Below are 55,821 nucleotides of genomic sequence, written 5' to 3' on the forward strand. Positions count from 1 at the left end.
CGCTGGACCTACGCCCGGCGCGGCGCCCGTCTCCGCGCGCTCGTCCCCACCCCGGACAGGCTCCTGCTGTTGGCCGTCTACGGCGGTTCCGGCCGTGACCACCTCACGGTCCTCGACGCGTTCACGGGCGCACCGGTCCAGGACGCACTGATCGAAGAGGTGAGCGGCGCCGACCTCCTCGCCCCGACCGACACGGTGCTCCCCTCGATCACTTACCTGGGGGACGACAACTTCCGCGTCAACGCGCTCGACCTCCGCACCGGAAAAGAACTCTGGACGTGGACCGCGCCTCCGGGCTGCGTCTCCCCCTTCGCGCTGCCCGCGAGCGGCCGCGACGTCGTCCTCGCGCCGCTGTTGTGCCCGGACCGGCTCAGTGTGCTCGGTCTCGACGAACGCACCGGAAAGCAGCGCTGGGAACACAACCTGCCGGTGACGCGACCTTCCGACGAGAAGGCGGACTACTACCTGCACTCCGCCCTCGACGGCGGCACCGTGTCCCTGTCGCTGCGCTATGCCGGCCTGGCCAGTGGCGCCGGCACGGACGTCGTTCTCGACGCCGCCGACGGCGCCGTCGTGTCCACAATGGACCCCAAGGCGTCGAAGCGGATCACCCTCGGCCCCGTGGCCGTCGCGGAACGCACCACGGACGGAAAGGTCACCGAGGCCACCTTGGACGGTGGGGTGGCCGTCGACCTCGCCGCCTGTCCGGACCGGCGCGCACAGGCCACCACACCGACGGCGTATCTGCGCCTGTGCGTCCTTCCCGGCGGCGCGCTGGTGGTACACCGGCAAGAACTCGATGGCTCACCGGCCTCCACCCTGCCCGTCGACTGGCCGCAGCCCACGGACCCGGCGGGCGCGCTGAATTCCGGCTTCGCCCGCCACGCGCTCCTCCCCGCACCCGGCGCGCTGGTCGCCGTCCGCGGCGGCGCCACCCCGGTCGTCGGCTACCCCGCCGGCTGAGTTCGACGCGATTTCGTGGATTGACAAGGGCGCGAACGGGTAACCACCGGGAGTGGACCGATATGTGCGGGGTGAGGAAGGAGTACGGATGGGCGCCCTCATCTCACGCTGGAAGCGAACCGGCAACACGCTCGCTCTGACCTGGACGCTGATCTCCCTCGGCCTGGCCGCGATGCTCTGGGTATCGGGTTTTCGCGCGTGGCCGGTCTATCTGACCGTCGTGCCGAGTTCGATGGTGGCCGTTCTGTTGTGGATCGGCGCGGTTCGGACTCGCCGGCGGGAGGCTTCCGCGGGGAAACCCGAACCGGCGGACTGAACCGAGCGAAGCCCGGTGTACGCCGGGCTTCGCTCGCTCTCGGTCAGTGACAGGTGAGCAGGCTGATCGAGCTGTGGTGACATCCCAGGAGCAGGCTCGCGTGGGAACGGTGATCCCATTCCGGTCCGTACCCGGCTTCCTTGAGCTCGACGGGTTCGAGTACCTGCAATTCGAGAACCGCTTCCATGCATTCCTCCGTTGTCGAGTAGATCTTCGCCTCGGCCGACCATAGGTCTGCTTTTGTTCGCACACAACGGATTCCTGACCTTCAACCGCATCGATCACTCGATCAGGTTCTCGTGCCGTTCATACGTCGATTCCATCCGATCAAGGATCTTCGTTCACACCGGTTCGCGAATTCGAGCGGTGGGCCGACCGTTTCGGACACCGGAAAAGCGGGCCTGGACACCCGAATGGCGGTGCGCCCGCGCCGATCGGCGGACGGGGAGATCTCCACGGTGATGACCGGGTTCGCCCGTCGCGCGGGAGACCACCATCACTCGGCCCCACCGGCCACGAATCCGACCCGAATGTCCGTATACAGACGCCCGCGACGCTGGCTAGCCTCCGCGGGTGAGGATCAAGAGCCTGCTGCTCGCGGTACTTCTGACCGCCGGTGCCGTGATCGCCCTGCCCCCGCTCACACCGGACCGCGCCGAGGCGGATCCGCCGGCCTGGACGGCACCGCTGTCCACCCGCGGCCGCTACATCGTCGACGCGAACGGTGACCGGTTCAAACTGAAGTCCGCCAACTGGCATGGCGCGAGCGGTACGTGGAACGGTTCGGGCGACGTGAACGACCCCGGCAACCACCACGCGGGCGAGATCGCCCATCAGACTCCACTCGGGCTGGACAGGGCGTCGATCGACACCGTCATCGACGGGCTGGCGCGGCTGGGCCTCAACAGCGTGCGGCTGCCGTTCTCCAACGCGATGATCCATGACACGAAACCGGTTCCCGACCTGCCCGCCAACCCGGATCTGCGCGGCTCGACCCCGCTGCAGGTCTACGACCGCGTCGTCGCCAGGCTGACCGCACGCGGGTTCGCGGTGATCCTCAACAATCACACCACGACGTCGCGCTGGTGCTGCGGTCTCGACGGCAACGAACGCTGGAACACCGCCCAGAGCGAGCAGCGATGGCAGGACGACTGGCTGTTCATGGCCCGCCGCTACGCCGCGAACAAGCGGGTGGTCGGCGCCGACCTGTACAACGAGGTCCGCCGCAACGTGCTCGACGACCCCAACTGGGGCTGGGGCAACGACCACGACTGGCAGCGCGCGAGCCGGCAGGTGGCCGATCGCATCCAGACCGAGGCCAATCCCGACCTGTTGCTCATCGTCGAGGGCATCAACTGGACGGGCCTGCCCGTGGACGGTCTTCCGCACGGCAGGCCCACGCTCGAGCCCGCCCGCACGCTGTCGCATACGCTCGTGGACTCCGGAAAACTGGTCTACGCCGCCCATTTCTACGGTTACACCGGTCCGAACCACTCCGGCGCGACCGGCACGGGTGAGACCCACGACCCGCGCTACCGGGACCTGTCGCCTCAAGAACTGCGAGATGTCCTTTACCGGCAAGCGTTCTTCGTCTCCGCCGAGACCGGCAAGCATTACACCGCTCCCCTGTGGATCAGCGAGTTCGGCGAGGGCAGGCACACCACCGACACGGCCTCCCGCACCTGGTTCGAGAACTTCGTCGGCTACCTCGCCGAAACCGACACCGACTTCGCCTATTGGCCCGCGGTCGGCTTCCACGACGGCGGCGGTGGAAACGGGTGGGCGTTGCTGGAATGGGACGCCGGCGGCCGCCGCATCGACGTGCTGGACGGTTCGGACTGGCGTGGTCCCGCGTGGCGGCGGCTGGTGGACGCGCCGTCACGCACCGGCCGGATCCCGGCGGCGGAACGCTGGTCGATGCTCAACCTCGACCACGCCGACTTCCAGGCCTCCCGTTCGGTCCGGGCGAAAGCGGACTGGAACCCGGGCGCTCGCAAGGGTGCCTGCCCCGACGGGCAGCGGCTCACCGGACTCGCCCACACCGGCAACCGGGGCCTGTGCACCGGCACGCTCCCGGTCCCGTCCGAATACGTCGCGGTCCGCGACGAGTCCTATGTGGACAATGACTGGGCATCCGGCTACACCAAGGTGCAATGCCCACCCGAGCACGCCGCTGTCGGCTACAGCGTCACCGGCGCGGCGTTCTCCGCCCTTCTGTGCGGCCGATCCGCGACCCCTCTGGGCCGCGCGGGGCGGACGGTCTGGTTCGACCGCGGTGACAACCGGCCGTCCGGTTCCCCCGGCGGCGACTTCGCATCGGGCCACTACAAGGGCCAATGCGCGCCGGGCGAATACGTCGCCGGCGTCGCCTACACCGGCCGCATCGGCTCGAACCGCACCCCCGACGCGCTTCTCTGCCGCTCCTGAAGGACCCGTGTCCGAAAGGACGGCATCCACGGCGCCGCGGGCAGAATTCGGACAGAAGACCGGACAATTCGCGACGCTCTCCGGAGGCCGCCGCACACTCTGCGAGCAGTGTGTTTCTTTCCCCCGGCCTTGGAGGATCTCCCATGCGTCGAAGAATCGCCCTCGCTTTCGGCGGCGCCGCCGTCCTTACCGCCAGTCTCGTCTCCGCAGCTCTCGCTCCCGTCGCACAGGCATCTCCCGGCTTGATCTCCGCCATGCAGCGGGACCTGGGACTCACCGCCGCGCAAGCGGAAACCCGGCTCGCACGGGAAATGACCGCGACACGGGTGATGCCGGACGCCCAACGCGCGGCGGGCGCGGCGTTCGGCGGGGCCTGGTTCGACCCGGCGCTGGGCAAACTCGTCGTCGGCGTGACCGACCCGGCGGCCGCGGACGCCGTCCGGAAGGCCGGTGCCGAGCCGGCCGCCGTCGCGATCAGCGCGGCGAAACTCGACGCGGCCAAGGCCGAGATCGACTCTTCGACCAAGTCCCGGCCGGCACCCGCGGCCGTCAGCGGCTGGCGAACCGACGTGCGCAGCGGCAGCGTCGTGATCTCCGTCCAGCCCGGCGCGCATGGCGCCGACGTCGAAAACTTCCTCGCCAGGGCAAGGAAAGCCGGTCCGGTCACCGTGGTCACCGCGCCGAAGGCCGAGCCGTTCGCGGCGGGCACCGTCGGCGGCGATCCCTACTACATCAACGGGAACACCCGCTGCTCGATCGGATTCTCCGTCCACGGCGGATTCGTCAGCGCCGGTCACTGCGGCGGCAACGGCAGCTCCGTCGTCGGCTGGGACGGCTCGGCGATGGGCAACTTCGCCGGATCCTCCTTCCCCGGCAACGACTACGCGTTCATCCGCATCGGCAACGGCTGGTGGACCGCGCCGGTCGTCCTCGGCTGGGGCACGGTCAGCGACGCGCTCGTGCGGGGATCGTGGGTCGCGCCCGTCGGCACCTCGGTGTGCCGGTCGGGTTCGACGACGCACTGGCACTGCGGAACCGTGCTGGGGCACAACGAAACCGTCAACTACTCGCAGGGCGCGGTGCATCAGATGACCCGCACCAACGTCTGCGCGGAACCCGGCGACTCCGGTGGTTCCTTCATCACCGGCGACCAGGCGCAGGGCGTCACTTCCGGCGGCTGGGGCAACTGCGGTTCCGGCGGCGAAACGTGGTTCCAGCCGGTGAACGAGATCCTGCAGACCTACGGCCTGTCCCTCGTCACGGCGTAACCGCCGGGCGGCTGACCGCTTCCACCACAAGACGTGAAGGCCTCCTTCCCTACCTTGAGCGTAGGGAAGGAGGCCTTCACGTCACTGGGAAGAGGACCAGCCGATCGTGCGCTATCTCGCCGAGATGATGACCGACACCGGCGTCCCGGCGACGATGGCCAGGGTGCTGGCATTCCTGTTCACCAGCGAAACCGGCGGCGGCACCACCGCCGAACTCGTGGCACGGCTGGGGGTCAGCCCGGCGCCGTCCTGACCAAGGCGCTCAGCGCGCCGCGCCGCCGACGTCCGCGCCGGCTTCGCCGAACGCGAGCCACAGCGCACCGGCCACGCCCAGTATCAGGCCGGCCGCCGTCCACCACGACCACCAGCTGAAGAACGCGACGACGGGCCCGACGGCGAGCAGGACACCCCCGCCGACCGCCGCGGTCTCCCCCTTCCATGCGGACGCGGACCGTTCGACGACGTCCGGGGACGGCGGGGAATCGGATCGGACGGGCATCGCGGACCTCCGGCTCACTCGGCCAACTGGCGAAACGCGTCCTGATACCCCGTCCAGGCCCCCTTCACACCTGACCAGGATCCGCTGCGGCCCCAGGCCGTCCCGGCGACCAGCCGCAGACCCATCCCGGGTGCGGCGGCCTCGCTGAGATCACTGTGCTGCCGAAACCTTCGAGGGCAAGAAGAAGCTCCGCGTCCCGATCCGCTGGTCGGGGTTTCAGCGGCGCACCTTGAACTTCAAGTGCAGCACCCGGTCGCCCTGGATGACGACGTGCGGATCCTCCAGCAGATGCTGCCCGTCGATGTCACCGAAGAAACGTTTGCCCGAACCGAAGACCACCGGCACGACGTCCATCGCGACCTCGTCCACGAGACCGGCCGCGAGGATCTGGCCGCCCACCTCGCCGGCGTTCACGGCGATGGTCCGGTCCCCGGCGAGTTCCTGGGCTTTGGCGATCGCGGCCGTCACGTCGCCGACGAAATGGTAGGACGCCTCGGGGTGCCAGCCTTCGGGCTTCGGCCGGTGTGACACCACGACGACGTGGTCACCCGCGGGCGGCTTCCCCTCCCAGCCGTTCACCAGATCGAAGAGGGTGCGGCCCATGATGATCGTGCCGATCGAAGCCCACATCGGCCGGACGTAGGCGGCCGACGTCTTCGAGACCCTGATGCCGCCGCCGCTTCCGGAGTGGTCGAAGTCCTCCGACGTGTCTCCGGTAAGCGGGATGTCCCCGCTGAAGTACCACTCGTGGAGCGAGCCGACATCGTCGTTCTTGTCGGCGATGAAGCCGTCCACCGACACCACATCGTGCATGATCACTGTGCCCACGGGGTTCTCCTCGGGTCTCTTGCGCGTTCGCTCCGATCTTGGCGCCCGGCGGACGGCGAGGCTTGTAAAAAATCACTCGTCGGGGATCGGAGGGAACTCCGACTCGGCGGGATGCCGGCGCCGCAGATCCAGGAATTCCGTCGGGGTACAGCCGGTGAAGTCCTTGAACTCCTTGCCGAAGTGGGCCTGGTCGAAGTAGCCCGCCTCCGCCCAGTCGAACGGACGCCGGGTGTCGGCGGACAGGATCAGCCGCGCGAAGCGGTAGATCCGAGCCACCCGTTTCGGCGTGACCCCGACGTGGGACTTGAACTGCGCGGCCAGGTGGTTGCCGCTCACCCCGGCGGCGTCGGTCAGCGCTCCCACCGGGACCACGCCGTGGGAGGTCTCCAGCCGTCCGCCCGTGCGCAGGACCAGACCGAGGCCACGCGACGGCGCCTCGGCGAGTCGCGAGCGCAGCTCGGCCTCCACCACCCGCAGGGTCTCGGCGGGCGAGTTCAGGTCGCCGATCCGGTTGCGGATCCGGTCCAGGGACCGCCGCCAGACGGCGTCGACGGGCACCCAGCGATCCCGCAGCTCAGTCGCCGGCATGTCGACGAACGGCGACATCCCCCAAGGTTTGAAGTGCACCCCGACGAGCCGCACCCGCGCGGGATACTCGAAGAGGAAACGCCTGGTCCAGAGCCCCATGAACCATCCGTCGGCGAAGACCACCGGCGGCACCGACGGATCGGAATCCCACAGGCGGACGGGGTCGCCCAGGTTGAGGAACAGATGCGCCGACGGCATCGGCGGGACGTTCATCCGGCGATGCGTCGGCACCCCGGTCAGGCAGTAGACGTCGTCGATGAAGCGGTCGAGCGGCGGGGCGGGCACCTGACCGACGTACTCCATCTGCTCAGTGTCGCCGATATGCCCCGGCCGGCGCGGCGAGTTCGGCCAGGTGATGCAGCGAGTCGATGAGATGTCCGGGGCCGAAGGGCGGGAACTGGATGTACTCCCGGACGTGCGGCGGCACCGCCGACCAGTCGTAACCGAGCTTGACCTCGGTCTCGGACGGACCGAGCGGCGTCAGGTCGTACCGCCAGAACCAGCCGCCGAACTCCAGCTGTCCGTCTTCCTTCTCGTACCCGGTGAGCCACCCGATGACGGACGGCGACTCGATCACCATGACCTTGTTGACCACCTGATAATCACCGTCCGGGTGGGCGCCGTGGTGCATGTCCATCCGGAAGATCTGCCCCGCCTCGGTCAACGGCGCCCGATCGACGGCTTCCTGGACCCAGCCGGTGCCGTCGATCGCGGAATGGGTCGTCGGGTCCGCCAGCACCTCGAACACCCTGGTGACGGGCACGGCGATGGTCAGCGTGGCGCTTACGTAATCCTGCTCCATGATGGACGCTCCTCGGCATCGGCCCGGGCCTCCGCGAGACCCCTTACACCGACCCAACGAACGGCCGGACGCCATTCCGACACCTCGGTCCGCGGATTCGGTGAGGAATTTCCGGGACCAGGGCTCACCGCGGTTCCGCGGGATCGACCCCGTGCCATCCGCGCAGCACCTCGACAGCGGCCAGCACCTCGGCGGCCCTGTCGGCGAAGGACTGCGTCCGCCAGTCCCCCGGCGACTTCCCGCAACCGGGTTTGTCGTGCACCAGCACGGCGGCACCGCGGCAGTACGGGGTTTACGGCGCCGAGCTGAAGAATCGAGTACGGTGAAAATCGTGTTCAGCGCCCATACTCTCTCGCGTTCGTTCCGAGGCTGATGGTGAAAGAGCACCTCGACGCCGCTCACCTTCCCGAAGGCCTGGTGGCGCTCATCGACGCTCTCCGTCCCGGCGACGAACTGCATGTCACCCGCGATGGCGAATCGATCGCGACGATATCCAGCACGCGTGATCCTCGCGGTCGGGTCACGGAAAGCCCATCGTCGGCCGAGGGGGGCGTGACGGTCGTGGCCACCGCGATGAAGCTGTCCGCCTCGGCCCGGGCCTCGTTGTCCGAGCAGCTCGGCCCCGACTATCTGGTGCTGGACATGAATTCCGCACCCGAGAGCGTCGACATGGTGCTGACACCGCCGACCAGCCCGCAGCTGATCGGCCATCTGCGCTCGATGTTCCCCAAGGCGCGGGTGATGATCGCGGAGATCGAGGACAAGGAACTCGGCATCAGCTACGAGGGCCCGGTCCGCCGCCTGCTCGACGCGGGTGCCGAGGTCTACCTGCCGTCGAGCACGATCCCGCGCCTGGCCGAACAACTGGACCGCACGATGACCCAGTTGAACCAGATCGCCGGTGACACCTCGACACCGTTGACGATCGAATCGCCGCAAGACAGCAAATCACTCAACGGCTAGTCGGCCGATGCGAGGCGAGCAGGTCGGCAACGGCACGGCGGCCTGGTCACGCCCTGACCGCGTGGACTTCGAGACGTCAGATGACTTGAATCCACACGGTTCCGCAGCACTGGCCCGATCGAAGGGTGATTTCCTCCCGGGCAACGCCTTGTGGCGCCGGCCAGAGGTCACCCGTTCACTGCTTCGGGTTGTCGCCGCGGTTTCGGGGTGCGGCAGGACACCGGCATGTCGATCATGGTGACTCCCGCACCGAAAGGCCAAGTACATGAGTCTCGCCGTTCCCGGACAGGCCCGCCGCGACAGATCGTCCACTATGGACACCGTCGCGGCCGCCGTGATGGACATCAGGGCCGGCCGTCCGGTGATCGTCGTCGACGACGAAGACCGCGAGAACGAAGGCGACCTCATCATGGCCGCCGAACACGCGACCCCGCGGGCGCTCGCCTTCTACATGCGGCACACCAGCGGCCTCATCTGCGCGCCGATGCCGTCCGAACTCGCCGATCGGCTGCGCCTCGCCCCGATGGTGCAGGACAACGAAGATCCCGCGGAAACCGCGTACACCGTGTCGGTCGACGCCGTGGAAGGCATCGAATCCGGTATCTCCGCGGCCGACCGCGCGCACACCCTCCGGGTGCTCGCCGATCCCGCCACCACGGCGAGCGCGCTGTGCCGGCCGGGACACGTGTTCCCGCTGCGCGCCCGCTCAGGCGGTCTCGCCGAGCGGCGGGGACACACCGAAGCGGCCGTCGAACTGCTGCGCCTGGCCGGTCTCTCGCCGGTCGCGGTGATCAGCGAGGTCTGCAACGACGACGGCAGCGTCGCCCGGCTTCCCCAGCTCCGCACGCTCGCCGACCGTCAATGGCTCAAGATCGTGTCCATCGAGCAGCTCGCCGCCCTCGCGCACCAGCCCACGGTGGCGCTCTGATGCTCGTCGCCACCGTGTTCGACCTCGACGAGACCCTCGTCGACAGTGCCGAAACGTGGAACCGTGTGATCGGCGCCGTCGCGGAACGCCACGGCCAGGGCTGGACCGCCGACGACTGGACCGCGATCCAGGGCACCAGCGTTCGTCATTGGAGCGGCTATCTCGCCCACCGCTGCCGGGATCTCACCCCTGAGTCAGCGGCGGCCGAATGCGCCGACGGAATGATCGACGCCCTCGAAGGGGGCAGGATCGGCCTGCTCCCCGGTGCGGCCGACCTCGTCGCCGCCGCGGCCGGACTGGGCCCGATCGGCCTGGTGTCGGCCGCACCCGGCGGCTATGTCCGGGCGGCGGCGCGTACGTTCCGGCTGGACTTCGCGACGATGGTGACCGGTGAGGACGTCGAGCATGGCAAACCCGCGCCGGATCCGTATCACCTCGCCGCCCAGCGCCTCGGCGTCGACCCGGCCGGCTGCCTCGCCGTCGAGGATTCCGGTTCCGGGATCCGGTCCGCGCACGCCGCGGGGATGACCGTGCTCGCCATCCCCAACCCGGCGACGGCCCTCGACCTCGACGTCCTCGAACTCGCTGACCACTACGCCACCGACGCGCATATCGCCGCGAAGGCGCTCCCCTCGCTCGTCGGCCTCTAGGCGCTGTCCACCTGCTGGTTCATACTCGGCGGATGGATCTGGAGGTACGGCATCTGCGGTATCTCGAAGCCGTCGAAAACGCGGGCAGCGTGACCAAGGCCGCGGCGGCGCTCGGGCTTTCGCAGCCGTCGCTGGCCGCGCAGGTGCGGCGGGTCGAGGATCTGGTCGGCAGCCGGGTGTTCGACCGGAGCAGGCAGGGCTGCGCGCCCACGGCGCTCGGCGACCTCCTGCTGACCAGGGCCCGCGACGTGCTCGGCGCTGTCGAGGAGATGACGGCGGCGATCGCGCGTTTCCACGACGCCTCGGCGAACCGGATGCTGTACCTGGGCACTCGTTCCACCGTGCTCGCCTCCCGCCTCGGCGAGGTCGCTTCGGCCGTGTTCCCCGGCAGGCCGATCGACCTGGCCGTGCTCGACCGGCAGGAGGCGGCACTAACGGCGCTGGCGGACGGTTCCGCCGACGTCGTGCTGCATGTGGACTTCCCCGGCCGGGAGCTCGTGCCGCCCGCCGGGACGCGGCTGCTGCCGGTCGGGAGGGAGCCGGTCTTCCTCCTGGTCCCCGAAGGACAAGCGGCCGGCCCCGAACTGGATCTCGCGGAGCTGGCCGGCCGGACGTGGCTCCTGTGGGCCAGCGGAGACGACGAGATGAACCGCCATCTGGTGACCGAATGCGAACGAGCGGGTATCGGGACACCGGTGATCAGGGATCACGACCTGCTCACCGCCGGACAGGTCCTGCGGCGCGGCGATTTCGTGGTGATGCCCGTGCAGCCCCTGGACGGTGGCGGCGGGCTGCCGGGCCGGGCGTGCGCGCTGCGGGGATCGCCGCTGCGGTTCCGGCACGTACTGGTGTGGCGCGAAGGCGTGGTCGACGTCGAGCGGATCGAGGCGCTGCGGGACGGGCTGCGGTCGGCGTACCGCCTGCTGGTGGCCGAGCGAGGCCGGATCCCGGCGTGGTGGGCGGGCAATCCCGGATGGCTGGGATCGGCTTCGCCCTGATCTCCGTACTCAGCCCGGGGTCGTCGTCCAGTCCGGATGCGCGGCCAGCCACGTCCGGTACACCGGGGTCCGTTCGACGACGTCGTGCTGGGCCTCGGCCAGCGCCGCGTGCAGCCGTTCGACGTCCGGTTCCCGGAGCGCGCCTTCGGGATGCCACAGCAGGGTGGTCGTCATCCGTAGCGGGATTCCTGCCAGCGGCACCTGCGCCAAACCCTCCCGGGGCCGGGAGCCGGGCATGATCGGCAGGACCGCCCGGTTCAGTTCGGCCAGTTGCAGGGCCGTCGTGTAGTCCGCGGTCCTGACGTGGCGTGCGTCGACGATGTCGGAGAGGTGCTCGACGAGACCGTCGTCGCGGGATTCGCTGACACACCAGGTTTCCCCCGCCAGGTCGGCGATGTCGATCTCGGGCCGGGTGGCCAGCGGGTGGCTCACGGAAAGGGCCACGAACATCGGCTCGACCGCGACCGTCCGGGACGCCACTCCCGGTGGGCGTTCGACGGCGGGCGCCGGATGCTCGGCCAGCAGCGCGGCCTCGATATGACGGTCGGCGAGCAGTGCCAGCTGGGGTCCGGCGTCCGGTGTGGTCCGGACTTCCACCTCGGACCCGAAGATCGCGGGCGCGAGCACCCCCAGACTCGCCACCAGCATTCCCGGGGTGCAGCCGAACCTGGTGCGTCCGGTGGCGTCGCGGACCACGGCCGCGCCCAGCCGGTCCACCGCGGCCAGGACGATCCGGGCGTGTTCGGCCACCAGCTCCCCGAGCCGGGTGGGTGTCGAACCCGTGGCGCCACGCTGGAACAGCGCCCCGCCCGCGATCCGCTCCGCCCGGTGCAGTGCGTGGGTGACCGCCGGCTGGGAGACACCCAGCCGGTTCGCGGCCGCGGTCACGCCACCCGTTTCCAGGATCGCGAGGACCACGCGCAAGTGCCGGAATTCCAGCTCCATAACCGAACACTATGCACAATTGGGATTATTTAAAAGACGCGGGAACGCCGACGGTGGTGGAACACCATCCACCCAGTGTCGAAGGAATCACATGCGTATGCGCACAACGTTGCGCGCTGCGCTCATCCCGGCCGTGCTCACCGCCGCCGTGATGACGATGCCCAGCGCGTTCGCCGCTCCCCTGTCACCGGAACCACCGACGATGACCCCCTCGATCGTCGGCGGCGGCCAGGCCACCGAAACCTATTCGTTCATGGGGTCGTTGCAGTCCAACGGGAACCACGGCTGCGGCGCCTCATTGGTCCAGGCACAGTGGATGGTCACCGCGGCGCACTGCGTGACCGATCAGCAAGGCAGGCAGCTGCCCGCTTCCCAGTTCCGGGTCCGGGTCGGCTCGACCAGCACCTCGAGCGGCGGGACGCTCGCGGCGGTCTCGCAGGTCGTACGGCATCCGTCCTACACCGGCCAGGTCGGTCCGGGCGACATCGCGATGCTCCGGTTGTCCAGCGCCGTGCCGGGCGCGCCGATCACCATCGACGACAGCTCGCCCGCAGCCCAGACCGCGACCCGGTTGATCGGCTTCGGCCAGACCTGCCCGCAGCAGGGCTGCGGCGGCGCGTCGCCCACGCTCAAGCAACTCGACACCCGGATCAACCCGGACTCCCTGTGCGCGCAGGGCTTCAACGCGAGCAGTGAACTGTGCGTCTACAGCACGACCAGCCAGACCGCTTGCTACGGCGACTCCGGCGGTCCGGCCGTCGTCCAGGTCGACGGCGCCTGGCGGCTCGTCGGCGCGACCAGCCGCGCGGGCCAGAACAGCGGCACCTGCGGCACCGGCAACGCCACGATCTACACCGACGTGACCGCGTACCGCCAATGGGTCGAGAGCACGATCGGCGGCGGCGGTCCGGGTGAGCCTCCCGGCTGTTCGGTGGCCGCCTGGAATCCCGGCGTCCAGTACCCGCCCGGGTCCACTGTGTCCCATCAGGGCTACGTCTGGCGCGCCATGACGTGGACCTACGGTCAGCCGCCGGGCGCGACCTTCGCCTGGCAGGCCATCGCCCGGTGCTGATCCGGTGAGCCAGGCCGGGCGCGGCGGGAAGCAGGGCCCGCGGCGCCCGGTTGCCGGGCCGGGGTGGGTGACGCGGCCCTCGTCACCCACCCCGGCGACAAGCGAGATCTCCTTCTGGTCACGTGACTTCGCCGGGTGCTCACCGCGGTTGCGAGCCATCCACGATCCCGCTCCGCATTCGATCCGAAGGACGGTAGTGCCGGCCGCGGGGTTCGTCGCACACTGGCGGCGAGGTGAGCCATGATCGAATCCGCCCTGCACACCGGACCGTTCTGCCATGCGTTCGCGGTGGCCGCACACGAACGCGGACTGAGTCTCCGGCAGCTGCAATACCGTCTCCGCGCCCAAGGTGCTTCGGTGAGCGCGATGACCCTGAGCCACTGGCAAAGCGGACGAAGCAAGCCAGAACGGGAGGAATCCCTTCAGGCAGTGGGAATCCTCGAACAGGTGCTCGCGCTGCCCCCGGGATCCCTGCTCCGGCTACTCGGTTCCCGGCGGCCGCGCGGACGCGGAGTCCGTTCGGTGAAACCGGGCGACCGTCTCCAGCGGGCCTGGGGCCATCCCGCCTTTCTGCCGCCGCTCCTCGCCGAATTCCGGGACTCGGTGGGGAATCCGGTCCGCAAGATCGGCCTGCACGAAACGTTCCAGGTGGCGTCGGACCGCTGTGCCCGGCGGATCGCGGTGCGGGAACTGATCGAAGCCCGGCAGGACCGGACGCGCACGATGCTCATCGCGGCCAGAAGCGTGCCGGGCGTCCCGCCGCCCCAGGTGTCGGCCAGCACCCGCTGTCGGCCAGGTGCCGTGCTCACCCTCCCCGACGAGGGCTTCTCCATCACGGAACTGGTGCTGGACAAGACCTTGAGCCGCGGCGAACGGCTTCTCATCGGCTACGAACAGGAGTATCCGCGGCCGGTCGTCACCGTCCACCACCATCGCAGGATCGCCGAACGCGTCGATGCCTACCACGGCCGGTTCGTCTTCAGCCGCGACGCGGAACCGGTCGGGTGCCGGACCTGGCGGACCCGCACCCCCGAAGGCTGGACCACCGGCTGGACGGACGTCCGGCCCGACGCCGGGCGCACCGTCCGCGTGTCGCGCCGGAACGCGGCGCCCGGAATCCACGGTCTGCACTGGAGCTGGGAATAGCGTTTCTCTGTTTACAGAAGTTTCCGCCGAAGCTTTCCCCGGCGAATCCCGCTGGTTAGGTTCGTGGCGCAACGTTCTCGTATCGCCACAAGGGAAAGAAGGGTCGCTGTGAAGCACACTACCGCACGCGTTCTGGCCGTGACCGCACTCGCCGGCGCACTGACCGGCGTCGTCGTTCCGTCGGCTTCAGCGAGTCAGGTACCGGACTACCGGACCTGGGTGTCCGATGTGCACACCGCGATGCAGGGCGGGACGACCTACCTCGACGACCGGATCGCCAAGGGCGGCACGAAACTGGCCGTCGTCACCGACATCGACAACACCGCGCTCGAAACCTACTACCATCCCGGCGAACCGACCGCAGACGTCCTCGCCTTCATCAAGCACGCCAAGGAAAACGGCGTCAGCGTGCTGGTGGCGAGCTACCGCAGCAGCGCGAGCGGCGCGAAGGAGGCACTCGTCGACGCCGGATATCCCGTCGACAAGGTCTGTGTCCGGAAGAGCTCGGAGAAACACGCGACCGAGACCAAACAACGCTGCCGCAAGGAATACGCCGCGGCCGGCTACACCATCATCGCCAACGTCGGGAACCGGCCCGGCGACATGACCGGCGGCAACTACGAAAAGGGCTTCAAACTCCCCGACTACAACGAGCAGCTCTCGTAACCGGGGCTTCGCGGCGCGGGTCTGGATTGATCAGTGAGTCCCGACGCCCCCTTGCCGGAAGGGGGTCGTGAGTGTTGAAGAGGGTTATTGAGCAGAAAGGCAAAGGTGGCGTGTTCTTCCGGTCGCCCGCACGCCGACCTCGGGTGTTGCGAAAGCCACTTTCGCAACGTTGAAGGTTGCGAAAGTGGCTTTCGCAACACCCGGGAACTCCGCCGCCCACGAGAACCGCAAGACCCGCGCCGAAGGGGCCTTTCCCCTCACTATACGAGCGGAAAGTCCCCTTCACCCCGCTGATCACCGGTCCGTGAAGGCCTCCTTGAGGGACCCAGAGTCCCTCAAGGAGGCCTTCACGGAATCGGCACCCGACACGACACCTTTGCCTTACCCCTCAATAACTCTCCTTACCGCTCACGACCACCCCGGCCCAGCGCGATTCGCCGGTCCTCGTCGATCTGTTCGCGCAGGATGTCGCCGTGGCCCGCGTGCCGTGCGAATTCCTCGATCATGGCCAGCAGGGTGAACCGCAGGCTGATCGTCCCTTCACGGGGGATCTCCTTGGTGTCGTCGAGGGCGAAACGGGCGGCGATCTCCCGAGAGAGCTCGCTGGCGCGTTCGAACTCGGCGATCACGTCGGTCAGGGTCTCGTCGTCCGTGACGGTGAAGGTGCCCAGGTCCCGGGCCGCGTAGCCGTCGCATTCGGACTCGTCGAGGCCCGCCCAGAATCGCTGGAACCAGATCCGTTCGGCGGCAGCGGCGTGCTTGATCACGGAGATCGGTGTCGTCAGCGAAGCGACGAGCCGTCGTCTGGCGTCGGCTTCGGAGAGGCCGCGCGCGGTCTCGATCAGGGCTTCGCGGTTGCGATCGAGCATGTTCTCGAGGAGCGTCCGTTCGACGCCGTCGGTGATTCTGGTGGTGCTCATGGGCCTTCACTCCGTTCGTCGGCGACGAGCCCGCGTTTCGACGCGGGTTTCGAGGGCAGGGCGAGGAGTCCCGAAGCTGGAACGAGCCGGGGACGTCGATGCGGGCAGAGGTGAACACCGCTGTCGAGATCAGCCGCCGGGAAGATCCGGCAAGGCGTCGACGTCGTCATCCTAGGGCGTCCCCGAGGCGTGGGTCAACGCGACGGGTTTTGTCGGTGCCCCGTGCCATGATCACCGCGCCCGAGACTCACTCGGGCCTGGGTGGGTAACCCTGCTGGGTGGCGGCGTCCGAGAACGCCGCCACCCAGCGCTCACACCGCCGCCGCGAAGCGCCGTCCGAGCAGGATCGCGGTCGCCGCGAAGCCCAGGCACAGCCCGGCCCACACACCCCAGCCACCCCACCCGGACACGAAGGCGGACAAAGCCATGGCCGGCACCCCGACCAGCCAATATCCGACGAGTGTGCAGCGGAGCCCGGAAACGGTGTCGCCGAGCCCGCGCAGCAGGCCGACGAGGATGTTCTGGGTCCCCTTGCTGTACTGCTGCGCCACGGCGAACAGCAGCAGCGTCGACGCGGTCGCGAGCACCAGCGCGTCGACCTCGCCGTGCAGGAACGGCCACAGCAGGATCTGGGGCGCGAGCAGGTATCCCAAGCTCACCACCGCCATGAAACTCCACGACAGCGTGAGCGCCTGCCGCGCGATCACCGGCGCCCGCCGCCGCTCGTCTTGGGCGACGGCGCGGCTGACCAGGATGGACGATCCCTGCGACAGCCCGATGTTGACCTGGTAGACGATGTAGGCGAGCTGGTTCGCGACGTTCGACGCGGCGAGCATCGCGGGGCCGAAGGCGCCCATCAGCATCGTCGCGATCGAGGTGATCGCGGCTTCCGATCCGTAGGTGAAACAGATCGGCGTCCCGTGCCGGACGATCTGCCGGACCACCGCCGGATCCGCGCGCCAGAGCGCGAGCGACACCATCGGCCGCAGCTTCGGATCCCGGTGGACGGCCGAAGCGAACACCGCGAGCGTGAAGAACTGGACGAGCGTCGTCGCCAGGCCGATGCCGGTGACGCCCAGTTCGGGCAGCCCCGCCCAGCCGTAGATGAAGGCGGCGTTGAGCGCGGCGTTGACCCCGATCGACACCAGCGTCACCGCGAGGAGCGAACCCGGACGCCGTAAGCCGACGGCGAACTGGCGCAGGACGTTCAGCCACACCATCGGGAACAACCCGCCCGCCAGCGCGAACATCATCGCCCTGGCGAGCGAGACGATCTCCGGTTTCTGGCCCAGCATCGGGAGGGCCGACGCCAGTCCACAGAGGACAGCAGCGCCGATCGCCGCCGTCAGCGTCGCGACGAGCAGCGCCGAACGCAGCAGTGTCCGGATCTCGTCCCGTGCCCGTTCGTCGAGTTCGCCGGTACCGGTGCGGACTTCCCCCGCCCCGGCCGCCGTCGCCACGAGGTTCCCGATGCCGGTGACCATGCCGACGCACATGGTGCGGATCTGGTTGTAGAGCAGGATCGCCAATCCGCCCGCCGCCACGGCGGTGACCCCGAGCAGGCCGAGCATGGCCAGATCGACGCTGGTCAACGCCACCTGCGCCAGCTGGATCCCCGCGATCGGCGCCGCGAGCGCGACGAGCGCCCGGTATCCGCGTGCCGTCACCGGCGCCTTCACCGCCGTGCTCACGCGCTCACCGCCATCGGCACCGGCACGGGCCGCCGGTCTCGTGTGGCGACCCGGACGGAGACGGCGTAGGTGGTGAACCAGCGTTCCACGCGGCGATGGGCGAGTTCGTCCAGGACGCCGCGCACCCGCAACCACTCGTCGTCGTACACCGAGTCGAGGTACTTCTCCCCCGCGTCGTTGCACAGCACGACGACGGTGCTCCCGGCCGGGTACGAGTAGAGCCGCCGGAGCGCGACGTGGATCGCGCCGCCGGTGGTCCCGCCGACCAGCACCCCGGTGCGCCGGGCGACGACACGGGCACCGGCGAAGGCGTCGCTGTCGGATACTCGGTGGGCCTCGTCGATCACCGACCGGTCCACATTGGTCCCCAGCGGGAAGCCGGCCGGGCTGCCCGCGCCGGTCTGATGGTAGATCCCCGGCGCGCCACCGAAGATGATCGAGCCCACCGGTTCGACCGCGACCGCGTGGGTACCCGCCCCCGCTGCCCGCAGAGCGCGGGCCGTACCGCAGAGCGAACCACCGGTACCGATCGCCGCGACGAGTACGTCGACGGAGCCGACCTGCTCCACCAGTTCCCGCGCGAGCCCGGTGTATCCGTTGCCGTTTCCGGGATGGTTGTGCTGATCGGGGTGGTACGCACCGGTTTCGGCGGCGATCCGGGCCGCGACCTGCCGCCGCTGGACCGAGCTGACCCCGCCGTCCGGCGGACAGTCGACGAACACCAGATCCGCGCCCAGCGCGCGCAGCATCCGGAGTTTCTCGCGAGCCGCGTGGTGATCGACGACGGCGGTGAACCGGTAACCGCGTTCCAGCGCCACCAGCGCGAGCCCGTTCCCGGTGTTGCCGGAGGTGGGCTCGACGATATGCCCGCCGGGCCGGAGCCTTCCGTCGAGCTCCGCCTCGTCGATCATCTGCCTGGCCATGCGCACCTTGCAGGAACCGGTCGGGTTGAGGTGGTCGAGTTTGAGCAGCAGGCGGGTCCCGGTGCCGGTGCACGCGAGCTCCAGCAACGGCGTACCGCCGATCAGATCGGACGCGCGCTGGACGATGGTCATCGGATCTCCTGGATCGGGTGCTCGGTGTCGACGTGCCAGCGGTCTCCGTCGAGCACGACCTTGGGCGGCAAGGGAAGCTGATGGAAGCCGCTCTCGTTCTTGTCCATCTGGTAGCCCGCCGTATTGGGGTAGACGAGCAGGTCACCGGTCTTCGGCCGCGCGGGCAGTTCGACCGCGCGCCAGGTCAGCACGTCGTACTCCATGCAGCTGGAACCCCCGACGATGGTCCGCACCGGCCGGTCCCCCGGATCCGGCCCGTTCGGGCGTACCAGGACCGGGTCGGGCAGGAACTCGCTGCCCTTCCACTGTTCGGACAGGCTCATGGACAGGCCCGCGACCGTGGTGATCAGGTGGTCTTCGGCAGCTTTGCAGCCCAGCACCGGGAACACCGAGAACCCGGCGCCGTCGACGAGGGCCCGGCCCGGTTCGAGCAGCAACTCGATCCCGGACGCGCGCAGCCGGTCCGCGAGCGGCGAACCGTCGATCTCGTGCCGGAGAATGGCGGTGACCATGGCCGCACCGGTCGGCGACTGGTGATAGGGATAGGTCCGCGCCGGATTGCGGCCGGCGTGGAACCAGCCCTCGTTCCGGCCGGACTCGAACCGCACCCAGTCATCGGAGTCCACATAGGACACCGCGATCCCGCCACCGATACTGATCTTCGACGCGGGATGCCCGAGCGCGCGGGCGTCCCGGCAGAGATCGATCAGATACGCGGCGAGTTCCGCGCGAGGGACCGGGTCGTAGCCGTCGAGGTGGAACGAGAACCCCCGCAGCACGACCGGGCCGCCGCACTGCCGCACGGCCGTCGTCACCGAGTCGGGGGCGAAGCCGAACCGGCTGTCCGGCGCGGACGGCGGACGCACTCGCAGCAGTACCTCGGCCGTCTCCCCGATCTCCGTGGCCAGCCGCGTGACGCGTTCCAGTTCGTCGGCGGCGTCCACCGCGATGAGACAGCGATGCCGCAAGGCGAGCCAGAGCAGGCCGTCGGGTTTGGCGGCCCCGGTCACCCCGATCGACTCGCCGCGCAGACCGTTGCCGAGGGCGTGCACCAGCTCGGGCACGCTGGCGACGTCGACCCCCGCGCCGGGACGGGCGCACTCGCGCAGCCATGCCGCCGCCTTGTTCGCCTTCTTCCCGTAGTAGACGGTGCCGGGGACCCGCTCGGCGGCGAGGGCGGCGATCATCCCGTCCAGGTTCCCGGCGAACGATTCCGGGTGGATCACGTGGAAGGGGCCGCCGCCGACGCCGCGGGCGATCTCCCACAGGGTCTCCGAGGCGCGCAACCGGTGCGCCCAGGGGCGTTCGAGTGCGGGCAGGGGCGGGGACAGGGTGTCGATCAGGTCCACAGGGCCACCTCGCGTCCGCGGCCCGCCGCGATGGCGCGGGCGGCCAGGGCGTGCGCCACCGGGATGTCGGTGATGATCATTCCGCTGCTGAACGCGAACACCCGGTCTTCGTCCGCGCGACGCCCGGGCGCGCGGCCCGCGAGGATGTCGGGCAGTTCGGCGTCGATGCGGAAGACACCGTCCGGGCCCGCCATCCGCTGCCCGGTCACCTCGACCTGCGCGCCGTTGGTGGCCACGGTGTAGTCGGCTTCGGCGAGCGTGCCTTCCTGGACTCCCTTGCTGGCGACGGAGATCAGGAGGCCGCCCGCCGGGAGCCAGCCGAGGCGGATCTTCGGATGCGCGGCCCGGCCCGAAGCGGCGACCACGATGTCGGACTCGCGCGCCGCGGCCTCGACGTCGTCGACGAGTTCGACCTCACGGTCCGGGAACTGGTCCTTCAGCGCGGCGACGCTGTCGCGGAGACCGTCGGGATGCGTGCCGAACAGCCGCAGGCGTTCGAGGTCCGGCAAGGCGGTGAGCAGGTACGGCAGCGTCCGGATCCCCTGCGCGCCGGTGCCGACCATGAGCGCGGTGCGCGCCCCCGGCCGCGCACAGGACCGTGCGATCAGCGCGGTGCTGGCGGGCGTGCGGGTGGCGCCGACGCGGTGGCAGTCCATGAGCGCGAACGGCAGGCCGGTGGTGTCGTCGTAGAGGGTGATCGTCGTGTAGTACTTCTCGGCCGACGTGCTGCCCTGCCGGTAGCTGGTCTTGAACGCGGCCTGTTCGAGGGAGCCGTCGTAGCCGAGCATCGAGTACGCGACGGCGTCCCGCGCGGCATCCGGCATCGGCACCATCAGCTTCGCCGGGTTGCGTGACGCTCCGGACGCGTAGGCGAGGTAGCCGTCTTGGACCATGGTGATCGCCTCGGCCGGGGTGAGTTCGAGGTTGTGCAGATCCGTCCGCGTGAGGATGTGCAGCGAGGGGTTCATGAACGGGCGACCTTTCTTGTGGACAGGGTGGTGGACGGTGCGACACGCGTGCCCCGGATTTCGAGGACGCGATCGGAGCACGCACCGACCAAGGGCAGGTCATGACTGATGAAGAGCACGCCGGCGCCGTCGTCCGCGGCGCGGCGCACGGTCGTGACGACGGCCGCCGTCGTCGCCGGATCGAGGGCGGCGGTCATTTCGTCGCACAGCAGATAGCCCGGTTTCCCGACGAGCGCGCGGGCGATCGCGGCCCGCTGCAGTTGCCCGTCCGACACCTGGCGCGGATACCGGTCGAGCAGTCCGGGCGGGAGATCCGCTCTGGCGCACAAGCGTTCCCAGTCGATCTCGGGGTCCGCCGCGCAGATCTCGATGGACCGGCGCAGGGTCAGGCGAGGATCGACGGACCTGCGCGGCGACTGGAAGAGCATCGCCACCCGGCCGTCGATGCGCACTTCACCTTCGAGTGGCCGGTTCAGTCCGGAAAGGACCCGAGCCAAGGACGTCTTTCCGGAGCCCGACGGCCCGACGAGGCCGACGATCTCCCCGGGACCGATGTCCAGGTCGACGCCTTCGAGCAGCGGGGTGCGGCCGTGACCGACCGCGACGGAACGGGCGGAAAGCATGATCAGCCCCCGTAATGGCGGTCGGCGGGCAACGGATTGAGCCCGTTCTCGGGAAGCGCGGCCAGCAGGTCGCGGGTGTAGGGGTGCTCCGGCGTCGTGAGGACGTCGGCCGCGCGCCCGGTCTCGACGACCCGCGAGGCGAGCATCACCGTCAGGTCCGCGTCGTCCGGCACCACACCGAAGTCGTGGGTGGTCACCAGGACCACGCGGTCCGAGCCCAGCCCGGTGAGCAACGCGACGATGTCCCGCGAGTGGTCCCGGTCGAGCGCGGACGTCGGTTCGTCCGCGACCACCACCGGCGGGTCGCCCGCCAGCGCGGCCGCGATCGCCGCCCGCTGCACCATGCCGCCCGAAAGTTCATGCGGATACTTCCGCAGCGCTCCGGCTTCGAGACCCACGAGTTCGAGCAGTTCTTCCGGCCCGCGTTCGCCGCGAAGGTGACGAACCGTTTCCGCGAGCTGCCCGCCCAGGCGCCGGACAGGCGTGAAGCACGTCATCGCGGATTGCGGCACCACGCCGATGACGCTCCCCCTGCGCGGTTCCGGATGACCGTCGACCGACACCTGCCCGGTCAGCTTGGCCGAACCAGGGAGAAGCCCGGTCACGGCGGCGCACAAGGTGGACTTACCGGAACCCGAACCGCCGATCACGAAATGCGGCCTGCCCGCGGCAGCGACGAGATCGACGTCCGTGAGAGCTTGGCCAGTGGGGAACCACACCCCGACCCCTTCGAGCGACAGCGTCACGCGATCACCTCCGGACGACGGGTCAAGGACCTGCCCAGCGCGGAGAGCGCCAGGGTGACGGCGACGATCGCGCCCGCCGGGAACACCAGCCGCCACCAGTGTCCGAGCAGCAGCGCCTCCCCGGACTCGGCGAGCAACGTGCCCAGAGATGCCTGGTGCGGCGGCAATCCGACGCCGAGGAAAGACAGCGTCGACTCGTGCCAGACGGCGTGGGCGACCAGCAGTACCGCGGCCACCCCGGCCTGGCCCGCCGCGACGGGCAGGAAATGGATCCGCGCGATCCGCGCCGCGGGCAGTCCCCTGAGCCGCGCGACCTCGACGTACTCGGCGTTGCGCAAGGAAAGCAGTTCGGCGCGGACGACCCGGGCGGTCGCCGTCCAGTGCGTGAGCACGAGCGACACCACGATGGCGATGAGCGAACCCCGGAACAGCGTGACGATGAGCAGCGACAGCAGGAGACTCGGGATCGCCGTCATCGCGTCGGCCACGCGCATCCCGACGCGGTCCCACCAGCCACCGAACGCTCCGGCCGCGACGCCGACGAGCAGCCCGACGATCGTGGAAAGAACGGCGGTGGCGAGTGAGATCCCCAGCGATACCCGCATTCCCATCGCGACCAGGGTGAACAGATCGCGTCCCGAAGTATCGGTGCCGAACCAGTTCCCGGCGCCGGGTCCCCGATCAGCCGCCGCGAAATCCGTGATGGCTTCGTCGATCGGGTGCACGATCGGGGTGATGATCGCGTAGGCGGCCAGGGCCGCCACGGCAGCGCCGGCGATCCAGGTGGCGCGTTCGTGGTCAGCCATCGGCTTCGATCCTCGGGTCGACGGCGATCGCGGCGGCGTCCGCGGCGAGGTTGCCCAGCAGGACCAGTCCCACGGTGAGCACGGTGACGATCGCCAGCAGCGGGAAATCCAGGGCCCGTGCGGAATCCACGGTCGCGTCGCCGAGACCGGGCCACGCGAACACGGTCTCCACGACGGTGGCCCCGACGAGCAGTTCCGGCAGCCTGCCTCCGATGAGGGCGAAGAAGGGCGCCGAGGCCATCGGCAAGACGTGTCCACTGTGGACCACGTGCCGTGGGAGGCCGCGGGCGCGGGCTCCTCGTACGGCGTCGCTGCTCATGGCGCCGGTGATGGCTTCCCGCAGTCCCAACGCCAGCCATGGCACCTGCGAAACCCCGAGGACCAGAGCGGGCAGGACGAGATGGCGAGCGGCGGACGCGGCCGTGACCGGCTCCCCCGGATCCGTGAGCCCCGATGTGGGGAACATCCGGAGCGTGACGGCGAACAGCAGGACGGCGCCCAAGGCGACGATGAACGGCGGCACGGCCTGCAGCACCACGGCGATCGCGCTGATCACGCGGTCGGCGAAACCACCGGCTCGCAAACCCGCCGTGACACCGAGAGCGCATGCGAGCACGACCGCCACCACCGAGCCGGCGAGACCCAGCAACGCCGTCCATCCCAGCCGTTCGGCGAGTACCTGCGCGACCGGCTCGTGGTACGCCCGTGAGTAGCCGAAGTCGCCGGTCACCGCGCCGCTGATCCACTGCCACCAGGCCGCGATCCAGCTCTGGTCGAATCCCAGCGTGTGGCGGAGCACCTCGCGCTCGGCCTCGGTGTAGCCGTCGCCCGCCCCGCCGAGGTACGCCTCCAGCGGGTCGAACGGGCTCGCCGCCGCCAGCGCGAAAGCGGCCATCGACACGACGAGCACCAAGGGGACGCCGAACAGCAGACGGCGAACGGTGAGACGACCGATCCGGGCGCGGCGCGACCGCGTCACTTCCGCGTCCAGCGCGCCAGGGAGTACCACGGACCCCAGGCCACGCCGTGCGCGTGCGGCTCCAACGCGGTGGCCCCCGGGTGCCATCCGTTGTCCCGGATCACGTAGACGTGGTTCTCCGAGACGAGCGCGAGCATACCCGGCGCGGCGTGGTAGGCGGCCTGGAAGTCCCGGTACAGCTTCGCCCGCTTGGCCGGATCCCGTTCGACACGGGCCTCTTCCAGCGCCTTGTCGACGGCGGGATTCACGTAGTCCGAGGCGTTGTCCCACTTCGAGCCGACCCCCGCGGCCGCGTACCGCGAGTGGAACTTCGGGTACAGCTGGGTGTCCACTGTGTACGGTTGTCCGCCCCCGCCGAGCAGGAACGCCGTGGTGGAAAGGTAGTGCGGCGTCATGGTCGACTTCTCCACCGCCACCGGCTTCATCTCGATGCCGATCTTCTTGGCGTCGGAGACGCTGGCCATCGTGAGATCGCGGCGCAGTGTCTCGGTCGGGTAGTAGGCGACGTCGAACCGCGCCCGGCGGCCGTCCTTCACACGGACGCCATCGGCGCCGGTGCGCCATCCGGCGTCGTCGAGGACCTTCCGCGCGCGGTCCGCGTCGAAAGTGAAGTCCTGCGCGGGATCGTAGGCGTCGCCGAACAGCGGGGTGACCAGGGTCGAGACCGGAGTGCCTTCGCCTTGGAGGATGTCGCGCACCATCGCGCCGCGGTCGACACCGAGGTTCAGGGCGAGCCGGACGGCGGCGTCACCGGCCACCGGATCGCCGCTGGGAAGCGTGATGCCGAGCCAGTCGTTGGCCTTGCTCACCACCGTGCGGTAACCGTCCTTCGAGACGGCACGTGCCAGCGCCGGGGACAGCCGGGTGCCGTCCGCACCGCCCGCGAGCTGAGCCGCACGCGCCTTCTCGTCGTCGGTTCGCCGCACGACGAAGGTCTTCACCTGCGGTTTGGCACCCCAGTACCCGTCGCGCGCGGTGAGGACGACCTGATCGGGCCGCAGTTCCGTCAGCGCGTAAGGCCCCGTCCCGACGGGGTGGTCCCCCAGCGTCGACTTGTCCGCCGGTCCGGGGGTGGCCAGCGCCTCCGAGGGCGCGATCGCCAGGAACAGCCGGTGCGGCACGTCGCCGTAAGCGCCGTTCAGCAGGAAATCGACGGTGTCCGGGCCGGCCACCTTCGCGGTGCGCAGGAAGTCGAAGTTCGCCGCGATCGGTGACGCGAACTTCGGATCGACGACGGCGTTGTACGTCGCGGCGACGTCCTCGGGCCCGAAGGACGTCCCGTCCGAGAAGGTGACACCCTTCCTGGTCCGCACCCGCCAGTGGGTGAGATCGCCGTCGACAGGCTCGGGCGCCCCCTCCGCGAGCACCGGTACCGCGTCCGGAATCCGGTCGTCCTGCCCTTCCGCGACGCGGTACAGGCTCTCGTAGATCTTCGATTCGCCGTTGCCGCCGTGTCCGGTCAAGGGATTGAACCGGCCGAGTTCTTCGGCGTCGATCACGACGAACCTGTCCGGTGCACCCCCTGAAGTCGCTGGTGCGCCACAGCCCACGAGAACGGCGGCGGAGAGGGTGGTGAGCGAAACGGTGAGCAGGCGCGAAGGCCGACGATGGAAAAGCACGGCCGCAGCTTAATGAAAATGATAGTCTTTATCATTAAGTGTGAGCCTTGTCACGAACCGAGGTCGCCGGCCAGACGGGCAGTTCCACCTCCAGCCCCATGACCCGGGCGGTCAGCCGGCGGCGCGGCCATCTGCCCGCGGTGCCGACGTCGGCCAGATCGCCGATGAACACCTTGCGCTGCAACGACGTCATCGAGCGCCACCCCATCCTGAACATCGGCCGGACCGGCGCGACGAACTCCCTGACGGGTTCGTGCACCCCGGCGACCCGAGCCGGATAGTCGTGGACCGGCAGGTAGATCAGGTCCAGGTCGATCAGCGGTTCGGCGCCGCCCGTCCGGTGATGACAGCGCGCGAGGATCCGGGCGATCTCGTCCAAGGCGAGCCGCACCGTGCCGAGCATCTGATGCTGCCACCGGCCGAGGAACGGCGCGTTCAGCGACTGTGCCGCCACCTCCTCGGGCATCACGATCAGCGCCCGGACCGCGGTTCCGGGAAGTTCCACGCGCAGCCGCGCCCACTGACCACCGGCGTCGACGAGGAAACGCGGCAGGGGCCCGGCGTCGTCCAACCGGACTCGGATCCGTTCCTGCACTTGAGCGAACGGATGGTCAAGCGGCTCGGCGCCGTTGTTTCGTCCGCCGGGCAGCACGAGCACGAACTCCAGGTCGTCGCCGGTCAGCCTCAACCGCACGGGGAAGAGGGAGCCGACGTCGTTCGTGAGTGCCGAACCGGCGACGAGTGCCGTGGCGCTGGAACCGCCTCGGCTCATCGCAGCCTCCTCCGATACAGCCGATCGTCACCGGGAACCGCCGGTCAGACCTGCAGTTCGGCCTCGATGCGCTTGAGATAGTGCCGGGCCAGCGCGAGATTCGCCTGCTCCCTGTCGAGCACCAGGTACAGGAACAAACTGCTCCTGCTACCGACCGAATCCAGCAGCCGGATGAGGTGATACTGGCGGTGCAACGTGATGAGGATGTCTTCGATGCTGTCGTTCAGCCCGAGCGCGGAAATGACCCGGAGCTTCGATCTGACGACATCGGTATTACCCGCCGCCGCGACCTCCAGGTTGAGCCAATCACCTCCCCCGCTGGTACCGAGCGACATGCCGCTCTCGTAGTCGACCAACGCGACACCGACGGCGCCGGCGATCGACATGGACTCCTTCAGAGCCGCTTCGATGTTCATGGAACTCCACTTCACTTGTTGAGGGGACGACGACGCGAGTGAGGCGTCGGCGGGATTGGTCGTGAGTGGCGTTTCGGGTTAGAACCCGAAACGCCACTCACGACCAGCGGCACCGACCAGGCCCCGTTCGCCTTACCTTCGTTCGTGGCCCGAAACCGCGACGGGGGCGACCAACAAGCCGATCCGCTCGATGATGGGGCGACATTCGAAAAGAAGGCGTCCGACGTTCAGGTTCTTGTCTCCCATGATGACCAGCAACGCCATCCGGCCGACGGCGTAAACGGCCATATAGCCGTCGCTGCTGAAGACCACGGTCTGGTTGAGCGTCCCCTTACCGGTCATTTCGGCCGCCTGCCGGGCGATCCCGAGGTTCGCGGCCGCGAGCGCGGAAACCTTGCCGGGGTCGATGTCCGCGGCCGCGTCGGCGATGATGGGGATCCCGTCCACCGCCGCTATCACCGTGTCGGTCACCCCGGCGATATTGTCGCGGAGATTCCGCAGCTCAGCGGCCAATGCGTCGAAATCCACTACTCCTACTTCCTGGGTTCGCAATGGTCAGCGCTTCGGAGATCCGGCGTGAAAAGAACAGGGAACAATTCACCGGAATCGATCACCCGATCAGGTCTTCTCGACTGCGGGCGACGCTACCAGCATCACTACTTTTCGCCTATCGATGAAGAGCTACCCGCGGCAGAGTCACGCGATCGGCTCAAACACTCGCTGTCGTCATGAGAATTCGCCAGAATTCCCCGGACCGGAGCGGCTGTGGTGAAATTTCAACACTTCCCGGAAAGCCGTCACGATCGCGCAGGACGCGCGAGCAGTCGCTCCAGCCAGGATTCCCTCGCCGCGACACAGGCTTCGGCCACGGCCGAGGTCGGGGCGAGGTCGTAGAAGCCGTGGAAGGCGCCACCCCAGACATGTAGTTCGGCCTCTCCTCCGGCCGCCCAGATGGCGCTCGCGTACGCCACGACCTCGTCCCGGAAGACCTCGGCCGCGGCGACGTCGAGGAACGTCGGCGGCAACCCGCCGAGGTTCCTGGCGCGGGCCGGGGCCGCATACGGCGAGACGTCGGGCGTACCCCGGCGCTCTCCCAGGACCATCGTCCACGCCGTCAGGTTGCTGGTGCGGTCCCAGACACCGACACCGTCGTACTGGCGCGCGGACACGGTGTCGTTGCGGTCGTCGATCATCGGGCACTGCAACAGCTGCCCCGACAACGCGGGACCGCCGCGGTCCCGCGCCAGCAGGGTGGTGCCGGCGGCGAGGCCCCCGCCGCCGCTCCCGCCGAAGATGACCAGCCTGTTCGCGTCGAATCCCAGCTCGTCCGCGTGCGCGGCCATCCACGCCAGACCCGCGTAGCAATCCTCCACCGGCACCGGATCCGGGAACTCGGGCGCGCGCCGGAACTCGACGGTGACCGCGACGGCGTCGTACTTCATCGCCCAGTCGATGAGCGGCCCCACCGACGCGAACCTGTCGGCCATCACCATCCCGCCGCCGTGCACGTGATAGATCCCCGGGCCGCCGCCGCGGTGATCCTCGCGTGCGATGACCGACACGGTGATCGTCGCGCCGCCGTATCCGGGGATCGTGTGATCGGTCCACGTGACGGGGCGGTCCCCGATCTGCTCCTCGATGGACGGGATCTTCAGCGCCCGGTAGTGCTCCAGCTCCTCCGCCGTCATGCCGACGGGTACCTGCCCCGCCAGCGCGGGCAGGACCGCGGCGAGTTCGGGATCGTAGACGGGCTCACTCACCCGCCCGACCCTAAACGCCGCGCGCCGACAACGGATATACGACCTCATCGGCAGCCTCAGTAGGCGTCGCGGATGCTGAACGTGGTGACGCAGAATTCGTCGTCGTCCTTGCGGTCCGAGATCATCGTGCCCCTGACGGCCCGGTTCTCGACGGTCCCGGAGACGTCCGCGAGCACGAACCTGGACGTCCCGCTCGTCCTGGTGATCTCGACCCGGGAGCCCAGCGGGAGCAGGGAATCGATCTTGTCGTCCATGAACCGTTTCTGCTGTTCGCAGGCCAAGGCGATCGCCCCCGGCTTGTCACCCCCGGCGATCTTGCCGAGGAAGTCCTTGATCACCTGGACCCCCTTCTCCGGCGCTTGAGGCGCGGGACGTCGGGTCACGGTGACCCGCGAACGAGACGGCCTGCTGACCCTCGTGCTGCTCGTGGGGCTCGTGGTCTCGGAAGTCGGTGCGGGGCTGCTGGACGACGGGACCGGGAGCGGGATGCTCTCACCCTTGCTGAGCAGGAACCCGGGAGCGGCGAAGCCGGTGATACAGAAGGCGACCAGGGCGACCACGCCGATCAGGATCCCGACCGCCAGGCCGGTCCTGTTCTTGTCCGGCGGCGGTGGGGTGCCCCAGCCCTGCTGAGGGTACGGCTGCGGCTGAGGGTCGTGGTGGCCGGACGGACCTGGGTAAGTCATCGGAGTCACCTTCCGTTCGAATGGCCTGAAACTGGTGCTCCGACGGCCATCGGAAGAGACGGGTTCCCACCTTTCGGTGATATTACGGCTACCCGGATTCCGTTCCTGAACTGGGAAAAGTGTGGTTCAGGGCGAATTTCGGACGCCTCGCCACCCCTCTGTCCTCAAAGGATTCGGCGGATGTCCGTGAAGGCCTCCTTCCCTACTCTCAGGGTAGGGAAGGAGGCCTTCACGGACATCGCGATCGGGGTTGTGACACTGAGTGCCAGAGTCAGCGTTCGGTCTTCAGTGCCGCGCTGACCTGGGCGATGACCTCCTGCAGCGGCGTGGCGGTGGTCATCACCGCTACCACGGTCTTCTCACCGTCACCCGCGACGGCGGCACCGGACCGGAACGCGTCGACGACCAGCGCGAACGCCTCGGCCGCGCTGGCCTTGATGTCGTCCTCGCCGCCGCTGCGCAGCCAGCGCCGGAGTACGTGGTTGTTCGCCGCCGCGATCGCCGCGGCGGCGACGGCCGCCCGCAGACTCGCGACGTCGTCACCGCGATCCTCGAACCGCGCCTGCAGATACCGCGCGAGAACTCGCTGATAGCGGTCGACGGTCGCGACCTCCTTGTCCCGCAGCGCGGGAACCGTACGGGTCAGCGTGAAGCGTTTGAGCGACACATCGAGTTCGGCGGCGTAGGAATCGAGCACCAGTGCGACGGCGCCGCACGCCACCTCCACCGGCTCACGCGTCGGGGACGCGGCGTCGAAGTACTCGTTCATCTCCGCCACGATCTCGTCGTGGTTGGCGAAGAGGACGTCGTCCTTGGTGTCGAAGTAGCGGAAGAAGGTCCGGCGGCCGACACCGGCGGCGGCCGCGATCTCGTCCACGGTGGTGGCTTCGTAGCCGTTGGCCACGAAGAGGTCCACGGCCGCGGCGGCCAGCTCACGACGTAGGCGCAGCCGTCCCGCGGGAGTCGCGCCCACCCGGGCGACCGGCGCGCGGCGCGGCGATTCCGTCATGGATCGGACGGTAGCAGCTACTTGCTAATGACACTGAGTGCCGTTAGCCTCGATCCGTGCAGTGGAGGCTCGTGTCTCCCCAACTCGCTGAGCGGAAGGCGCCGACGATGTCGCTCGACCAGAAGTTGCCGCCGATCACCCTGGACCGGGCCTACGACCGGGTCGATGCCTACGGCCGGCTCTTCGGCTGGCCGGTCCGGTGGCGCGGGCCCCAGCCCTTCCTGGCACTCGAAAACGGACTCTGCGCCGTCACGATGCCCAAGCTCAGCGCGGGACCGCCACTGGCCCGTCTCGACCTGATCGGCTGCGCGGGCCCGGCCATGATGCTGCAGACACAGCGCGGCCCCCGGGTCGCCGTGCTCGCGGAGATCGACGGTCTCGTACCGCTTCGGGACGACCTGCCCAGGGACGTCGAGGTCCTCGCCTGGGGAACCTTGCTCCCACTCCCCGCCGGGCCCCGGCGCTCCGACATCACGTCGGAATGGATCACGGCGCCCGACCCGCACCGCAGGTGGCTCCCCGGTCTCGACGCGGTCCTCTCCGGCATCGCCGACGCCGACCGCTGACCGGCGGGCTCGGGCCGGTCAGTCCACGATCGCGGCGATCTCCCACAACCCCAGCGACTTGTCGGCGTAGGCCCCGTTCTCCTCGGTACACCCCTCGACGAGGACCTCCAGCGGCGCCGGGAACCCGAACGGTTCCCGGCACAGGTTCAGGGGCCGCCAGTCGCCCGTCACGATGTCGACGTTCGTTTCCAGCTCCGTGAACGTCGTGGTGAGCAGGTATCGCGCGCCGCCGCGCCGAAGATTGCGCAGCGCCCGCCGGATGTCGGCGTAACTCAAGTGCACCAGGCAATCCCGGCACAGCACCAGATCGACCTCGGGCAGCGGGTCACCGGTCAGGTCGAGCACACGGAACTCGTGCACCGGATCGTCCCGGAACCGCGCGGCGTTCATCTCGACCAGATCGGTGACGATGTCGGCCCCGATGTACCGGTCGAGATCGAGGTCGGCCTCGCTCAGCCACCCGAAATCCCCGCACGGCAGATCGAGCACCGTCCGCACGCCGAAGCGATCGAGAAGTCCCGGCAACCGCTCGCGGAGCTGCCGGGTCTGAGCCGATTCGGATCCCGGCCCGGAAACCGATCCGGAACTCCACAGCCGCGATCGGAAGATGTAGGTGAAGCGATCCCGGTTCTCCATGCTTTCGAGCTCGTCGGCGACTCGCCGGAAGTTGAGCTGCGCGGTGGTGATCGGCCGTTCGTCCACACATCCATCGTAAAGGCGGACAGGACGATCAGCCGGGCGATGACCGGCGGTTCGCCGCGACGGTGGATCGCAGTGTCACCTTCGGGCCGACCATGCTTGGTCGTGAAGCCGCCCGCGAAGGCCACCCGGGAGCCGGCCCTGGCGTCGACCGGCTTGGTGCGTCGAGCAGCGTGTCGCGCAGCTGGTCGTCGCGCTGCCGGCGGCCGGTATCGTCCGGTCGGTTTCCAGCTCGCATACGGCGCGCCCGTTGATCTGGCTCGCGCGCATCCGCGCCAGCTCCTGGACCGTGACCGGCAGAGACGAGCCGGCCAGCGCCCTTCCCGCCGAAACGATGGTCTTGAGAAACTTTCCGCCGACCGGGTTGCCGAAGTAGTCGATTCGGGCGTCCATCGCGATCTCCTTGTCGTAGTGGGTCTATACCCGACCGACGACGTAGCGCCGCGAAATGTGAGGCCGTACCGAACGCTCAGTCCTGCGGGGTAAGGACGACGATCGGGATCTCGCGATCGGTCTTCGCCTTGTACTCGTCGTACAGCGGGAAGATGCGTGCCATCTGGACCCAGAGGGTTTCGCGTTCGGCCGCGGTCGCTACCCGGGCGCGAGCGGTGAACCGGCGGTCGCCGACCTGCACCCCGACGCTCGGGTCCGCAACGAGGTTCTTGAACCACGCCGGATCGTCTTCGGCACCGCCTTTGGAGGCGACGACGACGAAATCCTCGCCCGCGGTGCCGTAGATCAGGCAACAGCGGCGCGCGATACCGGACTTTCGTCCGGTCGTGGCCAGGATGAGCGTGTGGACGCCGTTCGACTCGTGTCCCTCGGCGCCGTCCGTGGCCAGATACTTGCGAGTCTGCTCGGCGACCCAGTCCCATCGCGAATCGGTGGCACGGTCGAGGTCATCGGCGACAGCCATGACGGAAAGTCCTTTCTGGACGGAAGTCGCGCAGCCGTCGTGGCCGCTCTTGCCCTTCGTTCAGCGCATGCGCTGCTACCGAAGATAGCCGAAGCGGGATGGGTCACGGTGCGAACAACCGGTCCGAGGCGTGCAGGGATCGGCGGCGCAGCGGATCGAGCTCGATGAGTCGCCGGCATCGAACCCGGGATGCGGCCGGGCGAACGTGGCATGTCGGATCGCGCGTCCATGAAGGCCTCCTTCACTACCCAGCCGAGCACCTCCATGGTGACGATCGAGACCCACCCAAGATCAACTCAAGCTACGTGGCATTGGGTTATTGAGCAGAAAGGCAAAGGTGGCGTGTTCTTCCGGTCGCCCGCACGCCGACCCCGGGTGTTGCGAAAGCCACTTTCGCAACGTTGAAGGTTGCGAAAGTGGCTTTCGCAACACCCGGGACTCCGCCGCCCACGAGAACCACAAGACCCGCGTCGAAGGGGACTTTCCCCTCACTATACGAGCGGAAAGTCCCCTTCACCCCGCTGATCACCGGTCCGTGAAGGCCTCCTTGAGGGACTCTGGGTCCCTCAAGGAGGCCTTCACGGACTCGGCACCCGACACGACACCTTTGCCTTACCCCTCAAGAGAACTCACGAATCTCCGGATGCACCAGGAACAGCCACATCGAGTTACGATGCCGACCCCGGCCGGTTCGGCGACCTCTTCGCGCCAGTTCCCGGGCGGGGTCCACGGTGGAGGTCGTCCGCGACACGACCCGCGTCCTGACCCAGGGCGATACGAGGGTCCGAACCCGCCACTGACGGCCCGCTCAGCAGGCCTCGACGAGGGGCGGGGCGGTGCAGCACGCGCCGGTGAAGCAGCCGAAAACATCGCCGGCGGCCTGGTTGGTCCAGTTGTCGAAGCGGTGGATGGTGAAGTCGATCCGCGCCGTCGTCGCCGTGTCGATCCCGGTTTCGGCGAGCAGCGACCGGACGTTGTCGGCAGTGGTGGTCCGCATCGAAGTCCCCTTGGCTCGAGGTGTTGGTGAGTACCCGAATCCTGACTCCGGCGACAAGATGACAACAGTGCGGCGCGTCACCGGGGCGGTATGCCTTTTACCTACGCCGAACGGAGCAGCCGGGCATCGGTCCGAGGCCGGCCACGCGCTGTATCCACACCCGCGACGTCTACGACTTCACCGGCTGGAAGAGCCTCACCGACACCATCGGCGACCGCTGACGAGCGGGCTCACCCCGCGGCGGCCGTCACCCGAGGCTGCCGCGGGAACGCGTTCCGGTAGGCGCCGGGTGACACACCGACCTGTTTGAGGAAATGGTGGCGCAGGTTGTTCGCGGTGCCGAGGCCGCTGAGCTCCGCGACCCTCTCCACCGGGAAGTCGGTCGATTCCAGCAGGCTCTGCGCCTGGGAAAGGCGTTGCGCGAGCAGCCATTGGAGCGGTGTCGTGCCGGTGGCCTGCTGGAGCCGCCGGTAAAAGGTCCGTCGGCTCATCATGGCGCGCCGCGCGAGATCCTCGATCGTCAGCGGCTGGTCGAGATGCGCTCGCGCCCAGTCGAGCACCGGCGCGAGTCCTTGATCGTCGGTGGCGGGGACCGAGAGAGCGATGAACTGGGCCTGCCCGCCGGGCCGATGCGCCGGCACGACCATCCGGCGGGCCAGCTGATTGGCCACATGCGCCCCGAGATCGCGGCGGACCAGGTGCAGGCACAGGTCCAGACCGGCGGTCATCCCGGCGCTGGTGAGCACGTCGCCGTCGTCCACGTAGAGCACGGAGTCGTCGACCTCGATCCGAGGGAAGCGCTCGGCGAGCCGAGCGGTGTGCATCCAGTGCGAGGTGGCTCGACGACCGTCGAGCAGCCCGGCCTCGGCGAGTGCGAAAGCGCCGGAGCACAGGGAAACCATGCGAGCGCCCGCGTCGTGGGCGCGGCGTAGCGCGGTGATCAGCTCGGGCGAGACGGGCGCGCCTTCGCTGAGCACGTCGTCCGGTACCGAGGACACGATGACCGTGTCGGCGCCGACGATGTCGTCGAGCCGGTACGGGGTGCGAAGCGCGAACCCCGGTGCGGCTTCCGAGGCTCGATCGCCTGTCCCGCACATCCGCAGGTCGTACCAGGGATCGGCGAGATCGGGCTGGGGCATCCCGAAAACGGTGGCGGGGATGCTCACCTCGTACAGGTCCCAGAAGGCGACCCCGATCTCTTCGGGGACGATCAAGGCGACCGATCCAGCGCTCATGGCCACATCCTATGGCACGAATTTGGTGCTTCCGGTCATTCGTGTCACTGGCAGCGCGGATTCCGGGTCACGAGGCTGGACATATGAGCACGACACCCGAACACATCACCGTCATCGGCCTCGGCAATCTGGGCCGTGCGCTGGCCGAGGCCTTCCTCCGCCACGGCCATCCCACCACCGTCTGGAACCGCAACGCCGACAAGGCCGAAGCGCTCGTCGCGGCCGGAGCGACGGAGGCGGCCACGGCCGCCGAGGCGATCGCGGCGGGCGATCTCGTGATCGTCGCCCTGCTGGATTCCACCGTCGCCCGGCAGGTCCTGGAGGGCGCGGCCGACGCCGTCGCCGGGCGCGCCCTCGTCAACGTCACCTCCGGCGGGCCGGAGCACGCACGGGAACTCGCCGCCTGGGCCGCCGAGCACGGCGCGGAATACCTCCACGGCGCCGTTTACGCGGTACCGCAAACGATCGGCACCACCGAGTCTTCGATCAGCTACAGCGGTTCCGAAGCCGTCCACCAGCGCGGGCAGGCATCGCTGGACCTGTTGGGAAAGGGCACTTTCCTCGGCGCCGACGCCGGCCTCGCTTCCAGCTACGACGTCGCCATCCTCGCCGGGATGTACGGCATGATCGGCGGTTTCCTGCACGCCACGGCGATGGCGACGGCGGCCGGGATCCGCGCCACCGAACTGACGCCGATGCTGCTTTCCTGGCTTTCGGACGCGTTCCCGGCGCTGTCCACTTTCGCCGAAGAGATCGACGGCGGCGCCTACAGCGGCGGCGAGTCCAGTCTGGCCATGAACCAGGCCGGGTTGACCACGATCATCCGGGCCGGGCAAGGGCTGGGCGTCCCGGCCGACACACTGCTCCCGATCAAGGAACTGATCGACCGGCAGATCGCCGCCGGACACGGCGCGGCCAGCCTCTCGCGCGCCGTCGAGTCCCTTCGGAGTGCCGCGTGAGCACGACGACCCGCGACTTCGGCCAGCTGGAAACCGAATTCGACACCTACGTCGGCGCCATCAACTACGCCACGATGGTGACCGTCGACGCCGAGAACCGTCCGCGGACCCGCGTCCTCATCCCGGTGTGGGAGAAGGTCGACGGACGACCGCGCGGCTGGCTGGCCACCTACCGGACCCCGGTCAAGGCGGCGCATCTGGAGGGCAACCCGCACACCAACTTCTCCTACTGGGCACCGGGGAACAACTCCGTGGCCGTCGACGCGGTCGCGGTCTGGGACAACGACCTCCCGGTCAAGGAACACGTGTGGGACCTGTATCGCAGGACCAGCCCGCGCGGCGCCGGCTATCCCCTCGGCAATTTCTGGAAGTCGCCGTCCGATCCCCGGCTGCACGTGCTGCGGTTGACACCCTGGCGGATCCAGGTGATCCGGGGCACCGACCTGCGCAGCCGGATCTGGCGAGCGGACCGGCCCTAGGCGAGCCGTCTCCGGTCATCCGCTCTGCTGGGCCAGCGCGACGGCGATACCCGCGGGACCACGGAGGTAGCAGAGCCGGTAGCTGTTCTCGTACTGCACCACCTCGCCGATGAGTTCGGCTCCGTGCGGCCGCAAGCGTTCGATGACGGCGTCGATGTCGTCGACGGCGAACATGATGCGGTGTGCGCCCAACGTGTTCGTCGGGGCGTGCGGGTCGCTCTCCCGGACCGACGGCGTCCGGTACTTGGTCAGCTCGAGTCGTCCATGGCCGTCCGGGGTGCGCATCATCGCGATGTCCGATCGGACACCTTCGAGCCCGACGAGGCGATCCACCTCGCTGCCCTCGACCGTCGCCTCGCCTTCCAGTTCCAGGCCGAGTTCGGCGAAGAACGCCTTCGCGGCCGCGAGGTCGTCGACGACGATGGCGATGTTGTCCAACCGCTGGGTCGCAGCGCGCCCAGTGCTTCGCTGGTCGGTGTCGGTCATGGTGATCTCCGTTCAGGGGTACGTGTTCAGGCGCTCTGGCGTTCTTTCTGGCGTTGCATGAGCTCCTCGATGGCGGTGGGCAGCGTGGTCTCGAAGTCGATCAGCTTGACCCAGGTCGGCTTCACCACGACCCGGACCATGCCTTCGTAGAGCGACTTCACGCCCACCTCCCACTCGGCGCGCTGCTCGGGCGTCATCTCGTAGGTGCCGTTCCACTGGAGGTACTCGTCCGGGATGCCCTCGACGACGTCCAGCTCCGCATTGCCGCGGATGAGCAGGACCTTCGGCGGATGCGACTCGGTGTCGATCGTCAGCGCGACCGCGGGATTGCGGCGCAGTGCCGGGAGTTTCCGCGCGTTCGTCGCGGTGCACATGACGATTTCCTTGCCGTTCCAGACGATTCCGATCGGGATCGACCGCGGGGTGCCGTCGAGCGCGACGAAGGCCAGCCTGGCCAGATCACGGGCCAGCAGTTCCTGGCTGAACGGGCGGCTCAGTACCTCGTCGATGGCGTTCTGGTCCATGGTTCGGGCTCCTCAGTTGTAGTAGCGGCGGGCGCTGGACCCGACGCGGGTGATGTCGGTGCCGTAGATGTGGAGGCTGACGGCGGTCTCGTCGCCGACGTTGCGGATACGGTGGATGTCGCCGGGTGGCGCGAACCCGCTGACCTCGCCGGGAGCGTTGTCCCGCGTGCCCAGGGGATTGAGTGCTTCGTCGAACAGTTCCTCGTGCTCGATGCCCGACAGCACACCCACGACGCACCACGTGATGTGATCGTGGATCCGGGTGGTCTGCCCGGGGCGCCACACCAGGCCGAGGATCGAGAACGCCCCGTCGGCCTCGGCGTGCAGCAGGTGGCCCGCGACCCGGTCGGGCTCGCCGAGAAGCTGCCCGGGTGTCAGGATCTCGGGGCCGGGCAGATGCGCCCGGAGCTGATCGGCGACCAGGTCCGCGGTGTCCGACCAATCGGTCCCTACATCGACCGCTCGGCGCACCGCCCCGACGAGATCGGTGAGCGTCGTCAGTGAGCGTGTCATCGCGGCGTCCTCCTTTCGCTGAGCGGGTTCGTCCCGATCAGCTTCCCGCGCGCCGACTCATTCGTCTAATGACAATGATTGGGCGAACCTATCGGTACCCTTTATGCATGCTGGATATCCTGCGGTTACGGGTGCTCGCGGCGATCGCCACCCAGGGCTCGGTCACCAAGGCCGCCAAGCACCTGAACTACTCCCAACCCGCCGTCAGCCACCATCTGGCCAGGCTGGAGGCCGAGACCGGCGCCAGGCTCGTCCAGCGGGTCGGCCGCGGCATCCGGCTCACCCCGGAGGGCGAGCACCTGGCCCGCCGCGCCACCGAGATCCTCGGCCGGGTCGACACCGCCGCAGCGGAACTGTCCGCGATGGTGGGCCTGCGCACCGGCCGCGTCCGGGTCGCCGGCTTCCAGTCGGCGCTCGCCGCGCTGGTACCGCACGCCGCGGGCACTTTGCGCCGCGACCACCCCGGCATCGACCTGCACCTGGTCGAGGCCCACCCGCGCGTGGCCCTCGATCTGCTGAGGGCCGGGGAGGTCGACGTCGCGGTCGCCTTCCGCTACGACGACGCGACCCCGGACGACGTCCGCGCCACGCACCTGTTCGACGACCCGATGTACCTGCTCAGCCTCGAACCCGGCCAGACACTGGCGGGCAACCGCGACTCCGAATGGATCGCAGGCTGCGAAAACTGCCGCCGCGAGTTCCTCGAGGCCTGTGACAAGGCGGGTTTCGTCCCGCCCATCACGTACACGAGCGACGACATCATCGTCCAGCAGTCCCTGGTCGCCGCGGGTATGGGCGTGACCACCATGCCGGGGCTGGCCCTGCGCACCCACCGCGCACCCGGAATCGAGGCCAGCGTCGTTCGCGACTTCCAACGGCACGTCTACCTGGCCACCTACGGCGACCCGCCCGATCCGCCCGCTACCGCGGCCTTCGTCGGCGCGCTGCGCCACGCCGTCCAGCAGACCCGGCCAGGCGATCTGACCCCACCCGCGTAGAGCCACGCGCTCGACGGTGCACCCAGGTGCGCTTCGCGGGATGAGCGGATGTTGGGCAGGTCACGGATTGTCGACGAAGCTCCCGACTCCGAAACGCAGCGGCGAACGAAACTGACTTGCCGGGCGGGGGTGGTGCGATCGGCCAGGACTCGACAGCCGGGGTCGGACGCCCCCGCGCTTTCCGCCACTGTGGCGGTCAGGTGACGCCTATCCCAAGGAGTTCCGGTCGGTGTTCCAGTCATTGATCTTTCTGATGGCCGGCGGTGTGCTGGGTGTTCTGCTCTCTCCCTCGGAGGACACCTTCAAGAACCTGGTGGCAGGCAGGCGTGGTGAGCTCACCGGAAAATGGAGCCAGACGTGCGCCGCCTCGTACCACAAACCGTATGCCAGAGTCGACGTCGTCCGGGTGACGCAGCGTGCCGACGGGAAGGTCTCCGGCACCGTACGGCGTGTCGAGCCGGCCGGTGAGCGCGGCCGGAAGTGGCACCTGGCGGGTCTGGTCAACGGAGACGAGCTGGTGCTGATCTTCCAGCCTCGCGGGCGAAACTACGATGGCTCCAGCTACGGGGCCATCGTCCTGCACCGCAATTCGCAGGGGGCCAGAAACGCTTGGTGCGGGTCCTACGTCCGGCCGGGTACCGATGTCGACAGACCAACCGGCGTGAGCAACTGGGAACGCGTCGACCTGACGTGGAGCCGGGACTTCGCGAAATAGCCGCGCACGAGCGAAGCTGCGCCGTCAAGTACGACGCATGCCCGCGGCCGGAATCGCGTGGACGCCCCGGCCGTACTCGTACCGCAGGCCGGCGTGCTCGATGAACCGCGCCGCGTGCGGCAGTACCGGATGTGAGCCGATCTTGCGCACGGCCATCCGGCGAATGGCCCGGTTGAGCCGGCCGGAGGCACTGGTGACCGCCGCCCAATCCCACTCGGCGGGGTCACCGAGTCGCTGCAAAGTCGCGGCCCAGGCCACGGCGCGCTTTTCCGAGTTGTGGTTCGTGTGGCTCCAACGCAGCTCCCCCGTACCAGCCACCGAGCCGTGGTAGAGCTGGATCATTCCCCAGCCTTCGCAGCAATACCGGAAGGTGGCGTCGGGATGCACTCCTGGAAGGAAATCGATCCGCTTCGGCACAGGACCCGGCCCCGACCCGATGGCCAGCAACGCCAGGCTTCGCCCCTGCCGGCCGTCAGGGACCTCCGCGGGAGTGTGGAATTCGCGCAATTCGCGATCCAGCTCCGAGTCGGACTCGAAGACACGGAACAAGCCGAGATCGAACACGGTCTCGAGGACCGCGGACCAATCGTCGTCAACGGCGTAGAAGTCGAGGTTCGGCATGAGCTCACTATTCCGGTCGGGATTCCACCGGCGCCAACGCCCCCTACGCCCGACTCGCGGTTGTCAGCGGAGCCCTTTCGGTTTCCGGAAAGTGCCGGGCACATCGTGAGTGGCGATTCGTTCTGTCGAAGAGAAAGGCAGACGTAACGTGTCGCGGGTCAGCCGTGATCCCCTGGTGGCGGTGGGAGGGTTGCGTCCCGGCGGCTCCTGGCCGCCGCCCACCATTCGGCGTGCCATGCCTCTTGTTCCGCGACGGCGCCGATCTGGTCGAGTGGCGCGTCCGCCAGTGTTTCGGCCCGCGCCACCAGCACTTCTCGGTCTTCCAGCAGTCTCGGATAGCCCTCGCTCATCGGCCCGTCCAATCAACCGAACCGGGCTGACGTCGACCTGAGCGGAGCCTCGCCGATCCGACAATGTGATGGCGTGGCGGAGACTCGCTTGGCATCGTGATCGGATGGAGCGACACCACCGAACCGGGGACTGGAAATGGGTCAAGGTCTCGGTACCGCATGCCCAGGATGAACCGCGCCCAGCCGGGCAGCCATGCACTGGTGACATCTACACCTACGTGTACCGGCACTACCCGCCGGAGTCTTCGTCATACGATCGATGTATCAGCCTCACCTGGTGCACCACCTGCCGCGAGTACAGCGGAGCGATGGTCCAGGTTCCGAGGGACGACGTACTCGTGGACGCTCTTGCCGACCTTGGTGCACCGGAGCGCGACAGAGTGTCGCGCAGCGAGGTGCGTTTGCTCGACCACCTCGACCGGCTCGTGCGACGCGGCACATGGCCTCCGGGTACCTAAGAAGGGTTGGATGATGGCCCGTCACCGATGATCGGACTTCGACACCCTCGATCCGGCATGACCGGGCACCGGTCATGGATACGCTGACTCGGTGACGGGTTTTCCCACCGCGGCCCGCCGGGTTCGCGACACCGGCCTCGAGTCGCGTGACAGGTTGCTGGCGTTGCGGACCTGCGTGCTGCGTTTCCAGCCGTACGGTTTCCGTGCCACCTGGCATCACCTGATCGTCAGCGCGAACGTGCCGAGGCGGCTCGACGACGATCCGCTCTCCTTGCGGCGCGCGGTGGACGAACTGGAGGAGGCCCGCCTGGTGTGGCAGGCGTGGAATCACGAACACGCGGCGCGCCGCCGCCGGGAGAAGGCCGCCGGTCGCCGGGTCTCTCCTCGTGCCGAGCAGTGGCCCGATTGGGCCGGGCTGGTCGCCTACTGTCCCGAGTTCGAGAAGCATCCCACCGAGCGGATGGCCGTCGTCGTCCAGCGCGTGATCGCCGCGTACGAATCCCACGTCGATCAGACGGCGACCTGCCGGGCTTGCGGGCGCTCGCTGACCGCGGACGCCCCCTGCCCGGACTGCGGCGTCGACCCCAGGCCCTCCGCGCACCGCACCGAATTCCGTACCCTCGCCGCCCACCATCGATGGCGCGAGGTGTGGCGACGCGATCGCTGACGACAGCCGCCGGAAAATTCTTCGAAGAAATCCGCGAGAGGTTGTCGGATCGGGGTGGTGGGGTTCGTAGCAGGGGTGAAGCGGCCCACGAGGGGCGGCGCCAAGGTAAGGAACCGCGACCATGAAGCTGACGACCATGACCCAGGTGACCCTCGACGGAGTGGCGCAGGGGAACGGGGGCGCGTCGGAGGAGGACCGCAGGAACGGGTTCGTGCGTGGCGGCTGGGCCCCGGGGGCGGGTGACGACGAGACCAGGGCGTTCATCACGCGGACCTACCAGCGCGCCGACGCGTTCCTGTTCGGCCGGCGCACCTACGACCTGTTCGCCGGCGCCTGGGGGCCGATGCGGACGCATCCCATCGGCGCGGCCTTGAACGCGGCCCCCAAGTACGTCGCCTCGACCACGCTCGTCGACCCGGAGTGGTCGGGCACCACCGTCCTTTCGGGAGACGTCGCGGCCGCCGTCCGGGAGTTGAAGGCCAAGCCGGGTGGCGAACTGCAGGTGCACGGCAGCGGCACCCTGACCCGGTGGCTGCTGGAGAACGACCTGGTCGACGAGATGACCCTGATCGTGGTCCCGGTGATCCTCGGCCAGGGCGCGCGACTGTTCCCGGAAAACGGACCGGACATCGCGCTCGCCCCGGTCGAGTCGCGAGTGGACTCGAAGGGCGTGACGATCCAGACTTACCGGCCTGCCGGCCGCCCGCGGTACGCGACCGCCTGAAGCCCAGCCCACGTTTCTCGACACCACAGGAGGAGATCTTCGGATGCGGTACCTGGTTTCCGTGATCGACGACAAGAGCGATCCCGGCAGTACGGACAGGCAACCCGCGATCAGCGAGTTCAACGAACGGCTGATCGCCGAGGGCTACTGGGTTTTCGCGGGCGGACTCGCGGACACCGACTCGGCCACGGTGATCGACAACCGGGGCGAGCAGGCGGTGATCAGCGACGGGCCTTTCGTGGAGTCGAAGGAGTATCTCGCCGGAGTCTGGGTGTGGGAGGCCCCCGATCTGGACGTGGCGCTCGAACTGGCCACCGAGGCGTCGAAGGTCTGCGATCGCAAGATCGAGGTGCGTCCCTTCCAGTGAACGACGTCGAAGAGGCGATCACGCGGGTCCACCACGAGGAGTGGGCTCGGGTGGTCGCCGCCCTCACCAGGCGTTTCGGAGACCTCGACATCGCCGAGGAGTCTGCGGCCGAAGCGTTCGCGACCGCCGTCGAGCGGTGGCCCGCCGACGGCGTTCCGCCCAACCCCGGCGCATGGCTGACCACCACCGCCAACCGCAAGGCCATCGACCGGATCCGGCGCGAGAACAAACGCGACGACAAGCAGAAGGAGGCTCGGATGGTGCACGACGACGAACCGCACGAGCCTCTCGGTGCCATCGACGACGACAGGCTCCGGCTGATCTTCACCTGCTGTCACCCGGCGCTGGCGATGCAGGCGCGCGTGGCGCTGACCCTGCGCATGCTCGGCGGACTGACCGTGCCCGAGATCGCCCGCGCCTTCCTGGTGCAGGACACCACTTTGGAGCAACGGATCACCCGCGCGAAGGCCAAGATCAAGGCGGCTCGCATCCCCTACCGGATGCCGGCCGCGGAAGATCTCCCGGCACGCGTCACCGGCGTGCTCGCCGTCCTCTTCCTCGTCTTCAACGAGGGTTACCTGGCGAGCGGCCCCGACACCGATCCGATTCGATCCGACCTGACCACCGAGGCGATCCGGCTCGCCCGCCTGATCCGTACTCTGCTGCCGCAGGACGGTGAGGTGGCCGGGCTGCTGGCGCTGATGCTCCTCATCGAGGCCCGCCGCACCGCCCGGGTCTCGGCGAGCGGCGAACTCGTCGCCCTCGACGAGCAGGACCGAGGCGCCTGGGACACCTCGCTGATCGCCGAAGGCCACCGGCTGGTGCGCGAACGCCTCGCCGCTGCCGCCGCCGGAGTCGCTCCGGGTCGCTATCAGATCCTCGCCGCGATCAACGCCGTCCACACCTCCGCCCGCGACATCCGCGACACCGGCTGGTCGCAGGTCGTCGCCCTCTACGACCAGCTCGTCCGCCTCGACTCGTCGCCGGTCGTCGCCCTCAACCGGGCCATCGCGGTCGCCGAACTGGACGGCCCGGAGGTGGCGCTGGCGGCCGTCGAACGTCTTGAGGACAAGCTGACCGGCTATCACGCCTATCACGTCACCCGTGCCGACCTGTTGCGCCGGCTGGGCCGCGGTCAGGAAGCGCGCGGGGCGTACGACAAAGCCATCGAGCTGGCGGGCAACACCGCCGAGACCGCCTACCTGACCCGCCGCCGCGACCAGCTGGGTTAGCGATCACGCAGCGGCGACCTCGGCGGCCGCTCGCGTGATCACCTCGGCGATCCGGGCCGGATCCGTAAGTGGTGCCAAGTGATCCGCGTTCTCGCGCCGCACCCACCAGCCTCGGCGTTCGGTCTCGTCCGCTTGGCCGTCGTACGCCTCGCTCAACCGCACATAAGCGCAGCGGACGTCAGACCACCCTGCCGGATCCGGCGCCGGTTCCGCGAAGCAGGCCAACGGCGCCCTCGGAAGCTCGGCGATGAATCTCCTGCGCAACAACGGGTCGGGAACCAACGCGACGAGAGTCTCGGCGGGGAACCACTCGTTCCACGGCGGAAGCCGGCCGTCCCGGGCCAGCTCGGCCAGCTGCTCACGGAGATGAGCGGGGGCGGTGTCGAACCAGCTGCTCTCCCCGGATGCGGCAGCAGCGCGTCCACGAAGACGGCGCCGCGGACATCGTCTCCCGCCACCTCGGCGATGACGGGCAGCAAAGCCCCGGCACCACTGTGGCCGACGAGCACCACGGGTCCGCCGGAATCGAGCGCGCGTGCCGCCGACTCAGCGAATTTCCGATAGTAGGGCGGGCCATCTTCGACGACGGCCGTCAGCGAGGGCACGACGACGCTCCATCCCTCGTCCCGCAGACATGTCGCCGTTGACTCCCAGGTCAACGGGCCTACGAGCGGGCTGTGAACAAGCAGCAACGTGGGCGCGGACCGTGCCATGGACCCATTTTGTCCGTTAACCGGTTCCTTGACACGCACCGGCCGTCATTCATACAGTCAGCGCCACTTTGTATGAATGACGTGGGGAGTTGATCCGTATGCGGCTCGGCACTACCGCCGTCGTCCTGGGTGGCAGCGCCGCCGGTCTGTGCACCGCGGGCGCGCTCGCACCGCACTTCGACCAGGTGCTGGTGCTGGAACGCGACGAACTCCCCGCGGAGGCCGAACATCGGCGCGGGGTACCGCAGAGCAAACATCCGCATTTCCTGCTGAACTCCGGCCGTCGCGCGATCGGAGCGCTCTTCCCCGGTTTCGAGGACGACCTCATCGCCGCGGGCGGACTGCATCTGATGCCGTCCATGGACGCCGCCTACCTCGATGGCGAAGGCTGGTCGGCGCGCAAACGCGGCACGATGACGATGATCTACAGCTCGCGGATCCTCATCGAACGCGTCCTGCGCGACAAGGTTCGAGGCCTGGCCAACGTGGTCATCCGCGAAGGTGTCGCGGTGAACGGCCTGACCGTCCGGGGTGGCGGCACTCCCGGTGGCGAGGTCACCGGCGTCGACTTCTCCACGTCCGACGGCGACGAGCACATCGATGCCGACTTCGTGGTGGACACGATGGGCCGCGGCTCCTCCGTCGGCGGCTGGCTGGTCGCCGCGGGCTGGCCCGAGCCCGAGGTCCAGACCCTCGACGCCAAGGTCACCTACACCTCGCGCTGGTACGACCTGCCCTCTCCGGCGGAGCGGCCCCCGTCCTGGTGGTGGCGTCACCTGGTGATCATGCCGACGCCGGACAAGGGCGAACACCCCGCCGAGCACGAGTTCCTGGTGAACTTCTTCCCGATCGAAGGGGACCGCGCGATCGCCTGCATGGGCTCCTGGGGAATCGAAATGCCTCGCACCACCGACGCGTTCCTCGAGTCGGCCCGCCGGGTCCGGACGCCGTTGTTCGCCGGCGCGATGGACCGGTGCGCTCCCACGTCGGAGGTGCACCTGACGCGGTCGACCGGCAACAAATGGCGCCGCTACGACAAGCTGCGCACTCCCCCGAAGGGTCTGGTGTTCGTCGGCGACTCGATCTGCGCCTTCAACCCGTTCTACGCGCAGGGCATCAGCTCCGCGGCGGGCTCGGCGTTGCTGCTGCGCGAGCACCTCGACCGCGCCGACCGGCTCGACGCCAGATTCTCCGCACGATTCCTTGTGGCGCAACGCAGACTGCTCAGCGTTCCGTGGCGCCTGGCGATGGCCCGAGACCAGGGCTACGAATGCGCGGTGGGCACCGAGAAGCCGCCCGAGTGGCGACGTCGCGTCCTCGCGGCCGTTTCCGGTCCGGCGTTCAGCCTGATCGTCGGTGCCGCACGCGAAGACGCGGTGGTCGACGAGCATTTCGCCAAGGTGTTCAATCTCGACGAATCACTGGGCGACATGCTGCGAAACCCGCGCGTGCTCTGGGGTCTCGCGCGCTACCGCGTGCGCGCGGCGCTGGGCAGGCACCGCGTTCCCTTCGGATTCGACCCGCGGGCCGATCCGCCCGCCACCGACTACTCACCGGAAAGCGCCGCCCCGGCACCGGCCGCCGCGCGATGAGCGCGGTCTGCGGGCCGGAAGCGGAAGCCGTCACGCGTGACCTCGGCTTCGACTGCCACGACGTCTCCCCCGTCGTCTCGCTCCGTTTCCCGTGGGATCTCGGCCATCCGACGATGCCGTTACTCGAACTGCTCATCATCGGCGGCGCCGTTTTCGCGCTGGTCCACGCCGTCCGACGGCACCGCGGCGGCGATCCGACCAACCTCGCGCTGTGGTTCGCCTCGCTGATCTATCTCTTCGTGATCGAGCCGCCGCTGTACTTCCCGGAGTGGTTCGGGCTCGAACAGCGGTACGGCTTCATCTTCGCCCACAACCAGTTCACCGTGCAGTTCATGGCGGACCGGCTGCCGCTCTACATCATCGCGTTCTACCCGGTGATCAGTCAGCTCGCCTACGAACTCGTGCGCTCACTCGGGATTTTCCGGAGCCGTGGCGCGCTGTCCGGGTCCGTGGCCGTCGCCTTCGCCTGTCAGGTGTTCTACGAGGTCTTCGATCACCTTGGCCCGCAACTGAAATGGTGGGCCTGGAACGGGGACAACCACATCGTCAACCATCCCGCGCTGGCGTCGGTGCCCCTGAACAGCATGCTGCTCTTCGCCTCCGTCTCGATGGGAGCCATGACCTACCTGGTCGTACGCCTGACCGGGAGCCCCGCCGCGGACGGCGGACCGCGCCGTGGCCGGTCCCTGGTGCTGCGCACTCTGGTGGCCGGCGTACTCACTCCGCCGACCATGGCGATCGCCGGTATTCCCTCCAGTTTCTTCGGCGGCGACGATCCGAATACGACCGCGCAGGCCTGGGTCCTCGGAGCCGAGTTGGCCCTGCTCTGGGTGGCCGGTGCCTGGATCGTCGTCTCTCACCTGCGATCCCCGGAGAGCGGACGAGCCGAACCCTTGTCCGCCTTCGCCAGGTTCTATCCCGCCGTCTACCTGGTCGGGATGGCCGCGTTCTGGCTCAGTGCCCTGCCGGCGTACCTCTCCGCGGAGAACGGCGTCACCGATGACGGCACCCCGATCGGAAGCGGCCCGTACGCGCTCGTCTGCTTCGTCGGCGCGGGTCTGTTGCTGGGCGCACTGCGCCGGAAGGCACCTGCCACCGTCTGAGGTGTTCCCCTCGGGGAAGATGGAGCGCATGGGGCACCACGGATGGCAGGGCGACCCGCCCCGCACTGAGGACGAGGCACGCCGCCGGATCGTCGAGGCGGCGACGGCCTGCATCGACCGGGTCGGGCTCGCCAAGACCAGCCTCTCCGACGTCGCCGCCGAGGTCGGCGTGACCCGGCAGACCGTCTACCGCTACTTCCCCCGTCTGGCGGACATCCTCCGCGCCGTCGCCCTGGCCGGTGTCGAGGAGTTCGCCGGCCGGATGGAACGCCACCTGGCCTCGTTCGGCAGCGCCGAAGACGCGGCGGTGGAATCCGTGGTGTTCGCGGTCCGGGCCCTCCCCGAGGAGCCCTATCTCGGCCTGCTGCTGGAGGCGGGTGAAACCGACTTCTTCACCACCGAAGTCGCGTCTCCCCCGGCCTTCGCCCTCGGCGCGCGGATCCTCCGCAACCTGCCGGTCGACTGGACCGCCGTCGGCGTCACCTCCGACGAAGACCTCGAAGGGCTCGCCGAAATCCTGATGCGGCTCTTCCTCTCGTTCCTGCACTACCCCTCGACACCGGCTCTCACCGACGACGGGCTGCGCACTCTCGTCCGCCGCTGGATCGGACCGGCTCTCCGCGCCTGACCATCTGCTCAGCGGGCCGCGGTCCAGGCGATCAGCTTGCCCATGTTGGCCACATAGGTACTGCCGCTGATCACCTGCGGCCGGTCCTTCGGCAGGTACGGCGGCTCCTCGGGTGGGGTGAGCGGGTCGTAAGGCGAGGTGTCGTACAGGTCCCCCACGTGCTTGCTCATGTACGCCTTGCCGAGGTACGGCGTGGCCGGGGAGGGACCGCGATACGGGTTGGTGACCGCGTCCGCCGGGGTCAGCCAGTAATCGTTGTCGCCGAGCCCGCCGACCAGCGCCGCCGCCTCCTCGTCCGACACGACCGGCAGTTGCTGGGGCGCGCCGAGGAAAAGGTCGGAAAGCTGGGGCTCGCGCGGGGTGAAGTACCGAGGGAGCGGAACCCGGACGCCGCTGAGCGGCGAACGCGCCTTCAGGTCGGCGACCTGCGCCGGGGTGAGCGCCCGCAGTTGTTCGTACGTCGCGCGCAGGGCGGCGGTGTCGATCGCGCGGCCGCCGGAATAGTGGCTCAGCGTCGCGCGGTGGTCGTTGTCGGTGTAGTAGGCGCCGTTGCGGATGTTCGAGCCGAAGCGGTGTACGAAACGCGCCTTGTTGGTTCCCAGATCCACGAAGGTGGGATGGGTTCGCCCGGCCAGCAACGGGTTCTCGGCGAGTTGCCGTGCGGTGAGCCGGCAGCTGTCCAACCACGCGATGGCTTCGGGAACTCGTTCGAGGAAGCCGTGGTCGCCGGTGAGCCGGAAGTAGTGGAACAGCTGCTGCACATTGGTCTGTGTGGTGTGCGTGGCCAGGGCGCGGGGTTCGTAGGAGCGTGCGCCCGCCGGAGCACCGGCAGGCCTTCCGCCCGCCGCCTCGGCGAGGTGCTGCAACGCCCAGCCCGCCTGCGGCCACGGCTGCTGCAGCCGCCGCAAGCAGCCCATCGCGCGCCGGATCGGCTCGGCCAGCCCCGGCTTGTCCAAAGTGGACATGCACATCAGCAGGAACTTGATGTTCTCGCCGAGGACGTCGTCGTTGAACGTGACGTGGCCGGTGTAGTCGCCGTCCTCCATACCGTGCCGGATGTCGTCGGGCAGCCATGATGGCAGCACGTCGGGCCACGGGGTGTCCTTCACCGCTCCGGAGAACCGGGGGAAGCGCTGTGGCCAGCCGCCGTCGGCGATGCCACCGCGGATCTGCGCCTTCACCACGAACCCGAGGACGCGGTCGAGGGCCGCGCGGAGCCGATGGTCGCCGCGTTCGAGATAGAGGCGCAGGATGAGCTGTGCCGCAGAGGACGTACCGGCGTCGTCGAAGGTCGCGTTGCCGTAGTAGTGCTGGAATTCCTCCAGCCTCCAGCCGTTCGCGCCGACGGTGTCGTACCACTTCCGCAGCGACTTCGTCCCCGCGAAGTCGTGCACGTAGTTCCAGCCGCCGCTCGGCAACTGGACGGCCGCCAAGGCGAGGCCGGTGCGAGAAGCCGCGCGGTAGAAGGATTCGTCACCGGTCGCGTGGTAGGCGTCGAGCAGGCTGTGCCCGATCGACGGCGTACCCGGTGGCTGCACCCAGCACATGGTGCGGCGGGCCGCCATCTCGCCCCAGGTCTGGGACAGGTCCGGCAGGTAGCTCCAGACGTAGGCGCCGCGATAGGAGAGCTGCTCGTCGAAGTAGGCCGCGGCCCGGCGCATCGCGTCCGGGATTCCGGGCCCGGCGGCCTGAGCGGGCCGGTGCCCGCCGGCGAGAACGGCCACCGGCACGGCGGTGGCGAGGAGTCCGAATCCGCGGCGTGTGAGGGTCATGTTCGCCTCTCGATTCACATATCTGAACGACGTCCACATTTGTAAACGCATCGTGATACCTGGGAGCGCTCCCGTCAAGACCGCTTCGTCCGTCCGGAGCAATATCGGCGAACCACGGTGCGCCTGGCCTCGCGATTCACCAGCGTGAATCGCGAATCGGCATTCGACGGTTGACGCCGCGCCGGTTCGTTGGTCTCCTGTTCTCGGCGCCGTTCGGCCCGGATCCCGGGATTCAATCCTTTGAGGACATTCACATTTCTCGACCGCAAGGAGGCGGCGAAATGACTTTGCGTCCTTCACGATTTCTTTCGATTCTGGCCTTGACCGTAATCACTTCCGCGACCGTGGCGACCACCGGCGCGAACGCGGAGATCTCCGCACTGGCCGCGCCGATCGGCTGGGCGAGCCAGAACGGCGGCACCACCGGCGGCGGTGGCGCGTCGCCGGTCACGGTGACCTCGGCGTCCGCGCTGAGCTCGGCGATCAGCGGGACCACCGCGGCGGTGATCCGGGTCGCCGGCACCATTTCCTGCTCCGGCATGCTCAAAGTGGGGTCGAACAAGTCCATCCTCGGCAATTCCGGCGCGACGATCGACGGCTGCGGCCTGACCTTGAGCGGCTCCAAGGACGTGGTGATCCAGAACCTGTCCTTCCGGGACTGGGACGACGACGCGATCAACATCGAAAAGGCCTCGACCAACGTGGTCGTCGACCACAACACCTTCACCAACGGGTACGACGGCGCCGTCGACATCAAACGTGCCTCGGATTTCATCACGGTTTCCTGGAACCGCGTGTACGGACACAACAAATCGATGCTTCTCGGACACAGTGACGACAACGGGAGCCAGGATCGCGGCAAATTGCGGGTGACCTATCACCACAATTACTTCGACGGTTCCGGGACGCGGCATCCCCGCGTGCGCTTCGCCAATCCCGTGCACGTGTTCAACAACTACTACCGGGACAACGAGTACGGCGTCGCGTCCACCTACAGCGGCGGCGTACTGGTCGAGAACAACCACTTCGACAACGTCGACGAGCCGACGCTGGTCGGCTACGCCGGTTCGCCGGCGGGCACCCTGGTGCAACGCGGCAACCTCTTCACCGGATCCGGTTCACCGCAGGCGAGCGGGTCGGTGGCGACCATCCCGTACTCGTACAGCCTCGAGTCCGCGAGCGCGGTGAAGGGCAGCGTGACCGCCGGAGCCGGGGCGGGCAAGATCCAGCCCTGACGCGTTCACGGCGCCCGAAGTCCGTGAAGGACTCCTTGAGGGACTCTGGGTCCCTCAAGGAGTCCTTCACGGACCTGGAACACACGCCTGCGGCCTCGGCTGCCCCGCCTCTCACACCGATCTCGCGTGAAGGCCCCTTTCGTGTACTTCAGGCGACCAGGACACCGGAAAGCGCGGGGTCGGGGTGGTCGTGAGTGGCGATTCGGGTCGGTGACGGGACGTCGACCGTGCCATGTTCGTGGGCGGGGCCGAAGTCCGTGAAGGGCTTCCTTCGCTGCGCCTGACGCGACGAAGGACGCCTTCGGTCCTCGTCAGGCGCAGGGTCGTGGGGGTGTGTGGAAATAGGGACGTTGAGTGTCCCTATTTCCACACAGCTTCGTCGGGGCGTCGCCTCGTAAGGTCGCGATCGGACCGGCGACCGGGGACCGCCCCGCCACGACCCTTCGGGCCGTCATCACCGTTCTGTGGGCAAAGTCTTCCCGCCTGCCGGGGAGGCGCTCGCGGCGGTGGTAAGAATGGCACGGCACGCAGGCGTCGGAGCTCCCGAGGAAGAAGACATCGCACCATGGCGAATCCGCTGGTCGCTGAACGTCAGGACTCCACAAAGGGCTTCTCGGGCGTTCCGTTGCTGGAGTCGGCGAACGACCTCAAAGAAGGCATCGAGAAGGGCGACTGGGCCGCGGTCGCGATGGGCGCCGTCGGGACGGCTCTCGACGCGCTGTCGATGGCGATGGATCCTTTCGGGTCGATCCTCGCCGCGGGGGTGGGGTGGTTGCTGGAGCACGTCGGCCCGCTCTCCGACGCACTCGACGCCCTGACCGGCGACGCCGATCAGATCAAGGCACAGTCCGAGACCTGGGCCAACGCCGCCAAGGAACTCGGCGCCATCGGCACGGATCTGTCCGGCATGGTCGAGGCCGACCTGCAGTCGTGGACCGGGGACGCCGCCGACCGGTACCGCGAGCGGACCAAGGACATGGTCGTTCTCCTGACGGCCGCGCAGAAGGGCTGCGAAGGAGCCTCCAGCGGTGTCAAGACCGCGGGCGAGGTCGTCGCCGCCGTCCGTACCCTGGTCCGCGACATCATCGCCGAACTCGTCGGCCATCTCATCAGCTGGGCGTTGCAGGTCCTGTTCACCCTCGGCATCGGCCTGACCTGGGTGGTGCCGCAGGTCGTGACCGCGGTCGCCAAGACCGCCTCGAAGATCGCCGACCTCACCACCAAGCTCGTCAAGGCACTCAAGGCCCTGATGCCGCTGCTCAAGAGGGCCGACACGCTCTTCGACGACGCCGCCAAGGCCATGCGCAAGATCCAGGGCGGCAAGGTGGACGCCCCGCCCCCGGTCAAGACCAAGGACGGCGGTGGCGACCGCGGGCTCGACGGCAAGAAGGACAAGGACGACGAAGGCACGTCCGCCTCCGGCGCCGACAACAACGGCAAGCACGACGGCGGCAACGACAAGGGTGGCACCGGCAACAACACCAACGACAAGAACAACACCAAGAACGACACCGACCAGACGAACACCAGCGGCACCGGCGGCGGCACCCGCGACCGGGGCGGCAGCGGCAACGACTCCACCAAGAAGGACGGAAACGGCGACCGCTCGACGTCGTCGGATTCCAAGAACTACTGCGGCGACCCGGTCGACATCGCGACCGGCGAGGTCGTCATGACGCAGGTCGACGTGACCTTGCGCGGTGACGCGGCGGACCTGGAGATCTCCCGCACGCATCTGTCGTCCTACACCGCGGGCCGCTGGTTCGGTCCATCATGGACGTCCACTTTGGACCAGCGGCTGGAGTTCGCAGGCGACCGGATCCGGTTCTATGCCGAGGACGGGATGGTGCTGGACTATCCGGTTCCCGCCAACGAACCCGTGCTGCCGGCGCAGGGTCCGCGCCACCGGTTGCGCCGCGCGGCGGACGGCTACCGGCTGTCGATCGGCGATCGTGAGCTGCACTTCGCCGGCGCCACCGGCGTCCTGCCGCTCACGGCCATCGAGCAGGGCGGCGGCCGCACCGAGATCGCCTACGCCGTCGACGGAACGCCCGCGAAACTCCGCCGCGACGACGGCGTCGAGCTCACGATCGGCACCGCGAACGGGCGGATCGTCGCGCTCGGGGCTCCGGAACAGCCACCGCTGGTGCAGTTCTCGTACAACCGGCATGGCCAGCTGAGCACCGTCATCGACTTCGCGGGCCGCCCCATGGCCCTCGACTACGACTTCAGCCACCGGCTCGTCGGCTGGCAGGACCGCACCGGTACCTGGTACCGCTATGTCTACGACGACGCCGGCCGCTGTGTCCGCGCCGTGGGGGCGAACGGTTTCTACAACGCGACCTTCGTCTACGAGCCCGGCACGACCCGGCACACCGACGCTGTCGGCCACACCTGGATCTACCGCCTCAACGACGCCAAGCAGCTGATCGAACGCATCGACCCGCTGGGCAACTCCCGGCGCTACGCGTGGAACCGGCGCGACGAACTACTGTCCCAAGTGGACGAACTCGGCCGGGAAACCGGTTACGAGTACGACGATGACGGTGAGCTGGTGGCCGTTGATCGCCCCGGGGACGCCAAGGTGCGGGTGGCACCGGCCGCCGACGGCGAGGTCCGGCTGTGGGCGGGCGAAGGCGAGAACCGGGTCGAGCGAGTGGTCCCCGAGTTCGACCCGGCCACCACGCTCGTCGGCACCGGGCCGCGGCTGGACATCCCCGACGCGCCCGACCCGCTCGACGACGACCCGGTGACGGACCGGACGGCTCGCCCCGGCGATCGCGACCTGTTCGGCCGTCCTCGCCTCGTGCACACGGCTTCCGGTGGCTCGGCGACGCTCGGTTGGACGGCCGACGGCCACCGTGCCTGGCGGCTCGGGCCGCACGGCGATCGCGAAACGTGGGTGTACGACGCGGAAGGCCAGGTCGTCGAGCACCGCGACGCGACGGGCGCGGCGCGGCGCCGCAAGTACGGCCCGTTCGGTCTCGTGACGGAGGAGACCGACGCCGCCGGCGGGCGCACGCTCTTCACCTACGACGGCGAACTGCGGCTCACCTCGGTGACCAACCCGAACGGCTTCACCTGGCAGTACGTCCACGACGCCGCGGGCAGGCTCGCCGAGGAGATCGACTACGACGGTCGCAGGATCACCTATGCCTACGACGTGGCGGGCCAGCTGCGCCGCATGACCAACGGCCTGGGTCAGGCGACCGAGTACGACTACGACCTTCAGGGCAACGTCGTGGCACGGCGCACCCTCGACGACATCACGCTGTACGAATACGACGCGCTCGGCAGGCTGACCGTCGCCGAGAACGCCGAGTCCCGGGTCGAGATCCGCCGCGACGGTTCCGACACGATCATCGCCGACACGATCAACGGGCTCGGCGTGTGCTGGCGCCAGGACGGCGAGACGCTCGTCCGCCGGACATCGTCCGGTGTGGACAGTGAGTGGCGCTTCACCGAGTCGAACCTGCCGCGGTCGCTGCGGATCGCCGGCCACGAAGTCGCGTTCGCCTACGACGACGCCGAACGCGAGATCACGCGCAGCGTCGACGGCGCCGTGATCCTCCGGCGGCGGTTCGACGCGGAAGACCGGCTCGCCGAAGAGGAGATCGCGGGCGTCGGCCCGCGCACCTACGGCTACCGCCCGGACGGCAGGCTCGCCGCCGTCGACGACGCGATCCGGCCTTGGCTGCTCTCCTTCGACAGCGCCGGCCGGGTCAGCGAGGCGCGCGGGCCGGCCGGTGTCGAACGGTTCACCCGGGACGCGGCGGGCAACATCACCTCGGGCGCGACAGGACCGCGGACCTACGAACGCAACCAGCTCGCCTCTGTCGGTGCGACCCAGTACGGCGCCGACGAGCAGGGCAGGGTCACCGGTCTGCGCCACGGCGACCGGTCCTGTGTCTACGAATGGGACCACCTCGACAGGCTGCGTTCCGCGCGCACGCCCGACGGCGCGCTCTGGACCTACCACTACGACCCGATCGGGCGGCGGTTCGCCAAACGCCGCTGGACGACCGGCCCCGACGGCGAACCCGAGCTCACCGTCGACGTCCGCTTCCTGTGGAGCGAGATGAACCTCGTCGAGCGGATGGAATACCACCCCGCCGACGGGTCCTACCGGTTCCTCACGTGGGAGCGGTACGACGACGATCGCCCCGTCGTGCAGATCGAGCACACCGGCGACGTCGGCAAGGCCCTGTTCCGTGCGGTGATCACTTCGCCCGCGGGGACACCGACCGAACTGCTCGACGAGCACGGCACGCTGGTCTGGCAGGACCGCAGCAGTCTCTGGGGCGCGCCGCTGCCCGGCGCCGACGTCGCGGCGATGCCGCTGGCGTTCCCCGGCCAGCACCGCGACGAGGAGACCGGGCTGCACTACAACGTCTTCCGGTACTACGACCCCCAGACCACGCGCTACCTCAGCCAGGACCCGCTCGGGCTCGCCGCCGCGCCCAACCCCGTCGGCTACGTCGAGCAGCCCCTGCTCGACGCCGACCCGCTCGGCCTCACCGGCCGCTGCGGCAGGAGCGGGCCGGGCAGGCAGACGCGGCCCCAGCCGGTGGGCACCAGGGGACAACAGCCACCGCGAAGGAGCCCGAGGGGGCACCAATACCGCGTCGACAAGATGTCCAAAGAGGAGTTCGACAAGTTCAAGCCGAAACTCGACGACATGCTGAAGGCCGACAAGCACTTCTTCTGGTCCGGCGGCACCATGAAGCGCAAACGCGGTGAAGCCGACGAGTACCTTGGTTCGGTCGAAGAGAAGGCCACCAAGATCGCGAAGCAGAACGGTGGCAACACGCTCG

62 protein-coding genes (1 of these 62 only partly in view) are annotated in these 55,821 nt (G+C 68.8%); 26 read left to right on the forward strand and 36 right to left on the reverse strand.

Annotated elements, in window-relative coordinates; translation table 11 throughout:
* Both H5J31_RS19705 and H5J31_RS19710 read left to right on the forward strand, forming a co-directional pair.
* On the forward strand, positions 1-963 hold a 963-nt coding region (locus tag H5J31_RS19705; RefSeq protein ID WP_181774074.1), incomplete at its 5' end, for an outer membrane protein assembly factor BamB family protein.
* Between the two features lie 88 nt (positions 964-1,051).
* Entirely contained in the window at positions 1,052-1,279 is a 228-nt protein-coding gene (locus tag H5J31_RS19710; RefSeq protein ID WP_181774075.1) for a hypothetical protein, read from the forward strand.
* Positions 1,280-1,322: 43 nt separating this feature from the next.
* Here the strand turns inward: H5J31_RS19710 and H5J31_RS19715 are convergent, their stop codons facing one another.
* Positions 1,323-1,466, reverse strand: coding sequence for a SapB/AmfS family lanthipeptide (locus H5J31_RS19715; protein WP_181774076.1), 144 nt, complete (start codon positions 1,464-1,466; stop codon positions 1,323-1,325).
* Between the two features lie 386 nt (positions 1,467-1,852).
* Here H5J31_RS19715 and H5J31_RS19720 point away from each other — a divergent pair, with 386 nt between their 5' ends.
* The 3 genes from H5J31_RS19720 to H5J31_RS19730 all read left to right on the forward strand — a co-directional run bounded on the left by H5J31_RS19720 (position 1,853) and on the right by H5J31_RS19730 (position 5,227).
* Complete coding sequence (locus H5J31_RS19720; RefSeq protein WP_328701556.1) at positions 1,853-3,706, forward strand: glycoside hydrolase family 5 protein; 1,854 nt, start codon at positions 1,853-1,855, stop codon at positions 3,704-3,706.
* A gap of 143 nt (positions 3,707-3,849) precedes the next feature.
* The gene (locus H5J31_RS19725; protein WP_181774077.1) at positions 3,850-4,974 is read left to right on the forward strand and encodes a S1 family peptidase; all 1,125 of its coding nucleotides are present in this window, start codon (positions 3,850-3,852) and stop codon (positions 4,972-4,974) included.
* A gap of 106 nt (positions 4,975-5,080) precedes the next feature.
* Positions 5,081-5,227 (forward strand): hypothetical protein, encoded by a 147-nt coding sequence (locus H5J31_RS19730; protein ID WP_236005278.1) that lies wholly within the window; start codon positions 5,081-5,083, stop codon positions 5,225-5,227.
* A gap of 9 nt (positions 5,228-5,236) precedes the next feature.
* Here H5J31_RS19730 and H5J31_RS19735 read toward each other — a convergent pair whose 3' ends face one another.
* The 5 genes from H5J31_RS19735 to H5J31_RS19755 all read right to left on the reverse strand — a co-directional run bounded on the left by H5J31_RS19735 (position 5,237) and on the right by H5J31_RS19755 (position 7,959).
* Complete coding sequence (locus H5J31_RS19735; RefSeq protein ID WP_181774078.1) at positions 5,237-5,473, reverse strand: hypothetical protein; 237 nt, start codon at positions 5,471-5,473, stop codon at positions 5,237-5,239.
* A gap of 216 nt (positions 5,474-5,689) precedes the next feature.
* A complete protein-coding gene (locus H5J31_RS19740; protein ID WP_181774079.1) occupies positions 5,690-6,301 on the reverse strand; it encodes a dihydrofolate reductase family protein in 612 nt (203 codons plus the stop codon).
* Between the two features lie 72 nt (positions 6,302-6,373).
* Entirely contained in the window at positions 6,374-7,192 is an 819-nt protein-coding gene (locus H5J31_RS19745; protein WP_181774080.1) for a helix-turn-helix domain-containing protein, read from the reverse strand.
* A gap of 4 nt (positions 7,193-7,196) precedes the next feature.
* Positions 7,197-7,691, reverse strand: coding sequence for an SRPBCC family protein (locus H5J31_RS19750; RefSeq protein WP_181774081.1), 495 nt, complete (start codon positions 7,689-7,691; stop codon positions 7,197-7,199).
* Positions 7,692-7,815: 124 nt separating this feature from the next.
* Entirely contained in the window at positions 7,816-7,959 is a 144-nt protein-coding gene (locus H5J31_RS19755) for a hypothetical protein (protein WP_181774082.1), read from the reverse strand.
* Positions 7,960-8,108: 149 nt separating this feature from the next.
* Here H5J31_RS19755 and H5J31_RS19760 point away from each other — a divergent pair, with 149 nt between their 5' ends.
* The 4 genes from H5J31_RS19760 (at position 8,109) to H5J31_RS19775 (ending at position 11,230) form a co-directional block, all read left to right on the forward strand.
* Positions 8,109-8,654, forward strand: coding sequence for a hypothetical protein (locus H5J31_RS19760; protein ID WP_328701557.1), 546 nt, complete (start codon positions 8,109-8,111; stop codon positions 8,652-8,654).
* 265 nt (positions 8,655-8,919) lie between these two features.
* Positions 8,920-9,582 (forward strand): 3,4-dihydroxy-2-butanone-4-phosphate synthase, encoded by a 663-nt coding sequence (gene ribB / locus H5J31_RS19765; RefSeq protein ID WP_181774084.1) that lies wholly within the window; start codon positions 8,920-8,922, stop codon positions 9,580-9,582.
* Complete coding sequence (locus H5J31_RS19770) at positions 9,582-10,232, forward strand: HAD family hydrolase (RefSeq protein ID WP_181774085.1); 651 nt, start codon at positions 9,582-9,584, stop codon at positions 10,230-10,232. Before ribB ends, H5J31_RS19770 begins: the two co-directional genes overlap by 1 nt.
* A gap of 32 nt (positions 10,233-10,264) precedes the next feature.
* Positions 10,265-11,230: a LysR family transcriptional regulator gene (locus H5J31_RS19775; protein ID WP_181774086.1), complete on the forward strand. Its 966-nt coding sequence runs from the start codon at positions 10,265-10,267 to the stop codon at positions 11,228-11,230.
* Between the two features lie 9 nt (positions 11,231-11,239).
* Here the strand turns inward: H5J31_RS19775 and H5J31_RS19780 are convergent, their stop codons facing one another.
* Positions 11,240-12,175 (reverse strand): LysR family transcriptional regulator, encoded by a 936-nt coding sequence (locus H5J31_RS19780; RefSeq protein WP_181774087.1) that lies wholly within the window; start codon positions 12,173-12,175, stop codon positions 11,240-11,242.
* 91 nt (positions 12,176-12,266) lie between these two features.
* On the opposite strand from H5J31_RS19780, the gene H5J31_RS19785 reads away from it, so the two are divergent.
* The 3 genes from H5J31_RS19785 to H5J31_RS19795 all read left to right on the forward strand — a co-directional run bounded on the left by H5J31_RS19785 (position 12,267) and on the right by H5J31_RS19795 (position 15,059).
* Entirely contained in the window at positions 12,267-13,247 is a 981-nt protein-coding gene (locus H5J31_RS19785) for a trypsin-like serine protease (protein WP_181774088.1), read from the forward strand.
* Positions 13,248-13,487: 240 nt separating this feature from the next.
* Positions 13,488-14,393, forward strand: coding sequence for a hypothetical protein (locus H5J31_RS19790; protein WP_181774089.1), 906 nt, complete (start codon positions 13,488-13,490; stop codon positions 14,391-14,393).
* Between the two features lie 108 nt (positions 14,394-14,501).
* Complete coding sequence (locus H5J31_RS19795; protein ID WP_181774090.1) at positions 14,502-15,059, forward strand: HAD family acid phosphatase; 558 nt, start codon at positions 14,502-14,504, stop codon at positions 15,057-15,059.
* A 401-nt stretch (positions 15,060-15,460) separates the two neighbouring features.
* Here the strand turns inward: H5J31_RS19795 and H5J31_RS19800 are convergent, their stop codons facing one another.
* From H5J31_RS19800 to H5J31_RS19875, 16 genes are all read right to left on the reverse strand, one after another.
* The gene (locus H5J31_RS19800) at positions 15,461-15,979 is read right to left on the reverse strand and encodes a DinB family protein (protein WP_181774091.1); all 519 of its coding nucleotides are present in this window, start codon (positions 15,977-15,979) and stop codon (positions 15,461-15,463) included.
* 311 nt (positions 15,980-16,290) lie between these two features.
* Entirely contained in the window at positions 16,291-17,670 is a 1,380-nt protein-coding gene (locus H5J31_RS19805) for an MATE family efflux transporter (RefSeq protein WP_328701559.1), read from the reverse strand.
* Positions 17,667-18,725, reverse strand: a complete 1,059-nt coding sequence (locus H5J31_RS19810; RefSeq protein ID WP_181774092.1) for a PLP-dependent cysteine synthase family protein — start codon at positions 18,723-18,725, stop codon at positions 17,667-17,669. The genes H5J31_RS19805 and H5J31_RS19810 overlap by 4 nt, the downstream gene beginning before the upstream one ends.
* Positions 18,722-20,074: a type III PLP-dependent enzyme domain-containing protein gene (locus H5J31_RS19815; RefSeq protein WP_181774093.1), complete on the reverse strand. Its 1,353-nt coding sequence runs from the start codon at positions 20,072-20,074 to the stop codon at positions 18,722-18,724. The genes H5J31_RS19810 and H5J31_RS19815 overlap by 4 nt, the downstream gene beginning before the upstream one ends.
* Positions 20,065-21,042: an ornithine cyclodeaminase gene (locus tag H5J31_RS19820; RefSeq protein ID WP_181774094.1), complete on the reverse strand. Its 978-nt coding sequence runs from the start codon at positions 21,040-21,042 to the stop codon at positions 20,065-20,067. Before H5J31_RS19820 ends, H5J31_RS19815 begins: the two co-directional genes overlap by 10 nt.
* Complete coding sequence (locus tag H5J31_RS19825) at positions 21,039-21,665, reverse strand: ABC transporter ATP-binding protein (protein WP_181774095.1); 627 nt, start codon at positions 21,663-21,665, stop codon at positions 21,039-21,041. The genes H5J31_RS19820 and H5J31_RS19825 overlap by 4 nt, the downstream gene beginning before the upstream one ends.
* Positions 21,666-21,667: 2 nt before the next feature.
* Positions 21,668-22,411, reverse strand: coding sequence for an ATP-binding cassette domain-containing protein (locus H5J31_RS40450; protein WP_181774096.1), 744 nt, complete (start codon positions 22,409-22,411; stop codon positions 21,668-21,670).
* A complete protein-coding gene (locus H5J31_RS19835; protein ID WP_181774097.1) occupies positions 22,408-23,217 on the reverse strand; it encodes an ABC transporter permease in 810 nt (269 codons plus the stop codon). Before H5J31_RS19835 ends, H5J31_RS40450 begins: the two co-directional genes overlap by 4 nt.
* A complete protein-coding gene (locus H5J31_RS19840; RefSeq protein WP_328701560.1) occupies positions 23,210-24,226 on the reverse strand; it encodes an ABC transporter permease in 1,017 nt (338 codons plus the stop codon). The genes H5J31_RS19835 and H5J31_RS19840 overlap by 8 nt, the downstream gene beginning before the upstream one ends.
* Positions 24,193-25,815: an ABC transporter substrate-binding protein gene (locus H5J31_RS19845; RefSeq protein ID WP_207898316.1), complete on the reverse strand. Its 1,623-nt coding sequence runs from the start codon at positions 25,813-25,815 to the stop codon at positions 24,193-24,195. Before H5J31_RS19845 ends, H5J31_RS19840 begins: the two co-directional genes overlap by 34 nt.
* A 34-nt stretch (positions 25,816-25,849) precedes the next feature.
* The gene (locus H5J31_RS19850) at positions 25,850-26,587 is read right to left on the reverse strand and encodes a hypothetical protein (protein ID WP_181774099.1); all 738 of its coding nucleotides are present in this window, start codon (positions 26,585-26,587) and stop codon (positions 25,850-25,852) included.
* Between the two features lie 44 nt (positions 26,588-26,631).
* Positions 26,632-27,003 carry a hypothetical protein gene (locus H5J31_RS19855; RefSeq protein ID WP_181774100.1) on the reverse strand — a complete coding sequence of 124 codons (372 nt, stop codon included), beginning with the start codon at positions 27,001-27,003 and terminating at the stop codon, positions 26,632-26,634.
* A gap of 132 nt (positions 27,004-27,135) precedes the next feature.
* On the reverse strand, positions 27,136-27,531 hold the full coding sequence (locus H5J31_RS19860; RefSeq protein ID WP_181774101.1) for a roadblock/LC7 domain-containing protein: 396 nt from the start codon (positions 27,529-27,531) through the stop codon (positions 27,136-27,138).
* 269 nt (positions 27,532-27,800) lie between these two features.
* Complete coding sequence (locus tag H5J31_RS19865) at positions 27,801-28,763, reverse strand: alpha/beta hydrolase (RefSeq protein WP_328701561.1); 963 nt, start codon at positions 28,761-28,763, stop codon at positions 27,801-27,803.
* Between the two features lie 56 nt (positions 28,764-28,819).
* A complete protein-coding gene (locus tag H5J31_RS19870) occupies positions 28,820-29,449 on the reverse strand; it encodes a hypothetical protein (protein ID WP_236005279.1) in 630 nt (209 codons plus the stop codon).
* 271 nt (positions 29,450-29,720) lie between these two features.
* Positions 29,721-30,458 (reverse strand): TetR family transcriptional regulator, encoded by a 738-nt coding sequence (locus H5J31_RS19875; RefSeq protein ID WP_181774103.1) that lies wholly within the window; start codon positions 30,456-30,458, stop codon positions 29,721-29,723.
* A 71-nt stretch (positions 30,459-30,529) separates the two neighbouring features.
* Here H5J31_RS19875 and H5J31_RS19880 point away from each other — a divergent pair, with 71 nt between their 5' ends.
* Positions 30,530-31,024: a glycogen operon protein GlgX gene (locus H5J31_RS19880; protein ID WP_328701562.1), complete on the forward strand. Its 495-nt coding sequence runs from the start codon at positions 30,530-30,532 to the stop codon at positions 31,022-31,024.
* A gap of 18 nt (positions 31,025-31,042) precedes the next feature.
* Here H5J31_RS19880 and H5J31_RS19885 read toward each other — a convergent pair whose 3' ends face one another.
* From H5J31_RS19885 to H5J31_RS19905, 5 genes are all read right to left on the reverse strand, one after another.
* Complete coding sequence (locus H5J31_RS19885) at positions 31,043-31,726, reverse strand: class I SAM-dependent methyltransferase (protein WP_181774104.1); 684 nt, start codon at positions 31,724-31,726, stop codon at positions 31,043-31,045.
* A 75-nt stretch (positions 31,727-31,801) separates the two neighbouring features.
* On the reverse strand, positions 31,802-32,116 hold the full coding sequence (locus H5J31_RS39905; RefSeq protein WP_236005280.1) for a carboxymuconolactone decarboxylase family protein: 315 nt from the start codon (positions 32,114-32,116) through the stop codon (positions 31,802-31,804).
* A gap of 76 nt (positions 32,117-32,192) precedes the next feature.
* Positions 32,193-32,639 carry a nitroreductase family deazaflavin-dependent oxidoreductase gene (locus tag H5J31_RS19895; protein ID WP_181774105.1) on the reverse strand — a complete coding sequence of 149 codons (447 nt, stop codon included), beginning with the start codon at positions 32,637-32,639 and terminating at the stop codon, positions 32,193-32,195.
* 808 nt (positions 32,640-33,447) lie between these two features.
* A complete protein-coding gene (locus H5J31_RS19900; RefSeq protein ID WP_181774106.1) occupies positions 33,448-33,636 on the reverse strand; it encodes a hypothetical protein in 189 nt (62 codons plus the stop codon).
* Between the two features lie 230 nt (positions 33,637-33,866).
* Positions 33,867-34,871: a GlxA family transcriptional regulator gene (locus H5J31_RS19905; RefSeq protein WP_181774107.1), complete on the reverse strand. Its 1,005-nt coding sequence runs from the start codon at positions 34,869-34,871 to the stop codon at positions 33,867-33,869.
* A gap of 83 nt (positions 34,872-34,954) precedes the next feature.
* Between H5J31_RS19905 and H5J31_RS19910 the strand changes: the two genes are divergently transcribed.
* Both H5J31_RS19910 and H5J31_RS19915 read left to right on the forward strand, forming a co-directional pair.
* Positions 34,955-35,830 (forward strand): NAD(P)-dependent oxidoreductase, encoded by an 876-nt coding sequence (locus tag H5J31_RS19910; RefSeq protein ID WP_181774108.1) that lies wholly within the window; start codon positions 34,955-34,957, stop codon positions 35,828-35,830.
* The gene (locus H5J31_RS19915; RefSeq protein ID WP_181774109.1) at positions 35,827-36,309 is read left to right on the forward strand and encodes a pyridoxamine 5'-phosphate oxidase family protein; all 483 of its coding nucleotides are present in this window, start codon (positions 35,827-35,829) and stop codon (positions 36,307-36,309) included. Before H5J31_RS19910 ends, H5J31_RS19915 begins: the two co-directional genes overlap by 4 nt.
* A 15-nt stretch (positions 36,310-36,324) precedes the next feature.
* Here the strand turns inward: H5J31_RS19915 and H5J31_RS19920 are convergent, their stop codons facing one another.
* Genes H5J31_RS19920 through H5J31_RS19930 form a run of 3 tightly spaced genes read right to left on the reverse strand, consistent with a single transcriptional unit; the run spans position 36,325 to position 37,832 of the window.
* Positions 36,325-36,795 carry a VOC family protein gene (locus tag H5J31_RS19920; protein WP_181774110.1) on the reverse strand — a complete coding sequence of 157 codons (471 nt, stop codon included), beginning with the start codon at positions 36,793-36,795 and terminating at the stop codon, positions 36,325-36,327.
* Positions 36,796-36,821: 26 nt separating this feature from the next.
* Positions 36,822-37,319 (reverse strand): pyridoxamine 5'-phosphate oxidase family protein, encoded by a 498-nt coding sequence (locus H5J31_RS19925; RefSeq protein WP_181774111.1) that lies wholly within the window; start codon positions 37,317-37,319, stop codon positions 36,822-36,824.
* Positions 37,320-37,331: 12 nt separating this feature from the next.
* A complete protein-coding gene (locus H5J31_RS19930) occupies positions 37,332-37,832 on the reverse strand; it encodes a cysteine dioxygenase family protein (RefSeq protein ID WP_181774112.1) in 501 nt (166 codons plus the stop codon).
* 107 nt (positions 37,833-37,939) lie between these two features.
* On the opposite strand from H5J31_RS19930, the gene H5J31_RS19935 reads away from it, so the two are divergent.
* Both H5J31_RS19935 and H5J31_RS19940 read left to right on the forward strand, forming a co-directional pair.
* Positions 37,940-38,830 (forward strand): LysR family transcriptional regulator, encoded by an 891-nt coding sequence (locus H5J31_RS19935; protein WP_181774113.1) that lies wholly within the window; start codon positions 37,940-37,942, stop codon positions 38,828-38,830.
* Between the two features lie 229 nt (positions 38,831-39,059).
* On the forward strand, positions 39,060-39,545 hold the full coding sequence (locus H5J31_RS19940) for a hypothetical protein (RefSeq protein ID WP_181774114.1): 486 nt from the start codon (positions 39,060-39,062) through the stop codon (positions 39,543-39,545).
* Positions 39,546-39,569: 24 nt separating this feature from the next.
* Here H5J31_RS19940 and H5J31_RS19945 read toward each other — a convergent pair whose 3' ends face one another.
* Positions 39,570-40,166 carry a hypothetical protein gene (locus H5J31_RS19945; protein ID WP_181774115.1) on the reverse strand — a complete coding sequence of 199 codons (597 nt, stop codon included), beginning with the start codon at positions 40,164-40,166 and terminating at the stop codon, positions 39,570-39,572.
* Between the two features lie 158 nt (positions 40,167-40,324).
* A complete protein-coding gene (locus tag H5J31_RS19950; protein WP_181774116.1) occupies positions 40,325-40,516 on the reverse strand; it encodes a hypothetical protein in 192 nt (63 codons plus the stop codon).
* A 549-nt stretch (positions 40,517-41,065) separates the two neighbouring features.
* On the opposite strand from H5J31_RS19950, the gene H5J31_RS19955 reads away from it, so the two are divergent.
* From H5J31_RS19955 to H5J31_RS19970, 4 genes are all read left to right on the forward strand, one after another.
* Positions 41,066-41,641, forward strand: coding sequence for a hypothetical protein (locus H5J31_RS19955; protein ID WP_181774117.1), 576 nt, complete (start codon positions 41,066-41,068; stop codon positions 41,639-41,641).
* Positions 41,642-41,762: 121 nt separating this feature from the next.
* Entirely contained in the window at positions 41,763-42,365 is a 603-nt protein-coding gene (locus H5J31_RS19960; RefSeq protein WP_181774118.1) for a dihydrofolate reductase family protein, read from the forward strand.
* Positions 42,366-42,408: 43 nt separating this feature from the next.
* Complete coding sequence (locus H5J31_RS19965) at positions 42,409-42,732, forward strand: YciI family protein (RefSeq protein ID WP_181774119.1); 324 nt, start codon at positions 42,409-42,411, stop codon at positions 42,730-42,732.
* Entirely contained in the window at positions 42,729-43,964 is a 1,236-nt protein-coding gene (locus H5J31_RS19970; RefSeq protein WP_181774120.1) for an RNA polymerase sigma factor, read from the forward strand. Before H5J31_RS19965 ends, H5J31_RS19970 begins: the two co-directional genes overlap by 4 nt.
* A gap of 3 nt (positions 43,965-43,967) precedes the next feature.
* On the opposite strand, the gene H5J31_RS19975 is transcribed toward H5J31_RS19970, so the two are convergent.
* Positions 43,968-44,126, reverse strand: coding sequence for a hypothetical protein (locus tag H5J31_RS19975; protein ID WP_181774121.1), 159 nt, complete (start codon positions 44,124-44,126; stop codon positions 43,968-43,970).
* The gene (locus tag H5J31_RS40565) at positions 44,117-44,677 is read right to left on the reverse strand and encodes an alpha/beta fold hydrolase (protein ID WP_407925052.1); all 561 of its coding nucleotides are present in this window, start codon (positions 44,675-44,677) and stop codon (positions 44,117-44,119) included. Before H5J31_RS40565 ends, H5J31_RS19975 begins: the two co-directional genes overlap by 10 nt.
* Positions 44,678-44,775: 98 nt before the next feature.
* Between H5J31_RS40565 and H5J31_RS19985 the strand changes: the two genes are divergently transcribed.
* From H5J31_RS19985 to H5J31_RS19995, 3 genes are read left to right on the forward strand one after another with little or no spacing between them, the layout of a single operon-like run.
* Positions 44,776-46,269, forward strand: coding sequence for an FAD-dependent oxidoreductase (locus H5J31_RS19985; RefSeq protein WP_181774123.1), 1,494 nt, complete (start codon positions 44,776-44,778; stop codon positions 46,267-46,269).
* Complete coding sequence (locus tag H5J31_RS19990; RefSeq protein ID WP_181774124.1) at positions 46,266-47,372, forward strand: hypothetical protein; 1,107 nt, start codon at positions 46,266-46,268, stop codon at positions 47,370-47,372. Before H5J31_RS19985 ends, H5J31_RS19990 begins: the two co-directional genes overlap by 4 nt.
* 28 nt (positions 47,373-47,400) lie before the next feature.
* The gene (locus H5J31_RS19995; RefSeq protein ID WP_181774125.1) at positions 47,401-48,000 is read left to right on the forward strand and encodes a TetR/AcrR family transcriptional regulator; all 600 of its coding nucleotides are present in this window, start codon (positions 47,401-47,403) and stop codon (positions 47,998-48,000) included.
* A gap of 8 nt (positions 48,001-48,008) precedes the next feature.
* Here H5J31_RS19995 and H5J31_RS20000 read toward each other — a convergent pair whose 3' ends face one another.
* A complete protein-coding gene (locus tag H5J31_RS20000; protein ID WP_181774126.1) occupies positions 48,009-49,772 on the reverse strand; it encodes a pectate lyase in 1,764 nt (587 codons plus the stop codon).
* A 320-nt stretch (positions 49,773-50,092) separates the two neighbouring features.
* On the opposite strand from H5J31_RS20000, the gene H5J31_RS20005 reads away from it, so the two are divergent.
* Together H5J31_RS20005 and H5J31_RS20010 are read left to right on the forward strand one after the other, a co-directional pair.
* Positions 50,093-51,007 carry a pectate lyase family protein gene (locus H5J31_RS20005; protein WP_236005281.1) on the forward strand — a complete coding sequence of 305 codons (915 nt, stop codon included), beginning with the start codon at positions 50,093-50,095 and terminating at the stop codon, positions 51,005-51,007.
* Positions 51,008-51,572: 565 nt separating this feature from the next.
* Positions 51,573-55,821: the 5' portion of a DUF6531 domain-containing protein gene (locus H5J31_RS20010; RefSeq protein WP_181774128.1), read on the forward strand. Its footprint extends 308 nt past the window's final position; only the first 4,249 of its 4,557 coding nucleotides appear in the window; the start codon lies at positions 51,573-51,575; its stop codon lies beyond the right edge, outside the window.

The sequence above is a fragment of the Amycolatopsis pittospori genome, assembly GCF_013870525.1.
Classification (GTDB): Bacteria; Actinomycetota; Actinomycetes; order Mycobacteriales; family Pseudonocardiaceae; genus Amycolatopsis; species Amycolatopsis pittospori.

Bases quoted from the DNA above. Each gene is read 5' to 3' on its own strand.
- H5J31_RS19930 (WP_181774112.1), bottom strand. From the start codon at position 37,832: ATGACACGCTCACTGACGACGCTCACCGATCTCGTCGGGGCGGTGCGC.
- H5J31_RS19825 (WP_181774095.1), bottom strand. From the start codon at position 21,665: ATGCTTTCCGCCCGTTCCGTCGCGGTCGGTCACGGCCGCACCCCGCTG.
- H5J31_RS19735 (WP_181774078.1), bottom strand. From the start codon at position 5,473: ATGCCCGTCCGATCCGATTCCCCGCCGTCCCCGGACGTCGTCGAACGG.
- H5J31_RS19800 (WP_181774091.1), bottom strand. From the start codon at position 15,979: ATGAGCACCACCAGAATCACCGACGGCGTCGAACGGACGCTCCTCGAG.
- H5J31_RS19820 (WP_181774094.1), bottom strand. From the start codon at position 21,042: ATGAACCCCTCGCTGCACATCCTCACGCGGACGGATCTGCACAACCTC.
- H5J31_RS19725 (WP_181774077.1), top strand. From the start codon at position 3,850: ATGCGTCGAAGAATCGCCCTCGCTTTCGGCGGCGCCGCCGTCCTTACC.
- H5J31_RS19785 (WP_181774088.1), top strand. From the start codon at position 12,267: ATGCGTATGCGCACAACGTTGCGCGCTGCGCTCATCCCGGCCGTGCTC.
- H5J31_RS19745 (WP_181774080.1), bottom strand. From the start codon at position 7,192: ATGGAGTACGTCGGTCAGGTGCCCGCCCCGCCGCTCGACCGCTTCATC.
- H5J31_RS19925 (WP_181774111.1), bottom strand. From the start codon at position 37,319: ATGGACCAGAACGCCATCGACGAGGTACTGAGCCGCCCGTTCAGCCAG.
- H5J31_RS19985 (WP_181774123.1), top strand. From the start codon at position 44,776: ATGCGGCTCGGCACTACCGCCGTCGTCCTGGGTGGCAGCGCCGCCGGT.
- H5J31_RS19965 (WP_181774119.1), top strand. From the start codon at position 42,409: ATGCGGTACCTGGTTTCCGTGATCGACGACAAGAGCGATCCCGGCAGT.
- H5J31_RS20000 (WP_181774126.1), bottom strand. From the start codon at position 49,772: ATGACCCTCACACGCCGCGGATTCGGACTCCTCGCCACCGCCGTGCCG.
- H5J31_RS19870 (WP_236005279.1), bottom strand. From the start codon at position 29,449: ATGACTTACCCAGGTCCGTCCGGCCACCACGACCCTCAGCCGCAGCCG.
- H5J31_RS19810 (WP_181774092.1), bottom strand. From the start codon at position 18,725: ATGACCATCGTCCAGCGCGCGTCCGATCTGATCGGCGGTACGCCGTTG.
- H5J31_RS19835 (WP_181774097.1), bottom strand. From the start codon at position 23,217: ATGGCTGACCACGAACGCGCCACCTGGATCGCCGGCGCTGCCGTGGCG.
- ribB (WP_181774084.1), top strand. From the start codon at position 8,920: ATGAGTCTCGCCGTTCCCGGACAGGCCCGCCGCGACAGATCGTCCACT.
- H5J31_RS19855 (WP_181774100.1), bottom strand. From the start codon at position 27,003: ATGAACATCGAAGCGGCTCTGAAGGAGTCCATGTCGATCGCCGGCGCC.
- H5J31_RS19710 (WP_181774075.1), top strand. From the start codon at position 1,052: ATGGGCGCCCTCATCTCACGCTGGAAGCGAACCGGCAACACGCTCGCT.
- H5J31_RS19905 (WP_181774107.1), bottom strand. From the start codon at position 34,871: ATGAGCGCTGGATCGGTCGCCTTGATCGTCCCCGAAGAGATCGGGGTC.
- H5J31_RS19850 (WP_181774099.1), bottom strand. From the start codon at position 26,587: ATGAGCCGAGGCGGTTCCAGCGCCACGGCACTCGTCGCCGGTTCGGCA.
- H5J31_RS19780 (WP_181774087.1), bottom strand. From the start codon at position 12,175: ATGGAGCTGGAATTCCGGCACTTGCGCGTGGTCCTCGCGATCCTGGAA.
- H5J31_RS19790 (WP_181774089.1), top strand. From the start codon at position 13,488: ATGATCGAATCCGCCCTGCACACCGGACCGTTCTGCCATGCGTTCGCG.
- H5J31_RS19875 (WP_181774103.1), bottom strand. From the start codon at position 30,458: ATGACGGAATCGCCGCGCCGCGCGCCGGTCGCCCGGGTGGGCGCGACT.
- H5J31_RS19920 (WP_181774110.1), bottom strand. From the start codon at position 36,795: ATGACCGACACCGACCAGCGAAGCACTGGGCGCGCTGCGACCCAGCGG.
- H5J31_RS19895 (WP_181774105.1), bottom strand. From the start codon at position 32,639: ATGGCTGTCGCCGATGACCTCGACCGTGCCACCGATTCGCGATGGGAC.
- H5J31_RS19935 (WP_181774113.1), top strand. From the start codon at position 37,940: ATGCTGGATATCCTGCGGTTACGGGTGCTCGCGGCGATCGCCACCCAG.
- H5J31_RS19945 (WP_181774115.1), bottom strand. From the start codon at position 40,166: ATGCCGAACCTCGACTTCTACGCCGTTGACGACGATTGGTCCGCGGTC.
- H5J31_RS19715 (WP_181774076.1), bottom strand. From the start codon at position 1,466: ATGGAAGCGGTTCTCGAATTGCAGGTACTCGAACCCGTCGAGCTCAAG.
- H5J31_RS19995 (WP_181774125.1), top strand. From the start codon at position 47,401: ATGGGGCACCACGGATGGCAGGGCGACCCGCCCCGCACTGAGGACGAG.
- H5J31_RS19775 (WP_181774086.1), top strand. From the start codon at position 10,265: ATGGATCTGGAGGTACGGCATCTGCGGTATCTCGAAGCCGTCGAAAAC.
- H5J31_RS19950 (WP_181774116.1), bottom strand. From the start codon at position 40,516: ATGAGCGAGGGCTATCCGAGACTGCTGGAAGACCGAGAAGTGCTGGTG.
- H5J31_RS39905 (WP_236005280.1), bottom strand. From the start codon at position 32,116: ATGGACGCCCGAATCGACTACTTCGGCAACCCGGTCGGCGGAAAGTTT.
- H5J31_RS19770 (WP_181774085.1), top strand. From the start codon at position 9,582: ATGCTCGTCGCCACCGTGTTCGACCTCGACGAGACCCTCGTCGACAGT.
- H5J31_RS19910 (WP_181774108.1), top strand. From the start codon at position 34,955: ATGAGCACGACACCCGAACACATCACCGTCATCGGCCTCGGCAATCTG.
- H5J31_RS19900 (WP_181774106.1), bottom strand. From the start codon at position 33,636: ATGCGGACCACCACTGCCGACAACGTCCGGTCGCTGCTCGCCGAAACC.
- H5J31_RS40565 (WP_407925052.1), bottom strand. From the start codon at position 44,677: ATGGCACGGTCCGCGCCCACGTTGCTGCTTGTTCACAGCCCGCTCGTA.
- H5J31_RS19750 (WP_181774081.1), bottom strand. From the start codon at position 7,691: ATGGAGCAGGATTACGTAAGCGCCACGCTGACCATCGCCGTGCCCGTC.
- H5J31_RS19990 (WP_181774124.1), top strand. From the start codon at position 46,266: ATGAGCGCGGTCTGCGGGCCGGAAGCGGAAGCCGTCACGCGTGACCTC.
- H5J31_RS19960 (WP_181774118.1), top strand. From the start codon at position 41,763: ATGAAGCTGACGACCATGACCCAGGTGACCCTCGACGGAGTGGCGCAG.